Genomic DNA, 56,197 nt, shown 5'->3' on the forward strand with positions numbered 1-56,197 from the left:
GACATCGTTGCGGGGACGCAACCAGCAACGCTCTATCTCGTCGTGCCGCCTTCGGACATCAACCGGACCAAACCCCTTATCCGCCTCATCCTCAATCAGATCGGTCGCCGCCTCACCGAGGACCTGCCTACCAAGACAACCCGCCACCGGTTGCTTCTGATGTTGGACGAGTTCCCGGCGCTGGGCCGCCTCGACTTCTTCGAGAGCGCGTTGGCTTTCATGGCCGGCTATGGCCTGAAAAGCTTTCTCATCGCGCAGTCGCTCAACCAGATCGAGAAGGCTTATGGCCCCAACAACTCGGTCCTCGACAACTGTCATGTCCGCGTCAGCTTCGCCACAAACGACGAAAGGACCGCCAAGCGTGTCTCAGACGCGCTCGGCACGGCAACCGAAATGCGGGCGATGAAGAACTATGCCGGTCACCGGCTTTCGCCGTGGCTTGGGCATCTCATGGTGTCGAGGCAAGAGACTGCACGGCAGTTGCTCACTCCTGGCGAGATCATGCAGCTTCCGCCGACCGACGAGATCGTCATGGTGGCAGGCGCGCCGCCGATCAGGGCCAAGAAGGCGCGGTACTATGAGGACGCCAGTTTTAAGGAGCGCGTGTTGCCGCCACCCGAACTGGCGCGGTCCGGAGAGGCCGAGCCTGACGACTGGAGCGAGTTGCCGATCCTGGCTCACTTGGAGGTCACGCACGTTTCCGGAACGCTACAGCAGGGCGATGGCGATCCAACGGGATCGGAGCGCCGCCTGCAAGCCGAACTCAATCGGGCGCAGGCCGTCGAGAGGGCGGCGCCGATTGAAGACGAATTCGATATGGGACAGGACGACGATGCCGACGACGACGATGATGCCGTCCGCAACCGGCGACTGGCGCGCCTCATGCAGGGCGTTGCGCGGCAGGTTTCCCTGGATCCCGATGACGGCATGGAGTTGTAGGCGCCATGATGGCTCGCAAAAAGAAGGCGCAGATTTCCGTCTATCTCGATCAGGCCATCATGACGATGCTTGGCGATTATGCGGCGCGGCGCGATCAACCCCAATCCATGATTGCGGAAGCCGCACTCGCTTCCTTCCTGTCGCCGGATGGGGATGAACGTCGCGAGGCCGCTATCGCCAAACGCCTCGATCAGGTTGATCGCCGCCTGGCCAGGCAGGAGCGCGATATCGGCATTGCGGTCGAGACACTGGCGGTGTTTGTCCGTTTCTGGCTCGCGACAACGCCAGCGTTGCCCGAGCCCGCCGCCCAGGCCGCGCGCGCCAAGGCGGCCGAGCGCTACGAAGCCTTCGTGACCGCCCTGGGCAGGCGCCTCGCGAAGGGGCCGAAACTGCGACAGGAGATTTCCGAGGATATCAATCCGATGGACACCGCGAAAACCCACCCTGACGGAGTTGGCTAGCTTGGAGCCTGATGGCCATGTTCATCATGATGATGGGTATACTTGACGCCGGTGGCGGTCACGCGACGACAATGTTTGTTGGACCGAAGAAGACGATGATGATCAGCAGCGGCTGGCGAGCAAGTCCCGGCAGCCGGTTCGTCGCACCTTGATCAATCGATGGCATCAGCCTTGTTATCGGCGAGGAGAGCCGCCCGCTTGCCGATAGCCGACTTGACTGCGTCGACAAGCTGTTCAGGAAAGCCACGCGGCAGCGAGACGATCACCTCGTCGGCCTGCTTTTCCACGTTTTCAGCAATGTCATCGAAAATTCTGCGCATGACAGGGGTGCCCACACCGGCAATGTCAGCGGTCTGCAGGAAGTGGCGTGGCATGATGTCAGGTACCGAATAGTGCCTGTTCTTGCCGACCGACATTGCCAACTTGAATTTTTGGTGCGGAATCTGGCCGGTATCAAGGCTGGGCTGCGCGGTCAGCACGTCGTAAAGGGGCGTCATGCGGAATCGTCCGCCAGGGCTCAAAAAAATACTGAAATTCTTGGCGTGGCCGTCGGTCGCGCCAATCAGCCAGAACAAGATGCAGGTGCGCAAGAAGGTGGCGATGCCTTCATCTGGCGTATCGCTACCCTTCAAGAGCTCGATAATCTCGCGCATGCCGGGACCGCCATCCGACTGGTACTTGCGCGTCGGCGGCACTGACAGCGCCTGACAGATATCTTCCTGCGGTAGGCGCAGGAGGCGGCCGTCGCGGGCCCACAGCCGGTCGAAGCGTTCTACGATCAGCGTGCGGCGTTTGCCGAAGTCAGCGATCTGCGCCTGGGCGGCGGGAACGCCAAACGCTTGCAGCAGCTTAAGGCACAGATACTCGTTCTCGACGCTGTTGGAGAGATCGATGCCGTTCGGCAGCCGGCCGGTCTGCGGCTTCAGGATATGGGTGGTCGCTGCCGTGCCGATCGGTTTGAACCAGCCTCCGTCCTTGCGCAGCAGTGCGGTCTTTTCCTGCGCGCCGGCAATCGAGATGCGAAAGTCCTCATCCTCGCCGAGGCCTAGCGGAGCGGCAGCAAGGTTCTCGATGATTCCGGCGACGTCCTGGTTGCTGACCGGCCTGCCTTCGAGACTGCCGGGAGGGCCTGGATCCATGCCATCAGGCAGGAATTGCAACGCGCCGACGCAGTCATGGCCGAGCGCAGCCAGCATGCTGTAGGCATCCGTGCCGTCGGCGCCGACGCGTTCGGCAACACGCCTGCGTATGGCGTCATTGTCCGGAAGCAGGTTGTCGAAGACGTTGGTCACCGGCGTGCCGATGTAGCGGTCTTCCCGCAAAGGAAGCGAGAGTGAGATCGGGAAGGTGCCTCGCCAGTCCAGCCATTCGCGGGCGTATTGGAAGTCGATGGCGCCCGTCGATTCCCTGCGCAGAACGCCCACCAGGCGCCCGTTCAGGAAGACATTCAAGGGAATGTGAGCCCGTCGCCGTGCCATTAGAACAGGTCCTCAATATCAGCGGAGCTGCCTTTGCTGCGCGCGCGCACGACGAGTTCAAGGTCGAGAGCGGAGAGGGCGGCCATCAAGGTGCGGAGTTGCATCGCAGGCTCGCCGGCCTCGAGGCGGGAGACCGTACCCTGGCGTAGGTGGATCTGGTTGCCGAGCGAGCCTTGCGTGAGCCCGGCGTTCTTGCGAGCGCGGCGCAGGATGGCTCCGAGTTGTTTTTCGTTGCGAGCGATCTGGTCTGTCATGATGGGTCTCCACGCCCGTAATATACGCGATCGCGTATTGATCGTCAATATACGGGGTTAGGTATAAAACGGAGATATACGCGATCACGTATGTAGGAAAGATATACGCGATCGCGTATGATGCCGTGTAGCTGGCAGCGGCGGTCTTGGCCCCAACTGAAACGAGCGGGACGATACATTCTTGAGACTTTGTTGAAGCACATCTCGCCGCCCGGTCGGGAACACATCAACCTAACTGGCGTCTACACCTGGGATACGGAACTTCAGATGGCGAACGGCTACGACGAGCGCGTCCTGAAAACCATGTATTCCTTGCTCACTCGCAGTCATTGCCCCTCGGCGAGGATCAAGGTTCAAGCGACACGAGCGTCTGCCCGAGCGGCTACGCCTCGAGTTACTTTCTCGAGGTCTGGCGTGGGGAATGGGAGGTCCGCGACGTACAAAACATCGCCGACATCCTGGTCGATCCCGAAGGCTCGCTTGAAAGGCGCAACCATTGGGAAAACACGAGCCACGCGCTGCTGGTCGGTGCGGTCCTGCATGTGCTCTATGCCGGACCGGACAAGACCCTGGCGGCGTCGCGGCATTCCTGTCCGATTCGAAGCGCCCGATCGAATTGACATGGCGGCCATGATGACGACGCCGTACCTGGGGGAGGGCGGTCCGCACCCGGTCATCGCCAGCGCGGGCCGCCGGCGCTAGCGCGGGGCCGCCCGCGCTGTTGATGCCAACTGGGTTCTGTTGCTGATGGCGTTCAGTTGGCGGCTCCGCACAATTGCGACCTCGTCAATCCTGGCGGCACGTTCTCCGTGGGGCCAAATCCGTACTTCGCCATGATGGTGGCGATCGTGCCATTCGACATGACCTTCGCCAGACCCCGATTGTAGAGGTCGCGCAGATCGCCATCGTCCTTCCTGAACGCGATCGCGATGTAGCTGATCGACTTCTCGTCCGTCGTAAACGGGCTGGCGCGCTCCAGATCGGGGCTCTTGTTGCCGGCAAGCAGCCCGATCACCGTCGGGGAAGAGAACAGAGCCGCGTCGATGCGGCCGGCGCGCAGTGCCGCGATGTTGGTCTCGATGTCGGGGAACTGCAGGATGCGGTCCTCCGGCACACCCTCGGTGATAGCGTTCTTGATGACGTTGCTGCCGCGGCCGCCGCCCATGATAGCGTCGGATTTCTTGGCAAGATCCGCATAGCTGTGGATCGCCTTGGGGTTGCCTGCGAGCACGATCGCCGCGTCGTCGGACCTCAGGTCGGGAGCGCCGAAGGCGACCTGCTGACATCGCTCCGGCGTTATCGACAGGCCCGACGCAACGGCATCGAAACGGCCGGCCATCAGGCCAGGGATCAACGCGCCGAACTCGGTGACCTCAAACTCGACCTGCTTGACCCCGAGATCGGCAAAGGCAGCCCTGAGAAGATCCGGATGCCAGCCAAGCAGCTCGCCGGTTCCCTCCTTCTTGTAGCCCCATGGCGAGCGGTTGTGGATGCCGATGACGATCCGCCCTTCCTTCAAGACGCGTTCTTTCGTGGTCTCTGCCGCTGCCGGCAGCACAGATCCAACAAGCGCGGCATAGGCGATGCAGGCCAGGCCAATCGCAGCCGATCGGGCTCGAAATTTCATCGGTGGGGTCCTCCCATGAGTTTGAGTTGCGCGAAGGCGTCCCGCCTCAGCCGCTCAACGCTACGGTCGGATGCGGTGCTTCGTCAATATATATGTACAAAATATGTACATATTGCGGACGGACTGGGGTGGGTGGATCAAGCCTGGCCGCTCGAGGAGATACACGCCCGACGTGAATTGCGATCGGGGTGACGCGGTCCCCCAACTCGCTTCCGCCGCTGAAGCTTAACCGACGCCGAATGACCGGTCGCCTAGACAGGCAAGACTTCCGAGCGCTTGACCTGGCCGAGCGCGAAGCTGCTTTCGATCGAGGCGATGTTGTCCAGCCGCGTCAGCTTGTCCTTGATGAACCGTTCGTAGGCCTCCAGGTCGCGCACCACGATGCGCATCAGGTAATCGCGCTGGCCCGTCATCAGATAGCAGTCGACAACCTCCGGCCAGCGCAGCACGGACTGAGAGAAGCGGTCGAGATCGTCTTCGCGTTGCCGTTCAAGCTTGATCGACGCGAAAGCGCTGATCGGCAGCCCGAGCTTCTTTTGGTCGACGACGACCGTATAGCCTTTGATGACGCCGGCGCCCTCCAAGAGCCTGACGCGCCGGGCGCATGGTGAGGGCGAAAGGCCGACGGCTTCAGCAAGGTCGTTCGTCGTCGCTTTTGCGTTCTTCTGCAGCGCGGCAATGATCTTCAGGTCGATGGCATCAAGCGTCGGATTTGGCATGTTTCCCTCGTCTGGCGTCATTATTGGCTGCATCAGCCAATATCATCGGTCGGCTTGCGTAAGAATAGTCACTTTTGAGAGGCAGAGGCAGCTATCGTTGAGACCCGACTGACAGGAGCCGACGATGACGATCCTCTCCGAACTCGAACGCAAGGTTCTGTGGCTGGCGGTCTGGATGATCCATCATGCCAATCATGTTCGCGGCTCGCAGGACGGCCTCAAGATTGGCGGACATCAGGCGTCCTCGGCGTCCGCCTCGACCTTGCTGACGGCGCTCTATTTCCAGATCCTCAGGCCTGAAGACCGTATCGCCGTCAAGCCGCATGCCAGCCCGGTTTTTCACGCCATCCAGTATCTGTACGGCAAGCAGACGCTCGAGCAGCTGCAGAATTTTCGCGGCTATCGCGGCGCGCAGTCATACCCGTCTCGAACCAAGGATATCGACGACGTCGATTTCTCGACCGGGTCGGTTGGACTGGGCGTGGCACAGACCCTGTTCTCCTCCCTGGTCCAGGATTATGTCAGGGCAAAGGGCTGGAACGCGGACCAGCCTGAAGGTCGGATGGTCGCCCTTCTCGGCGACGCCGAAATGGATGAGGGCAATATCTTCGAGGCCCTCCTCGAAGGCTGGAAGCACGGCCTGCGCAACACCTGGTGGGTCGTCGACTACAACAGGCAGAGCCTGGATGCGGTGGTGCGCGAAGGCCTGTGGCAGCGCTTCGAGTCCATCTTTCGCAACTTCGGCTGGGATGTGGTGATCCTGAAACATGGCACCTTGCAAAAGGCGGCCTTTGAGGAAGAGGGCGGCGAAAAGCTGCGGTCATGGATCGATGCATGCCCCAACCAGCTCTATTCGGCGCTGACCTTCCAGGGCGGCGCTGCATGGCGCCGGCGCCTTCTGGACGACCTCGGTGACCAGGGATCGGTGACCCGGCTGGTCGAGAAGCGCAGCGACGAAGACCTCGCCGCATTGATGGCAAATCTCGGCGGCCACGATCTGGCGAGCATCGTCGATGCCTTCGAGCAGGCGCGAGGGCATGATCGTCCGTCCTGTTTCATCGCCTATACGATCAAGGGCTTCGGCCTGCCGCTGGCAGGCCACAAAGACAATCACGCCGGATTGATGACACCGGCGCAAGTCGAGGCGCTGCGACAAGCCATGGGTGTCCGCCAGGGGCGTGAATGGGACATGTTCGAGGGCCTTGCATACGATGAGGCCGCGATCCGGTCCTATCTGGCGTCGTCGCCTTTCGCGCAGGCAGCTACCCGTCGCCATAAAGCCTCGGCCGTATCCGTGCCGGCACAGATACCCTGGCGCGCGCAGGTCTCCATGTCGACACAGCAGGGCTTCGGCCTTCTGATGCATGAGATCGCCAAGTCAGACAGCGATTTTGCAAAGCGTGTGGTCACCACGTCTCCGGACGTCACGGTCTCGACCAATCTCGGCGCCTGGGTGAACAGGCGAGGCCTGTTCGCGCGCGGCGACCAGGCGGACCTCTTCCGTGAAGAACGCATACCCTCCACCTTCAATTGGACGTTTTCGCCGTCGGGACAGCATTTCGAACTGGGCATCTCGGAGATGAACCTCTTCACGATGCTGTCGGCGCTGGGTTTGTCGCACTCGCTTCACGGCGAGCGGCTGCTTCCGGTCGGCACGCTCTACGACCCTTTCATCGAGCGTGGCCTCGATGCGCTGAACTATGCCTGCTATCAGGACGCGCGCTTCATTCTGGCGGCAACGCCCTCCGGCGTGACGCTGGCGCCAGAGGGCGGAGCGCATCAGTCGATCGCCACGCCGCTGATCGGCATGGCGCAGGACGGCCTGGCCGCATTCGAGCCGGCCTATGTTGACGAGCTGGCAGTCATCCTGCGTTGGGCGTTCGACTACATGCAGCGCTCCGGCGAGGCCGAGCCCGACGACCAAACCTGGCTGCGCGATCGTACTGGAGGTTCGGTCTACCTCAGGCTCTCAACGCGATCGGTCGAACAACCGTCTCGCCAGATGGAGGATCCGCTGGCGCGCGCCATCGTCGACGGCGCCTACTGGTTGCGCAAGCCCGGGCCCAATGCCGCTGTGGTGATCGCCTATTCGGGAGCTGTCGCGCCGGAGGCGGTGCAGGCGTTGGGGCTGATGGCCGGAGATCGGCGCGATGTCGGGCTTCTGGCCGTGACCTCGGCCGATCGGCTGAACGCCGGCTGGTCTGCGGCGGCGCGGGCGCGCCAGTTTGGCCATCCGCGCGCCACCAGCCATGTCGAGCGCCTGCTGGCTGGCCTCCCGGCCTCGTGCGCCATCGTGACGGTGCTGGACGGGCACCCCGCGACGCTCGCCTGGCTGGGATCGGTCCATGGCCACCGCACGCGCGCGCTCGGCGTCGAGCATTTCGGCCAGACCGGTACGATCGCGGATCTCTACCGGCATTACGGGATCGATGCGCAAGGTATCATGGCAGCAGTGCAATCGGTTTCGGCCGGCCGGCCGCTGCGGCACCTTGGCTCGGCCGCCTGACGATCCGCCAGCATCGCCTCGCGCCTGCTGGTACGGTAGGAGGCCGTCAATACCGGAATTCCTTGAGAGCCGCGGCCGATCGTCGGCGCCATCTTCCCGCATGGCGAGAAAAGCATGGGGGAGATGAAAATGGCCGAGGCCGGCGATGTCATGAGCCGTGAAGCGCTGCGGTCGCCGGTGAGAACAGCGACGGCAATGGCGCATCACGGCGAGCTCATCCAGGGCGTCTTCAAGGATGATGGCGGGCGCCTTCATCGCGGGCTCGTGACGCTGCCGATTGCTGGCTTGAGATCCGAGGCAAGCTTCGCCAGGAGCGACGGCGATGCGGTCGTTGTCCACCCCGATCATAAGGTCAAGGCGGCGGCAGCCGCGCGCCTCACGCTCGATTTTCTGAACGTCACTGGCGGCGGCGAGCTGACACTTCAAAGCTCAATCCCTGTGGGGCACGGCTACGGCTCATCGACGGCTGACGTTGTCGCTTCCATTCGCGCTGTCGCCGCAGCCGTCAACATCCAGCTGCGGGCGTCGAGCATCGGGCGTCTGGCCGTGGCTGCCGAGCGCGCCAGCGACGCGATCGCGTTCGATGAGCACGCAGTGCTCTTCGCGCAACGGGAAGGCATGGTGATCGAGAATTTCGGGGGCTCCCTGCCGCCGCTGCTCCTGGTCGGGTTCAAGGCAAATGGCGGGGTTCCGGTCGACACATTGCAGCTGCCGCCTGCACGCTACGACAGTACCGAGATCCAGGAATTCGGCGTGCTTAGGGCGCTGGTGGCGCGGGCGGTTCGCCTTCAGGATCCCTATCTTCTCGGACGTGCCGCCTCGGCCAGTGCGGTGATCAGTCAACGGCACTTGCCGAAACAGGGCTTCGGCGAGATCGCCGACATCGCCAGGCGAGCCGGGGCGTGCGGGGTGCAAGTCGCCCATAGCGGTTCGCTGTTTGGCCTGATTTTCGATCTTTTCACATCGAATCTGAAGCGACGGGCGGCCCTCGTCGCGCAACAGATAAGACGTGCCGGCTTCAAGGATGTCGAAGTTCACTTGGTCAACGCGGAGAGCTGGACATGGTGACCTTCGACGTGGACTATTTCAGGGACCTTGAGACCCCGCGCCTTGCTCTGCTGGCGCCCAATCTCGTGGCCGCTGCGTTCCCGCTGATGAAGCTGATGCCGGCCCGCTACATTCTGGATCGGGCAGCGTCGAATGGCGAACTGAAGGCCGGCTCCCATATCGTCGAGACGACGTCCGGCACATTTGGAATGGCGGTGGCGCTGCTGGCGGCGGCGCGTGACTATCGCCTTACGCTCGTCACCGCTTCAACGCTGATCGATGCCAAATACAAAGCCCGTCTGGAGCGCATCGGCGCGACGGTTATCGCCCTTGACGATCCGCGCGGCGATGGCAACCAGCCGGGCCGGCTGGAGCGCCTCAAGGAAATCCTGGCGAAGGAGCCGGATGGCTTCTGGACCCGCCAATACGACAGTCCGGGCAATTGGCTTGCCTATGCGCGGCTGGCCGAACTCTTTGTCCGGGCCATGGGCAGGATTGACTGCCTGGTCGGCTGCGTCGGCACGGGAGGCTCGCTATGCGGCACCGCCTCCTTTTTGCGAACTGTCTTTCCCCACCTGATGGTGTTTGCCGTCGATACCCATCGCAGCATTCTGTTCGGGCACCCTGTCGGCAAGCGCATGCTGCGGGGCTTGGGCAACAGCGTTCTGCCGAAAAATGTCAGGCATGAGCTTGTCGACGAGATCCATTGGGTTGGCGCCTACCCGGCGTATAGGAGCGCGCACCGCTTGCTGCGCGAGCATGGCATTTTCATGGGGCCGACCAGCGGCGCCGCCGCCTTGGTGGCGCAATGGGTTGCAACGACGCTTCCTGACGCGCAGGTGGCGGTGATCATGCCTGACGAAGGCCATCGCCATGCCGAGACCGTCTACAATGATGAGTGGCTTGCGGCGCTGCCTGGCTGGCCCTGCAAGGAACTGTCGGAGCCGAGGACGCTGACGACCATCGCACCGGCCGAAGAGACGCAATGGACGCGCTTTCTTTGGCTGCGTCGCTGCCTCGGCGATGTGCTGAAAACGCAGGCGGCAGGCGAAGTGCCACCGGTTGTTGGTGCGGCGGAAAATCTATGAAACGAGATCCAGCCCGTTTTTGTCGAGCCAGCGCCAGGCGTCGTGCGTCGTCTGGAAGATCTGGTCGTGTTCGTTCGATCCAACGGAGCGATCGAGGTCCTTGAGGCCGCTGGCTGTCACGACGGCCACGACACGGTCTGTGGCTGCGATGACACCTTGGTCCTTCAACGTCGATATCGCTATCAGCGGCGTGACCGAGGCCAGTTCGGCAAAGATTCCTTCCTCCCGCGCAAGGCGTTCCTGCATCGCGATCAGGCCGTGATTGCTGACGGGGACGGCATGCCCGCCGGATTCGCGCAGAGCCTTCAAGGCCTGAAAGGTGCTGCGTGGCGTGCCAATCGATACGGCTAGGCTGTCGAAGAGCATCTTGCGTTCACTCAACGCATCGGCGCCGCTGGCCAGAGCGTGCGCCAGCGACCCATGCACCTCTGCTGCGACGAGACGAGGCAAGCGCGTGATCGACCCTGCCGCGAACAGCTCGCAAAAGCCAGCCCACACGCCGGACAACGCATCACCATAGCAGACCGGCAGGACGCACCAGTCTGGCGCCGTGCCATTCGATTGCTCGACGATCTCATAGGCGATCGTCTTGTAGCCCTCGATGCCGAGTGGATGGCTGCCGACGACCGGACCGTGATAGGGCGATGCGATGAACCAGTCGTAACGGGCAGCCGCCTGTTCAAGCAGCGACCATCGGTCCATTTTGTTGACCAGGGGCAAGACCGTCGCGTCATACTTTCGGATCTGCGCCAGCATCGCGCCGGCCGACCCCGCGAAAGTGGTGACGACGCATTTGAGACCAGCTCGAGCGGCGTAGGCCGCCAGCGAAGCGCCGGCGTTTCCCGATGAGGCGGTCGCGACGATTTTCGCGCCACGTGCGCGCGCCACACTGACCGCGATGGTCGAGAAGCGGTCCTTGTGCGACCAGGTCGGGTTTCGGCCTTCGTCCTTGATTGCAAGGTCCGGCACGCCCAGAAACGCGCCGATGCGCGGTGCGGCAAGCAAAGGTGTCAGACCCTCGCCAAGGCTCACCGCGTCGGCTTCTGTGCAAGGCAGCATATGCGCAAAACGCCACAGCGAGCGCGAACTGGTGACGCCGTCAAAGGGATGGAGGTGCGGGACCGCATAGACCGGACGAAGATTTGCCGGCGCGGTGTCTTGGCAGTGGGCGCATCCCCTGGAGTCGATGGTGACGTGCGCAGGCGAGGAAGCGCCGCATCGGATGCAGACGAACTCCAGGACACGACCTGCGTCCATACCAGGCGGCTTTTGCTCGCCCGAGAGATGCGCGGACATGTTGTGTGCGAGGTCGCGAAATGGCCGGCTCGCCATGGCTATTCCTTATTCAGGAAACGAGGAATTCGCTTGTTGTTTCAACAGCCCGCAGCACGGCTGTCAATGCGGAATGTGCACTATAGTGTGTCGCACCACAGTGCGCGTCGTAGCATCCGTTGTTGGATGAAACTTCGCGGCGTTTTCGGCCTAAACGTGCAGCGGCTTCGCAGAGAGCGAAAACTCTCTCAGGAGCAGTTGTCTTTCGTTTCGGGCCGCACGCGCGCCTATATCAGCAGCGTCGAAGCCGGGCGGCGCAACGCTACGCTTGATACAGTCGAAATTCTGGCCAAGGCGTTGAATGTCGAGCCACAAGAGTTGGCTTCAGCAAACCCGGCAAGTAAGCACGCTGTTCGGGTGACGAAGCCGGCCGCCTCAAAGTCGAATGAATGAAGCCGGACTTCCGCAATTCAGTGCTGACCTGATTTTCACTTATCTCGTCTTTGTGACACGTGATTGACTCCTTTAGTGTACATTCGATGCGTGTCCCATTGAAGATGGTGTCTAGACAGCCATAGGTTGTTCTGCGGGGTAGGGCCTGACTTTGGTTGAGGTCTTCCAATGGAGAACGAAACTGTTGTCGACCTTTTTGCGGCGATCACCAAGATCGATACTGCGCGGTCGGCTGATGCAATCCTTCAAGAGTTCCGCTCAGCCATGGGGCGTTACGGATTGCGCAATTTTCTGATCACCGGACTGCCCGTGCCGCACGATACGGACTGGCAGCGTGAAATCCTGGGCGATGGCTGGCCTATCGATTGGTATCGGCGCTACGTCTCCGAGGATCACTTTTTGCACGATCCGTGTGTTGCGCAGTGCCGGCACTCGCCGGAGCCCTTCCTGTGGCGCGAGCTGCCGGCCGCAAGGTTGGGTGCACGCGCGAAGCTGGTCATGGACGAAGCTGCCGAGTTCGGGATGAAAGAAGGTATCTGTGTACCCATTCACGTGCCTCTGGCGGGCCCAAGTGTGGTCACTGCGGCGAGCGACCGGATGGACGTGCCGCCGAGCGCCATGCCCCTTATCGAGACGGTTTGCGTGCATACCTTTCGCAGCCTCTCAGGGCTGGGAACACCCGGCGATGGCGAAGAGCCCACGCCCTTGACGGCGCGCGAGCGCGAACTCCTGGAGTGGAGCGCGCAAGGCAAATCCACCGATGACATCGCTTGTATCCTTGGTGTCACCAGGAACACGGTTGAAAGCCATCAGCGCAACATTCGAGCAAAGCTCGATGCGATCAATGTCGCGCATGCCATCGTCAAGGCGCTGCGACGGCAGGAAATCCAGATTTAGCAATACCTGAATACCGTCATACGTACGGCAAGTCCGTTTTCCTACGACCCTCCGCCTGGAGGCGTCATGGTTCGTATACATCTGGTCACTTGGGATAACAGGAAGCACTACAGGAAAGTTCTGGAGCGCTACTTTCGGATACGCTACGAGATTTACGTCAAGCAGAGGCGATGGCGCGCCGTCGCACGGCCCATCAACATCGAGATCGACGCCTTCGATAACGAGCATACGCTTTATGTTCTGGCGCTTGATACCAACGGCAAGATCCTAGGCGGCTCCCGTCTCGTCCCGACGCTGGAGCCGCATCTCATGAGCGAAGTGTTCCCGGTTCTCGCCGGCGACAGGCCTCCGCGAGCGGCTGAAATTTTCGAGTGGACGCGTTTCTTCGTCGTTCCATCGCTTCGTACGCACGGCACCCCGTCGCCGATCGCCGGCTTGGTTCTCTGCGGTCTGCTCGAGATCGCTCAACGTCTGGGGATTCGACAGATCAGTGTGGTGTGCGAGACATTCTGGCCAAAACGGCTGCGCGCGCTTGGGTGGACGCTGACCGAGCTCGGTGACGTTCTCGAACATCCCGACGGCGATATCATCGCGTTGCTGATCGAGGTCACGCCCGAAGCTGTTGAACAGACGCGCCGCGCTTACGGCATCAGCGGCGTCATACTTGCCGACAACATCTAGGCTCGTAACCAGGCACCTGCGGGAAGCGCGCGAGGGCTCGATCGTCAGGGGTGTATTGTCATCGCGCCCATTTGCGCGGTAGTCAGCCCTATGATGTGTCGAACCCGGTTGATGGACTCATGAAGCCGCTGGTCCTGATCGCCTCGAAGGACCCGGATTTCTTCCTGGTCTTCGGCCACATACTTTCGGTAGCCGGCTTCGAAACACAGCTGATCACGGGAGACCGGGAAATCGCACGTGCCATCGCGGCGACAGCCCCGCTTGCCATAATCGTGGACTGCCATCCGGGCGACCGTGCAATCGTCAAGCAGTGCAGCTGGTTGAAGTCGACCGCCGCAACCAAAGCGACGCCGGTCGCGAGCCTGGTTGCCCCGCGCTCCGGCAGGCTGCATCTGGACTTGATCAAGGCTGGCGTCGACGAAATATTTTCCCGGCCGTTCGCCCCCGAACAGCTGCTGACATGGCTGCACGGCAAGGCGGGCATAGCGAAGCTTTCACGCGAAACGGACTCGGGTGAGTTGGTGCAGGGCGATTTTCGGCTCGAGCGACAGACCCACCGGACATTCTTCAAGCAAAAGGAGATCGTCATGCCACCGATCGAGTTCAAGCTTTTGCGCAGCCTTTTGGGGCAACCTGGCAAGGTCTTGAGTCGCGAGGAGCTGGTCGCGACGGCATGGCCTGAACATGCCGCCGCAACCGACGTGCGGGGCGTCGACGTCCATATAGCCAGGTTGCGCAAAAGGCTTCGGGCGTCGGTGGGAAGCGATGTGATCCGGACCGTTCGCTCGGCAGGTTACGCGTTCGCGCCGGACTGGTGATCTGACGGGCGTGCAGCGTTCCTGCGCGGGCGGTGCCGGCACGCCGGTCGACACGCGTCTCATCTCAATGGCTCAAGATGGTGTCCAGGAACAGCCGCGCGCGTGGGTGAGCGGCCGCTGAGAAAAACTCTTTGGAAGAGGCACGCTCGATAATGCGGCCGTCGTCCATGAAAACAATCTCATCGGCGACTTCGCGTGCGAAACCCATCTCATGCGTCACGCAGACCATGGTCATGCCGGTTTTCGCGAGCGCGATCATGACGTCGAGGGCTTCCTTGATCATTTCCGGGTCGAGCGCGGAGGTGGGTTCGTCGAACAGCATGATTCGGGGATTGAGGCAGAGCGCACGCGCGATCGCCACCCTTTGTTGTTGACCACCCGAGAGCTGGGCCGGGTAGGCTTGCGCCTTTTCGGGAATGCGCACCGCCGTCAGATGCTGCATGGCGATCTCTTCGGCCTCCCGGCCGGTTTTCAGGAGAACCCGTCGCAGCGCCAGCGTGCAGTTGGCAAGCACGGTGAGATGCGGAAAGAGGTTGAAACTCTGGAACACCATGCCTGTCAGCCGGCGCGCCGTCGCCGTGTCCCGGGCATTTCTTCCCAGTGCTATCCCGTCGAGCTGGATCGTTCCCTTTTGAAAAGGCTCAAGACCGTTGCAGCAGCGGATCAGCGTCGATTTGCCCGAGCCGGAAGGCCCGCAAACGACGATGCGTGTGCCCGCGCGGATCGTCAGATCAATATCCTTCAAGACGTGCAGGGCACCGAACCATTTATTGAGGCCATCGACCCGGAGATGCGCGGTGGTTTGAACGGAGGAGACTGGGAGCGAGACTTGAGCGAGCATCAGCGACGTCCGGATGCAAGCAGGCGCTGCTCGACACGCTTTACGCCATAAGCAACGATCAGCGCCAAGGCGAGAAACAGAATGCCGGCGACGGTGAGCGGCTCCGCGTATCGATAGGTTTCAGACGCGATATCGAAGGCGCGGCCGAGCATTTCGGGTACCGCCAGGATCGCGAGATAGGGCGTGGCCTTGAGGATCGAAACGAGATAGTTGCCCAACGGTGCGGCGACGTTGCGCAACATTTGCGGCGCGACAATGAAAACGACCGTGTCGCGGCGGCTGAGCGACAAGGCTCTGGCTGCTTCCTGTTGGCCCTTCGGGATCGCGTCGATGCCCGCCTTGAACACCTCCGCCAGATAGCCGCTGTAATACAGGCTCAGCCCCAGTATGCCGACCGTCATGGCCCCAAGCCGGATGCCGTAGAAAGGCATGACGAAATACAGGAAATAGAGCCAGGCCAGAACCGGCGTCGAGCGGATGAAGTCAATCAGAAAGCGGACGGCGAGGCCGGGCGCGCCGCCGCCGCGGCGGATCATCTCGAAACTGAAACCAAGCGCTGAAGCGCCGAGACAACTCAACACCGTTGCCAGCAGAGTCGCTCCGATTGCCCCGAGAATGGTCGGAATGGTCGAGAGCGCGAAGTCAAAGTTAAATCCCACCAGGCGTTCCTCTTTCAGGATTTGACCCGCGCCTCGAGCCAGCGGCCGGCGAGTGCGATCGGATAACACACGACGAAGAAGGCCAGCAGCAGCGCTGAGTAGATCGCCACCGGATCGTATTCGGTCTGCGCGATCTCCTTGGCCCGGAAGGTCATGTCCGTCAGCGTGACCAGCGAAACGAGGGACGTCGCCTTGACGAGCTGGATAAGATTGTTGACGAAGGTGGGGCTCATGGCGACCAAGGCCTGCGGCAGCTCGATCAGAAACAGGATCGCCGGGCGCGAGAGGCCGAGCGCCATGCCCGCCTCGCGTTGGCCGGCGGGAAGAGATTGCAGTCCGGCGCGCACCGCCTGGCTGGCGTAGCCGCCCGTGTTGAGACCGAGCACCAGTGCACTGACGGTCAGCGCCGATAGGGTGACCCCCATCACCGGCAGCACATAGTAAAAGACGAAGAGCAGGACGACCACCGCGGAACTGCGCCAGAATTCAATCATGGCGGTGACCAGGAAGCGGGTCATGCCGGTGGTCAGAAACTGCGCGACGCCGAAGACGAGCGCGAAGGGGATCGCAAAGACCAGGCCATAGGCCGTGACCTTCAGGGTGATGCCCAGCCCCTGCAGAATGCCTAGCCAGATCTCGAACATGTTCACGAGGTGCCACCTATCTTTGCTGAAAGGGGTGCCGATGATGTCAGTATGGTTTCAGCGTGCCTCAGGTCGGCGGCTTTCCGCTCAGAAATCGCGTCCTTCTGACCGGACCTCATGGCAATTCTCCGTGCGGTGGAAAGAACGATCGCCTTTCCGGAGAGGCCATCGGTGGCTTTGTCATAAACCCGGCGGGAGTCTTCTGTCAATAAACATGGACATCTTACTGCAAAAGTTCATATTTGAGCTGCGGCGAAGGCGGAAAGACGTCGGGCTTAAAGCGCGATGACCGTCGGCGCCGCCGTTGGCCGGTAATTTTACGCTACGCTACGACGACGGCTGAAACCGGTTGAACCGGGCTGCTCCAAGGCTCTTTTGATCGTCCCCGACCGGGCGTTGTTCGACGTGTTCCCGGCCAGAACGGGGACAGTATGGCCATCTCGCACAACGATACCGAAGGACGCGCGCGCAGTTCGCGCATGCTGCGCACCGCGCTTGGACCCGCCATCGCCCGGTTTCTCGACGATCCCGCGATCGTCGAGGTCATGCTCAACCCGGATGGCCGCATCTGGGTGGATCGGCTTTCGGACGGTCTGGCCGATACAGGGAACATGCTGGCGCCCGCCGCCGGCGAGCGCATTGTGCGTCTGGTCGCCCATCATGTCGGCGTCGAGGTCCATTCCCGTTCTCCACGCGTCTCGGCCGAGTTGCCGCAGACCGGCGAGCGTTTCGAGGGCCTGTTGCCGCCCGTGGTGGCCGCGCCGGCCTTCGCAATCCGCAAGCCCGCCGTCGCCGTGTTCACGCTCGATGACTATGTCGCGGCGGGCACAATGTCGGCCGCCCAGGCCGCGATATTGCGTGCCGCGGTTGCCGTGCGCGCCAACATCCTCGTCGCCGGCGGCACGTCGACTGGCAAGACGACGCTCACCAACGCGCTGCTTGCCGAAGTGGCGAAAGGGACGGACCGGGTCGTCCTGATCGAGGACACCCGTGAACTCCAATGCGCCGCGCCCAACCTTGTCGCAATGCGCACGAAGGACGGCGTCGCCACGCTTTCCGACCTGGTTCGCTCGTCTTTGCGCCTGCGGCCCGACCGCATCCCCATCGGCGAGGTGCGCGGCGCCGAAGCTCTGGATCTGTTGAAGGCATGGGGCACAGGGCACCCTGGCGGGATAGGCACCCTTCATGCGGGCTCCGGTATAGGCGCGCTGCGCCGTCTTGAGCAGCTTATCCAGGAAGCCGTTGTCACCGTGCCGCGTGCGCTGATCGCCGACACGATCGGGCTTGTCGCTGTGCTCGCCGGACGCGGCAACGCGCGGCGGCTTGTCGAACTGGTCAGAGTCGAGGGTCTCGGCGCCGACGGCGATTACCGCATTGCTGAAGCTGCCCCCATCAACACAGGAGAAAATTCATGATCCGCCTGCTTTCGCGCTGCCGCGCCGGCCTGGCTGCGGCCTGCGTCGCAATTGCCGTCAATCTCGTGGTGGCTCCGGTCGCCCATGCGTCAGGCTCCTCGATGCCGTGGGAACAGCCGCTCGAAAAGATTCTTCAGTCCGTCGAGGGACCGGTTTCCAAGATCGTCGCCGTGATCATCATCATCGTCACCGGCCTGACGCTGGCCTTCGGCGACAGTTCGGGTGGCTTCAGGCGGCTCATCCAGATCGTTTTTGGCCTTTCGATCGCCTTTGCGGCGTCGAGTTTCTTCCTGTCGTTCTTCTCGTTCGGCGGCGGAGCGCTGATCTGATGACAACCGCTCTTGAACAACTCGACGCGGTGCGGGGGTGGACGGTGCCCGTCCACCGGGCGCTGACGGAGCAGATCCTGCTCGGCGGCGCGCCGCGCGGAATAGCGATCCTCAATGGCACGCTGGCGGGCGCGGTCGGCCTTGGGCTGCGGCTGTGGCTGGTCGGTCTCCTCATCTGGGCAATCGGACATCTCACGGCGGTATGGGCCGCCAGGCGCGATCCGCTGTTTTTCGAGGTTGGGCGCCGACACCTGCGGCTCCCCGGACATCTTTCGGTTTGAGGGCGCCGCTATGATGAGCCTTGCCGAATACCGCCGAACCGCTGCTCGCCTTGCCGACTATCTGCCTTGGGCAGCACTCGTCGCGCCGGGCGTCGTGCTCAACAAGGACGGCAGTTTTCAGCGCACCGCGAGGTTTCGCGGCCCCGATCTCGACTCCGCCGTCGCGGCAGAGCTTGTCGCGGTGGCGTCGCGCATCAACAATGCCTTTCGTCGCCTCGGCTCGGGCTGGAGCGTCTTTGTCGAAGCACAGCGGCACGAAGCCGCCTCCTATCCCGAGAGCCAGTTTCCCAATGCGGCCGCCAGCCTGCTCGATGCCGAGCGCAAAGCCGATTTCGACGAGGAAGGGGTTCATTTCGTATCGAGCTACTTTCTCACATTCCTGTTTTTGCCACCGCCCGAAGACGCCACGCGCGCCGAGGGGTGGCTTTATGAGGGTCGCGACCAGTCGGACGCGGATCGGGCGAGATCGTGCGCGCCTTTGTCGACCGGACAGGGCGCGTGCTGTCCCTGCTCGACGGGTTCATGCCGGAATGCCATTGGCTCGATGACGGCGAAACGCTCACTTATCTGCATTCGACGATCTCGACCAAACGCCATAAGGTGCGCGTCCCCGAGACGCCGATCTATCTCGATGCGCTGCTCGCTGATGAACCGCTCGCCGGCGGGCTCGAGCCACGACTTGGCGATAAGCATCTTCGCGTGCTCTCGATCGCCGGCTTCCCGACCGCAACGACACCCGGCCTGCTTGATGACCTCAATCGGCTGGCCTTCCCTTACCGCTGGTCGACCCGTGCGATCCTGCTCGACAAGGTCGACGCTGTCCGACTGTTGACCAGGATACGGCGGCAATGGTTTGCGAAGCGCAAGAGCATCGCCTCGATCCTCAAGGAGGTGATGACCAACGAAGCGTCGGCCCTCCTCGACACCGACGCCGCCAACAAGGCGGCCGACGCCGACACCGCATTGCAGGAGCTCGGCGCCGACATGGCGGGCATGGCCTATGTCACCGCGACCGTCGCGATATGGGATTGTGACCCGCGCGTGGCCGACGAGAAATTACGGCTTGTCGAGAAGGTCATCCAGGGCCGCGACTTCACGGCGATTGCCGAGACCGTCAACGCCATCGACGCCTGGCTTGGTTCCTTGCCCGGGCACGCCTACGCCAATGTCCGTCAGCCTCCCATCTCAACGCTCAATCTCGCCCACATGATGCCCCTCTCTGCCGTGTGGGCGGGGCCGGAACGGGACGAGCATCTGGTCAGTCCTCCCTTGCTTTACGGCAAGACCGAAGGCTCGACCCCGTTCCGGTTGGTCCTTCATGTCGGCGATGTAGGTCATACGCTGGTCGTCGGCCCCACTGGAGCCGGCAAGTCGGTGCTGCTCGCGCTGATGGCGCTGCAGTTCTGCCGCTACCGCAACGCTCAGATCTTCGCCTTCGATTTCGGCGGGTCTATCCGCGCCGCGGCGCTCGCCATGGGGGGCGACTGGCACGATCTCGGAGGGCACCTCACCGAAGGCGTGGACGCCTCCGTTTCGCTGCAGCCGCTCGCCCGGGTTCATGACACATACGAGCGTGCCTGGACGGCTGACTGGATCGTCGCGATCCTGATGCGCGAAGGCATCCAGATCACCCCGGACGCAAAGGAGCATATCTGGGCGGCGCTAACGTCGCTTGCCTCGGCTCCCGTCGAGGAGCGCACCATCACCGGGCTCAGTGTGCTCTTGCAAGCCAATGACCTGAAACAGGCATTGCGCCCATACTGTGTCGGAGGCGCTCACGGCCGATTGCTCGACGCCGAGGCCGAACACCTCGGACAGGCATCCGTGCAGGCCTTCGAGATCGAAGGACTGGTGGGCACGCAAGCCGCGCCGGCCGTCCTCTCCTACCTGTTCCATCGCATCGGGGACCGGCTCGACGGGCGTCCGACGTTGCTCATCATCGACGAAGGCTGGCTCGCCCTCGATGACGGGGGGTTTGCCGGGCAGTTGCGCGAGTGGCTGAAGACGCTGCGCAAGAAAAACGCCAGCGTCGTCTTCGCCACCCAGTCGCTTGCCGATATCGACAATTCGACTATTGCGCCCGCGATCATCGAAAGCTGTCCAACCCGGCTGCTGTTGCCCAATGAGCGCGCGGTTGAGCCGCAGATTGCCGCCATCTATCGGCGCTTCGGCCTGAACGACCGCCAGATCGAAATCCTGGCACGAGCCACACCCAAGCGCGACTACTACTGCCAGTCCCGCCGCGGCAACCGTCTCTTCGAGCTCGGCCTGTCCGAGGTCGGGCTGGCGCTTTGCGCCGCGTCCTCGAAGAGCGATCAGGCCCTGATTGGCAGCATCATCGCCGAGCATGGCCGCAACGGCTTCCTGGCGGCCTGGCTGCGTGCCCGTGACGTGGGCTGGGCCGCCGACCTCATTCCCAACCTAACCCTTTCCGAACCTGAAAAGGATTCCCAGCCATGACTGTTCGTCAAAGGCGCCCACACGCCCTTCTCATGGTCGCGGCGATACTCGCCGCGCCGGTCGCCATCTCGCCGACTGCGCCAGCGTATGCCTTCATCGTGTTTGATCCATCGAACTATTCCCAGAATGTTCTGACGGCCGCGCGTTCGCTGCAGCAGATCACAAACCAGATCACCTCCCTTCAGAATCAGGCCCAGATGCTGATCAACCAGGCGCGCAACCTGGCGAGCCTGCCTTTGTCCTCGCTCCAGCAACTGCAACAGTCGGTGCAACGCACGCAACAGCTTCTCGGGCAAGCACAAAACATCGCCTTCGACGTCCAGCAGGTCGACAAGGCCTTTCAGCAGCAATACGGCAGCGTCTCGCTTTCTGCATCCGACCAGGAGCTCGTCACGGACGCGCGCTCGCGCTGGCAAAACACGGTGGGCGGCCTTCAGGACGCCATGCGCATCCAGGCGGGCGTCGTTGGAAACATCGAGACCGGCCGCGCGCAAATGTCGGCGCTGGTCGGCGCCAGCCAATCGGCGACCGGAGCGCTGCAGGCGACGCAAGCTGGCAATCAGCTTCTTGCGCTTCAGGGCCAGCAGCTCGCGGACCTGACCGCTGTTGTCGCCGCCAACGGTCGCGCCCAGGCGCTGACCGAGGCCGAACGTGCCGCCGCGGTCGATCAGGGGCGGGAGCAGCGCCGGCGCTTCCTCACTCCCGGCTCGGGCTACGAGGTCGGCTCGGTCCAGATGTTTAACCGCTGAGGTCGATGGCCATGGACGGCAAAACCCTCGCTCGCGCGGTGGCTGTGATCTTTGTCGCGGCCGCCCTCTCGGCGGCCGCGCTCGGTATGAGCCGGAAACAGAATAAGCTGGCGGGCGAGGGCGCGCACACAAGCGCAGGCTTGATGCCGAACCCGCTTCGCGAGGGTCTGCGCCGTTGCCAGGTCCTCGGCGAGGCTGCCCTGCGTGACGATGGATGCGCGCGGCTATGGGCCGAACAGCGCGATCGCTTCCTCGGCCTGAAACAGCCATCGGGGCCTTCGATAGGCGAGCCCGACGCGCCAGATGCAGCCCTGCACGAGGCCCGATAGATATGGGCAATACTGGCGTCATCGACCAATTCCTGGCGACTTTCACCCGCTACATCGACAGCGGTTTCGGCCTGCTCGGCGGCGAGGTCGCCTTCGTCGCCACCACGCTGATCGTCATCGACGTGACGCTCGCCGCGCTCTTCTGGAGCTGGGGCGCTGATGACGACATTCTTGCGCGGCTTGTCAAGAAGACGCTCTTCGTCGGTGTCTTTGCCTATCTGATATCCAACTGGAACGGTCTCGCCCAGATCGTATTCGAGAGTTTTTCCGGTCTTGGCCTGAAGGCGAGTGGAACCGGTTTCTCGGCTCAGGACCTGCTGCACCCCGGCAAGGTGGCGCAAACCGGTCTCGATGCGGGACGGCCATTGCTCGAGGCGATCTCAGGTTTGATGGGCTACGTCTCCTTCTTTGAAAACTTCATCCAGATCGTCTGCCTTCTATTCGCCTGGTCACTGGTCCTGCTTGCCTTCTTCATCTTGGCGGTACAGCTCTTCGTAACGCTGATCGAATTCAAGCTGGCGACGCTGGCCGGTTTTGTGCTGATCCCCTTTGGCCTCTTCGGCAAGACAGCCTTCATGGCCGAGCGCGTCCTTGGCAACGTCATCTCATCGGGCATCAAGGTGCTGGTGCTGGCCGTCGTCATCGGCATTGGCTCGACCCTGTTCGGCGAGTTCACTCAAGGGTTCGGCGGCGAAAACCCCACCATCGATCAAGCTATGGCAATCGTGCTGGCTGCATTGTCGCTTCTCGGTCTCGGCATCTTCGGCCCGGGCATCGCCAACGGCATCGTCTCTGGCGGACCGCAACTCGGTGCGGGTGCCGCCGTCGGTACAGGCCTGGCCGCAGGCGGCATGGTGCTTGCCACGGGCGGCACCGCAAGCCTCGCAGCCCGCGGCGGCTCGGCGGCTTTCTCCGCAGGCAGCTCCATTGTGCGTGGCGGCTCGATTGCAGGCGCGTCGGGCCAGGGTGACACCGCAGCTGCCGCCTCCGCCCTGGGCGGCGGCGTTGGCAGCGGCGGTGTTTCGCAAAATGGCTCGCCGCTCAGGCGCGCCGCCGCGCGTGCCGGTGAATCCGTGCAATCGGCCTCCTCGGCTAGCCCACGGTCCGCCAACGCGGAACGCGGTGAGACCGCGACAGCGGGGACGGTTAGGGGCAATGCCGAACGCGCAAGCGACCCTCCCGTCTCCCGCGCGGCCGGCGCGGGCGAAGTGGCACAAAATACACCCGACTGGGCCAAGCGCATGCAGCGGTCCCAGCGCCTGTCGCACGGCGTCCAAACCGCTGCCCACGCAGTTCGCGCTGGCGACGGCCATGGCAGCGGTAGTTCCGTTTCTCTCTCCGAAGGCAAATGACCCATGAACATCTTTCGACGGCCCGCCACCCACTACGGCAAGGCGCCCCAGCCCGAGACTTCATACCAGAAGGCCGCGCAAGTCTGGGACGACCGCATCGGCTCTGCTCGCGTGCAGGCCAGAAGCTGGCGCTTAATGGCCTTCGGGTCATTGATCCTGTCGGCCGGCCTGGCCGCCACGCTCGTTTCGCAATCACTGCGAGGGACGGTGATCCCTTGGGTGGTGCAGGTTGACACGCTCGGACAGGCGCAGGCACTCGCGCCCGCCACCTCGGACTATAGGCCAACCGACCCGCAAATTGCGTGGCATCTCGCCCGTTTCATCGAGCAGGTCCGCTCCATCCCGGCCGATCCGATCGTCGTGCGCCAGAACTGGATGCGCGCCTACGAATGGACCACCGACGGGGGCGCCGCGGCACTCAACGACTATGCCCGTGTCAACGACCCCTTCTCCAGGGTGGGCAAGCAGCAGGTCTCCGTCGATGTCTCGTCCGTCATTCGTGCCTCGGCGGACTCCTTTCGCGTCGCCTGGGCCGAACGTCATTACGAGGATGGCCAGCTCTCCACCAGCGAGCGATGGACAGCCATTCTGACAACCGTGATCCAGGCGCCACGCGACGCTGACCGGCTGCGGGCCAATCCGCTTGGCATATACGTCAACGCCATAAACTGGTCGCGGGAGATGAGCCAATGAACCAGCCATTCGGTATCATCGCCACTCCAGCTTTGAGAAAGTCGGCGTTTGCCGCGGTGTTGTTGTCGGGCTGGCTACTTGCCGGTTGCGCCACACCGCAGAAACCACCTCAGATCTCCTATGACGCCTCCGTGCCGCCTTTGCCTGCCGCTCCGGTGGCCGCACTCGATGAGAGACCCAAACCGCTGCACGTTCCACCAGGGTGGGTCCCGGCCCGCGGCGGCGCGGCCGGCAGCACGCCGGTGGCGCGCGTCGAGAACGCGAACGCGGCGGCGCGGGTCCAGCCGCGTCGTGAGGGTTATTACAACGCCATTCAGATTTATCCTTGGAGTGAAGGAGCCCTTTATCAGGTCTATGCCGCTCCAGGACAGATAACGGACATCGCGCTTGAGCCCGGCGAAAGCCTGACCGGCGAAGGTCCGATCGCGGCGGGCGATACCGCGCGCTGGATCATCGGTGACACCGAAAGCGGAGCGGGCGTCTCCAGGCGCGTCCATGTGCTGGTCAAGCCTTCGCGTCCGGACATCAACACCAATCTCGTCATCACCACCGACCGGCGCAGCTACATGATCGAGCTGCAATCGGGCGAGGAGCCTTACATGCCCGCCGTGTCATGGGCCTATCCCGCGGCGCCGGCCGGACAAGCGCGCGCGATCCCCGCGACACCGGTGATTCCCGCCATCACCGCACGCAATTATCGTTATGGTTTCACCGGCGACGCGGCCCCGTGGCGGCCCGTCAGCGTCTATGACGACGGCAGGCGGGCCTACGTCGAGTTTCCACGCGGGATCGTGCAAGGCGAGATGCCGCCCATCTTCGTCATAGGCCCGGACGGCGAGGCCGAGATTGCCAACAGCCGCGTCTACCAGAACACCCTGATCGTCGACCGTCTCTTTGGCGCCGCGGAATTGCGGCTTGGCAGTGGCAAGCGGCAACAGACCGTCAGGATCGTCCGCACCGATGCCACGAGGAGAGGTCTGTGGATGTCAGGCACCAATGCGGCGCCGAGTGCAAAGAACGCATTTCGTCAAAGGGGAGGGGAACAATCATGAGCGAGAACGAAATCCCGGCTGCCCCCATGCAGCTTCGCGCCGATCCGCCGCGCGTCACGCGCTTGTCGCGCAAGGTGCTTGCCGGCATCGGCTTATGTGCATCGCTTGGCGTCGGCGGCGCGCTGATCTACGCGCTTCGGACGAGTGAAACCGGCAGGCATGGCGACGAGCTCTACTCGACGTCCAACAGGCAGCCCGCCGAGGGACTGGCCAGCCTGCCGCGCGACTATACTGGCCCTGTTCTTGGACCGCCGCTGCCTGGCGATCTTGGCCGGCCGATGCTTGATGCCCAGAACAAGGGACAGCCCGTCGTGCCGCCTACGATCGCAACGCCGATGGTTGATGAAGCCGAACAGCGCCGGCGGGCCGAAGAGGAGGCGGCCCGAACGTCGCGTGTTTTCTTCCAGACGGGGCAGTCAATCGCGGCATTGGCCGAAACCCCGCCCGCAGGAACTTCCCCGCCGAACCTTGGCGGCCCCGACCTTGCCGGTCAGATCGGCCAGTCGACCACGCAAGACCGCCAGCTCGGCTTTCTGAATGCGGCCGCTGATCGGCGCACCGTGGCGCCGGATCGCGTCACGCCGCCGGCGTCGCCCTATGTGCTCCAAGCAGGGGCCGTCATCCCGGCGGCCCTCATCACCGGTATCCGTTCCGATCTGCCCGGTCAGATCACCGCCCAGGTGATCGAAAATGTCTATGACAGTCCGACGGGTCGCTCGCTGCTGATCCCGCAAGGCACGCGTGTCATTGGCCAGTACGACAATGGCGTCGGCTTCGGCCAGCGGCGCGTGCTGCTTGTCTGGAACAGGCTGGTCTTTCCCAACGGACGCTCCATTGTTCTTGAACGCCAGCCTGGCACTGACGCCCAAGGCTATGCCGGCCTTGAGGACGGCGTCGACTACCATTGGGCCGAGCTGTTCAAGGCGGCCGCACTCACCACCATTCTCAGCGTTGGCGCGGAGGCCGGCTCGTCCGGCCAGGAAGGTGACATCGTGCGCGCCTTGCGCAGCGGCGCCTCCGACAGCCTCAGCCAGATGGGCCAGCAGATCGTCCAGCGCCAACTCAACATCGCACCCACACTGACGATACGGCCTGGCGTCAATGTGCGTGTCGTCGTTACGCGCGATCTCGTGCTCGAACCCTACGGAGGCTGAAAATGGCCAATCTGAAACTCGGTCCGATTGCAGACGACAAGCCGGTTAAGGTCACAGTGGAACTGCCGGCGCCGCTGCACCGCGATCTGTCCAGATATGCTGAGATCCTTGGCCGCGACGGGGGTCAGCCTTCCACTGATCCTCTTCGCCTGATTGTGCCCATGCTTGAGCGATTTATCGCGACCGATCGGGGCTTTGCTAGAGCCAAGCGGGAGCGGAAAGGTTGAGGGCCACCTCTGCCGCCAAGGTTAAAACTTTGTAATGCTGTAGCACGACTGCAAAACTGCGTGGGAGGTGTCAACTCGTGGGGAGCTGACGGGCAGCGGCTTCCGCAGTGTCCTCGGGTCTGGTGTTGAGGCGGCGTTAGGCGCCGCCTTGTGGATGATGTTCACAACGGTTTCGAACAAGGGTAGCCCCTTGGGCGGCAGCCTAGGCCGCCACCGATCACCACGCAATCGTACGTCGCATTGCTCAGCGCTCCTTTGAGTGCGGCATCGGGCGTAATCATGCAGGTGTCACCCTGCCAGCCCCGTTCCTCGATTTTCGCCACGCCCAAAGCGATCCCAGCGTTGATTTTTTCGGCATTGAAGCCGGGCGGCAAGGACGGGTCCGAGAAGTCGACGGTTTCAGGTTTCTGGCCGGCAAACAGTATTCGCGTCATTGAAACACTCCATGAAGTTTCGGGTTTCCGAAAGTGGCCGTATGTCTTCGGCGACAAGGGTGCGAAGGCCGGATCTTGTTCGGGTCGAGGCAACGAGTATCCACGCAGAGACGCAGCCCTTGTGCTAGGAGTAGCCGCCCTCCCGTTTTGTGCAGAACCATAGGTGGCGGCCGGCCCGAAGGTTCGGAACGGGCACACGCCTTTTTGTCGTATTTTATGGCAATGTCAGCCACTCAGTGATTAATCCAGATTGGTCATCTCCGATTGACATCGTGTTCTCGCCAAGAATCACAGCCGAACCAGATTGATTGCCGCCCGATGCTGCAGTGCGGTCGGCGGATTGGCGGGGCTTGTTCGAGCGCGCTCAGAGACCGATTGAAAACGCCTTGAACGGTGCGATCGCACGTAATTCAAGCTTGGGATGTGGACCCGAGCGACGCGTGGCCGGATGGCCGACGTCGAGAAGAAGACCAAGCGTTATCCGTCCGATCTGACGGATGAGGAATGGTCGCGGATACAACCGTTCCTGCCGGGCGCGTCCATGACCGGGCGGCGCGTGGCGAGGGACCTGCGCGAGTCTTGAACGCGATCCGCTACATGGCCCGACCGGGTGGCGGCTGGCGCATGCTGCCGAAGGATTTCCCGCCCTGGCAGACCGTCTACTGGTGGTGCCGCAGCTTCGTGCGCCGTTTCAGTTCAAGACAATCCACGATGTGGCGCTGATGCTGGACCGTGAACGGGAGGGTCGCGAGGCGAGCCCGTCGGGAGGCGTCCTCGACGTCAGTCGGTCAAAGGTCCGGAAGCCCCGAAATGACATGGATCGCGGTGACCGCCGGTGCCATCGTTGCGTCGTCTTCCGCTTGGGCATTGACGTCTGACAAGAGACAACATTCGCTCCAAAATAGCGACAGGTTTTCGCCCATGCAATTGAGCCAGCGCAGCGACGGCGGGCGACACGATGTCGGCGTGGGCGCCGACGCGGATCTCGTCCAGTGGTCACGCATTTGCGGTGGATCAAAGCCGGGCTCGCCCACCGCGACTACCAATACCACGCAAGTTGGCCATCCGGGCCGGCATCAATGGAGGCGAAAACCGATGAAGCTAATGGCAGTTCTTTGTCTGGCGACGTATCCGGACGCAAATGCTGGGGCAGTGGCCGTAAACGCTGTTGCCGTCGCCAAGCAGATCGGAGCGGCGCTTCATGCCGTCGCCATCAATGTCGATATTCCCGACGTTTCAAATGCGCTCTCAACCTACCTCCTCGACCTCCCCTACAAGATAGCGGAAGCTGAGGCGACAAGCCGCAAGCACGGCAAAGCTCTGCTTGAGGCGGTTGCCAATGAGGCCTCATCAGGTGCGGTGATCCTGTCCGCCCAGGAGATCGCAGCGCCACTGGCCCTGATGGGAGATGTTGCCGCAGAGCACTCCCGCTATTTCGACACCTGCCTTGTCGGCTGGGCGCCCGCCAACCAGACGGCACGGACGCTGGCCGAGGCGACAGTCTTCGGCTCCGGTAGGCCGACCGTTCTTCTTCCCGATTCCACGAAGGTGGAACCCTTTGAACATGTCGTTATCGCCTGGGATGGCAGCCGAGTGGCCGCAAGGGCTGTTGCAGACGCGCGGGCGTTTCTCGAACGTGCCTCAATGGTTACGGTTGTGACCGTCACCGACGAGAAGCCGCTTCCGGGGCAAGGCATTGGCGAGCGCCTTGCTTCGGGCTTGAGGGCGCGTGGTCTGATGGCCGAGGCGGTCTCGATCCAGGCACAGGACCGTTCGGTCGCGACTGCACTGCAGGAGCATGCCCTCAAAATCGGCGGCAAGCTTCTGGTCATGGGCGGATATGGCCATTCTCGTGTCAGGGATTTCGTGCTCGGTGGCGCTACGGACGGGGTGCTTGCCGATCTGCGCCTGCCTGTCCTGCTCTCCCACTAGGGCGTGGCGACATGCAAGGCGCTCGCGGCACGGATCCTATCCTGCGCTTTCACGGCGCGGCCCACGGCGTCACCGGCTCATGCTACGAGATCGAAACCTCCCGCTGGCGGGTTCTCGTCGATTGCGGCCTTTTCCAGGGATCGAAGTCGGAACGGGAACTTAATTATGGCCAGTTTCCGTTCCCGCCGGAGACGATCGACGCTGTCATCCTGACGCATGCGCATATCGACCATAGTGGGCTGTTGGCGAAGCTGGTCAAGGAGGGCTTTTCCGGTCCCATCCATTCGACCCGCGCCACCATCGATCTCTGCTCAGTGATGCTGCCCGACGCGGCGCATATCCAGGAAATGGAAGTCGAACAGCTGAACAGACGCAACGCGCGGCGCGGTCGGCCGCTGGTCGAGCCGATCTACACTCTTTCAGATGCGGCCGCCTGCATGACCTTGTTCCGGGCCCTGGAATATGGCGAATGGACAACCGTCGCCGAAGGCCTTCGGGCCCGCTTCTGGAACGCTGGTCACCTGCTCGGCTCTGCCTCGGTCGAACTTGAGATCGATCTGGATCACCAGAAGAGACCCATGCGCATTCTGTTTTCAGGCGATATCGGGCCTGGACACAAGTTGCTGCAGACCGGCCCGGAAGGTCCGGCTGGGGTCGACTACCTGATCTGCGAATCGACCTATGGCGACCGCGAGCGCCCGGATGTATCGCCCGAGCAGCGGCGATCGCAGCTGGGTGACATCGTGCGTGGCGCCGCCGAGACCGGCGGACCTCTCATCATTCCGTCCTTCGCCGTGGAGCGAACGCAGGAACTGCTGGTCGATCTCCATCTGCTCATGCGGACCGGTGCCGTGCCCTCCGCGCCGGTCTTTGTCGACTCGCCGCTGGCGACACGCGCCAGCGCGATTTTTGAGCGGCATGCCGACGAGATCGAACAGGGTGACGCGCTACGGCAGGCCCTCAACTCGAAGGAGTTACGCTTTACCGAGACGGTGGAACAGAGCAAGGCGATCAATCGCCTGACCGGCTTCTTCGTGGTGATCGCTGCCAGCGGCATGTGCGACGCGGGCCGGATCCGCCATCACCTCAAGGCCAATCTCTGGCGCCGGAATGCCACGGTGATGATCGCCGGCTACCAGGCCCAGGGCTCTCTAGGCAGGATCCTGCTCGACGGCGCTCGGCGCGTGCGCATCCAGGGCGAGGAGGTCGAGGTCAAGGCGCATGTCAGCCTGTTCGACCTCTATTCCGGTCATGCCGACGCAGCCGAACTGGTTGCGTGGGTCGCGTCCAGAGGTCCGGTAAGGCAGGCGGTGTTCCTCACCCATGGCGAGGAGGAAGGGCTGCGTGGCTTCAGCGAGCGGCTGCAATCGATTATGCCTGACGGCAGGATCATCACGCCGCGGCTGGATGATGCCTTCCAATTGACGTTCAGTGGCAGTCTGCCGGTCGAACTCAACCAGCCCCGCCGTCTGAGACCAGAAAGCGTTGCCCGCCTCGACTGGCACAACGACCTTTCCAGACTTCTCCTCGACATCAACGAAGCGGTCGGCGCTGCGGCCGACGAGCGGGGACGTGCGGCGGTCATCAGGCGCATGCGCCGCGCGCTCGACGGCAATGATGCTTAAATCCTGCGAAGAGATGCACTGAAACGCCGACGCGTTTGTGTTCCTTCGCTGCAGCTCGACGAAACACAGGCGCAAGTCGAAATCGCAAGACTCAAGACTGTCGCCAACAACGGAGCCAGACATGACCGAGCACACGACAAATCCAGCCTCCAGTGGTGTCCTGTCCAACCGCGAGGCGTACGACATCCATGCCTATTGGCGTGCCGCCAACTATCTCACGATCGGCCAGATCTACCTGCTCGACAATCCACTGCTGCGCGAACCGTTGCGGCTGGAGCACGTCAAGCCACGCCTGCTCGGCCATTGGGGAACGTCGCCGGGGCTGAGTTTCATCTACGCCCACCTCAATCGCATGATCAGGCTCAGTGACGCGAATGTGATCTATGTCTGCGGACCTGGTCACGGCGGACCGGCAATGGTGGCGAACAGCTATCTTGAGGGCAGCTACAGTGAGCTCAATCCCGACATATCGATGGATGAGCAGGGGATGCGCAAACTTTTCCGCCAGTTCTCCTTTCCGGGCGGCATACCGAGCCACGCGGCGCCCGACGTGCCGGGCTCGATCCATGAGGGCGGCGAACTGGGCTACGCGCTTTCTCATGCCTATGGCGCGGCCTTCGACAATCCCGATCTCGTGGTCGCCTGCGTCGTCGGCGACGGAGAGGCCGAGACCGGGCCGATGGCCACCGCATGGCATTCCAACAAGTTTCTGAATCCTGAGCGCGATGGAGCGGTTCTGCCGATCCTGCATCTGAACGGCTACAAAATCGCCAATCCGACCATTCTGGCCCGTATCCCAGAAGACGAATTGCGCTCGCTGTTCGTCGGCTATGGCTATGAACCGCTGTTCGTCGAGGGGCACGAGCCGGCGCTGATGCATGAGCGCATGGCGAGCGTGCTCGACGATGCGTTCGACCGGATCCGTGCGATCCAGCAGACCGCGCGGAGCGGTTCCGCAACAGGGACTTCGCGACCAAGATGGCCGATGATCGTGCTGCGCAGCCCCAAAGGCTGGACCGGACCGAAGGAGGTCGATGGACTGAAGACCGAGAGCTTCTGGCGCTCGCACCAGGTTCCCTTGTCGGGCCTTGCGGAAAACCCGGCGCATCTCAAGCTGCTCGAGGACTGGCTGAGAAGCTACCGGCCCGAAGAACTGTTCGATGCAGCCGGCGCCCCTATTGAAGCGATCCGCGCTTCCGCCCCTGAGGGCACATGGCGCATGGGTGCCAACCCGCATGCCAATGGCGGCCTGCTGCGCAAGTCCCTCGTCCTGCCCCTAGTGCACGACCACGCGGTTGCGATCGAACGACCGGGCGCGGTGAAGACCGAATCGACACGGGCGATGGGCAAGTTCCTGCGCGCCGTCATGGAGCTGAACGAGGCGGCGCAGAACTTCCGCATCGTCGGTCCCGATGAGACGGCCTCGAACCGGCTTCAGGACGTGTTCGAGGTCACCGAGCGCGCCTGGATGGAAACGATCCTGCCCGAAGACGTTCATCTTGGCCGCGACGGCAGGGTCCTGGAGATTCTCTCGGAACACACATGCCAGGGTTGGCTCGAAGGCTACCTGCTCACCGGGCGGCACGGCTTGTTTTCCTGCTACGAGGCGTTCATTCACATTGTCGATTCCATGTTCAATCAGCATGCCAAATGGCTGGATGCCTGCCGCGACATTCCGTGGCGTCGGCCGGTGGCGTCGCTGAACTATCTGCTGTCGAGCCATGTCTGGCACCAGGAGCACAATGGCTTCAGCCATCAGGATCCAGGCTTCATCGATGTCGCTCTCAACAAGAAAGCCGATATTGTGCGGGTCTACCTGCCGCCGGATGCCAACACCTTGCTGTGCGTGACCGATCACGTGCTGCAGACATGGAACCGCATCAACGTGATCGTCGCCGGCAAGCCGCCATCGTGGCAGTGGCTTTCAATGGACAAGGCCATCGTTCATTGCGGGACGGGTATCGGCATCTGGGACTGGGCTTCGACCGACAATGGCGAGGATCCTGACGTCGTGATGGCTTGCGCCGGCGACGTCCCGACGCTCGAAACGCTGGCGGCCGTGCAGATCCTCAGGTATGCCATTCCCGAACTCAAGATCAGGGTGGTGAATGTCGTCGACCTGATGACCCTGCAACCCAAGGAGCATCACCCCCATGGGTTGTCGGACCGTGAATTCGACGCCCTGTTTACCTCGGAAAAGCCGGTGATCTTCGCCTATCACGGCTATCCCTGGACCATCCATCGCCTGACTTACCGGCGCACCAATCACGACAACATCCATGTGCGCGGCTACAATGAGGAAGGCACGACGACAACGCCATTCGACATGACGGTGCTCAATGGCCTGGATCGATACCATCTCGTCCAGAGCGTCCTTGAGCGGCTGCCAAAGGGCAAGGGCGCCAATATCGGGCAGGTGCAGGAGATGGAAGGCAAACTGATTGAGCATCGGGCCTATATCCGTGCTCATGGTCAGGATATGCCGGAGATCCTTGGCTGGAAATGGGAGCAGGGCATGGATGCGGCGCCAGACTTGCCCAATAAGCCGACGAGCGGGTTTCGGCGCACCACCGGGCCGAGAATGCGGACGGCTTCATGAGTGATGCGTTCCTTGTCCTGAACAGCGGGTCATCGAGCTTGAAATTCGCGGTGTTCGAGGCAAGCGCCGAGCTTTCCGAGCTGCTGCGCGGCAGTATTTCGTCGCTCGCACGGCATCCGCGCCTGCACGTCGCGGCCGCGGCCGGATCCCCCGAGATCGACATCAGCCTGGGCGAAAAATCGATCGATGTTGCCAAAGCCTTCTCAACGGTCGCTGCGCTGCTCGCCGATCGCAACCTTCTTGGCCGCATCAACAGGGTCGGGCATAGGATCGTCCATGGCGGGCGCGACTTCACCCAAGCGACGCTGCTCGACACGGACGCGCTCGAGGCACTACAGCTGCTGGAGCCGCTGGCGCCCATCCATCAAAGGATCAATCTCGAGATCGTTGCCCGGGCTGCAGAGCTCCTCCCGCGGGCGCGTCAGGTCGGATGCTTCGACACTGCGTTTCATGCGAGCCGGCCAGCACTTGTCAAGATCTACGGGCTGCCGCGCGCGATGACCGAGGCGGGCATCGTTTCCTATGGTTTTCACGGCCTGTCCTACAGCCATATCGCTGCGAAGCTGCGCGAGCGCTACGGTGCGGCCGCCGGCGGTCGGGTGATCGTCGCCCATCTCGGCAGCGGCGCCAGCCTCTGCGCGATGAAGGCTGGACGCAGTGTCGCCACGACGATGGGGTTCTCGACGCTTGACGGCCTCGTCATGAGCACCCGCTGCGGCGTGCTGGACCCGGGCGTCATCCTGTATTTGCTGCAGGAGAGGAGGCTGTCGAGCGAAGACCTGGCCAGCCTTCTCTACGAACGTTCGGGCCTGCTGGGCGTCTCCGGCATTTCTGGAGACATGCAGGTTCTGCTGGGCGCAAAAGAGCCTTCGGCCGTTCAAGCCGTCGACCTATTTGTTTATCGTGTCGGACGTGAAATCGGCTCGCTTGCCGCCGCGCTTGGCGGGCTCGACACGCTGGTGTTCACCGCTGGCATCGGCGAACACGCGCCACTGATCCGGCACAGGATCTGCGAAGCAGCTGCGTGGCTTGGCGTCGAGCTCGATGAGCATTTGAACCAGAAAGGTGCGGAGAGTGTCAGCGCGCCAAATTCGCGCGTCGACATTCTCGTCATTCCGGCCGGTGAGGAACAGGCCGTTGCCCGCGAGACGCTGGCATTCTGAGCGGTCTGTCTGCCGCTGGAACCGCGTGCCCAGCTACTTCGGCAACTTGGCCCCTCGCTTGCGTTGCACCAGCACGAGGGTTGCGTCATCCGGATCCGTCGTGACGGTGAAGCCCATCTCGCGCTCAAGCTCGATTGCCGCACGGTTTTCCCGGTGTTCGATCGACTCGATGGTTTCGAGACCGAGCTCATCCGCGTAGCGCGCAATGTGGGCGAGCAATTCCCAGCTGACGCCCAGTTGCTTGCGGTCATCGCGAATGCAGACAGCGACCTCGCCACGCCGGTCGGCCGGATCGCTGGCCAGTGTCGCCACCGCGATCAGCATTCCGTCTGGTGCGAATGCAAGAAAATTATGGATGTGCGCATCATCGGACCGCGTCATTGCCACCAGCCGTTCGTGCGAAACTTCCCGCACGGCGCCGAGAAAGCGGAAGCGCAGATCTTCAGGGGTCACATGGGTGAAAAACTCAGCCAGTGCCGGCTCGTCCTCGGGGCGCGCGCCGCGCACTTGGAAACAGAATCCCGTGTGGGTGGTGAGCGTCTTGTTCATCGTCTCAAATCCTTGGGTGTTGTCTGGCGTCGTCGCAGCGGCGAGGGTGGGTTATTCACCCATGTCCAAAAGCACGTCCTGCTTGAGGATTTCGATGCTGCGCAAACCGAGCAGGCGAATGACGCCTTTGTCCTTCAGTCGGGTGAAGACCCGCGACACCGTCTCGATGGTGAGGCCGAGATAGTCGCCAATATCCAGTCGCGACATCGGCAAGTCGACCTGGCGCAAGCCGCCCTGCCGTTCCGTCATGTCGACTAGGAACGCTGCGACCCGTTCGATGGCGTTCTGGCGGCCAAGGACCAGCAGATGTTCCTGAGCTCTGATCAAGCCCTTGAGCGCAAGCGGCAGCAACTGGCGGGACATGTCCGCGGCCGCAGCGATCCGGACAACGCGGATACCGGTCGCGTTGATGGCCTCGGCGAAGAAATGATGGGTGGCCTCGGCCTCGAAGCCGAAAGTCTCTCCGGCCATGTGGAAGGCGCTGATCTGCCGGCGGCCGTCGGCGAGCAGCCGGTAGACACGCACCGCGCCGAATTCGACCTGGTAAAGGGGTCCTGCCTTTTCGCCTTGGGCGTAGATCTCCGTGCCAGCCGGGAAGAAGCTGACCGGTTGCGCCATAGCCCCATCGAGGAGAGCGAAAGGGCTCGGCTGCGTTGGCAGTTCAATCTTGGCGATCTGTTGAGCGTACATGGCTGTGTTCCCGGTTGATCCGTAACACAGCAATCGCGCGAATCCGCAGATCGCGAAATTCGGTTATGTCCCTAAGGGAAACCACCTAATCCGTTCAGGCTGGCCCGTTGCATCGGCGAATGGCCATCCAGAACCGGGTGTCCGTTCGGCATTTGAACGATAGCCTTTGCGGTAGGTCAAGGCCCGCTCTATTCACCTGATTAAAGATGTTGGGAACGAGGGAAACACCCAAATGTCCCAATCCACCCGACCCACTATCGCTTTGTCTGGTCTCAGCGAGGTCGAGGCACAAGCCAGGCTCGCCCTCGATGGTTTCAACGAACTGCCCAGATCGAACCGGCGGACGCCGCTGCGGATTGCCTTCGAAGTCGTGCGCGAACCGATGCTGGCCCTTCTGTTGGGCGGAGGTGCCGTTTACCTGCTGCTTGGGGATCTGCATGAGGCGTTGATCCTGGCTGCTTTTGCCACCTTGTCGGTGGGGATAACCATCGTACAGGAAGCGCGGACAGAACGCGTTCTGGAGGCGTTGCGCGACCTGACAAGCCCGCGTGCCCTGGTGATACGCGACGGTGAACGTAGGCGCATTGCAGGGCGCGAGGTCGTGCGCGGCGATCTGGTGGTGCTGGGCGAGGGCGATCGGGTGCCGGCCGACGTCTTGCTGATCCAAAGCCTGGATCTCCAGACCGATGAATCGCTGCTGACCGGTGAGTCGGTTCCGGTGCGCAAGTTTGCAGCCAAGGATGGCGACCCGCCAGCCGAACGCCGCCCAGGCGGCGACGACCTGCCTTTCGCATTTTCCGGATCACTCGTGGTGCGCGGTTCGGGCATTGGCGAAGTTCTGGCAACCGGGCCGCTGAGCCAAATCGGTGCGATCGGCCAATCGCTCAGCATTATGGAGACCGAAGCACCCCGCTTGCAGCGACAGACGAAACGTCTTGTCGGCATCTTCGCACTGGTCGGTGGTGCGGTCAGCGTTCTGGCGGTCGTGCTTTATGGCGTTTTGCGGGGCGGGTGGCTCGACGCGGTCCTTGCTGGCATCGCGCTGGGCATGTCGATGCTGCCCGAGGAATTCCCGATGGTGTTGACCATCTTCATGGCCATGGGCGCCTGGCGCATCTCGCAGGCGCGCGTGCTCACCCGTCGTGCGGCGGCGATCGAAACGCTTGGCTCGGCGACAGTTCTCTGCACCGACAAGACCGGAACGTTGACCGAAAACCGCATGACAATCGCGGAGCTGAGAACGCCTGACGGCAAACGGTTCCGGTTACCGGACAACATGAATGCCGGGATGCCGGCGGCCTTTGGCGAGCTGGTCGAGCTTGGTGTGCTCGCCAGCGCCGAAATTCCTTTTGATCCGATGGAAAAGGCATTTCACACCCTTTCGCAGGAGCGATCACCCAGTCGCAAGGATCTGGACAGTGTTGATCGGAAACTTGTCCGCGCCTATGGGTTGCGTCCCGAGCTGCTGGCCATGTCGAATGCTTGGCGATCACCGGCTGACGGCAGCGACTGTCTGGTCGCCGCCAAGGGCTCGCCGGAGGCCATAGCGGCACTCTGTCGTCTGAGCGCGGAGCGCTTCGCTTCGATCAAGGCTTCCGTGGACGCCATGGCGACCGAAGGACTGCGCGTCCTCGGGGTGGCCCGAGCCAGTCATTGTGCTGGTGAACTGCCAGAAAGGCAGACAGGCTTCGATTTCGAGTTCATGGGCCTCGTCGGGCTGGCTGACCCCCTCCGCCCGGAGGTTCCGGATGCCGTGAACAACTGCCGGTCCGCTGGAATCAGAGTGGTCATGATCACGGGGGATTATCCGGCGACCGCCAGAGCAATAGCCAGTCAGGCTGGGCTCGATTTCAACGACGTCGTGACCGGTGAAACGCTCAAGACAATGGACGATGCGGCACTTTGCGCGCGCGTCAAGACCGCCACAGTGTTCGCGCGGATCACGCCCGAGCAGAAACTGGCGATCGTCAGAGCGTTGAAGGCCAATGGCGAGATCGTCGGCATGACAGGAGACGGCGTCAACGACGCCCCCTCGCTGAAAGCGGCCAACATCGGCATTGCCATGGGAGGTCGCGGCACCGACGTCGCGCGCGAGGCTTCATCCATTGTCCTTCTCGACGACGACTTCGGGTCGATCGTCAAAGCCATACGGCTGGGCCGCCGCATCTACGACAATTTGCGCAAGGCCATGGGCTTCATTCTTGCCGTGCATGTGCCGATCGCTGGGCTGGCCCTTCTTCCTCTGCTGTTTGGCCTGCCCATTCTGTTCGGACCGATGCACATAGCCTTTCTGGAAATGGTGATCGATCCGGTGTGTTCCTTGGTCTTTGAAGCCGAGACCGAGGAAGATGACGTCATGAATCGCCCTCCACGAGATCCGCAAGCATCGCTCTTTTCGCGCTCGCTCATAGCCTGGAGCGTTGTGCAGGGCCTGCTGGCGTTCGCACTTGTCGCAAGCATCTTCCTTTTTGCCTTCCACTGGGGAATGCCGGAGAACGAAATTCGCGCCTTGACGTTTTTTTCGCTGGTCCTCTCGATCGTCGGCCTGATCTTCGTCAACCGTACGTTCGGCGACTCGCTGCTGATTGCGTTGTTCCGGCCCAATCGATCGCTTGCTCTTGTCGTCGTGGTGGTTGCTGCAGCGCTGGGCGGGACACTTCTCTGGCCATTCGCCAGTGGTCTCTTCCAGTTCGGACCGCTGCACCTTGACGACCTCTCGATGACGCTGGCGGCAGGAGCCGCAGTGCTGGTCTGCCTTGAGTTCCTGAAGCATTTCTGGAGAGGGTGGTTAAAAGCCTGACCGCGCCATTGGTGCTGACCCTGCGGGTTTCACCAAGCCGCGCTAACCTTGCCTACGAGATGGTTGGGTACAAATCCGCCGGTTTAGGAGGCGTTTTGACGCCGCCGCCGTCACCTTGTCTTGGCCGTTCTGGCCTCGGGTTCGCAAGATGCCGTAGAGCGTTTGCAGGATCCGTTCGACCTCCGTGTGGCTCACCCAGGTTTCCGGATGCTCGGCGGCTACGCCCTCGCCCCCGGCGTTCTCCTGGTTGCGCTGGCAATCACCGCGTTACGCGCGCGCCATGCGATCGCGGTGGCCGGCGTTCTGATCGGAGGAGCGTCGTCCATCGGCTTGATGTCGGCGGTCAACTTCACAATCGGCTCCGACTTTAGGTGGCCACTCTTCGCCCGCGACTGGTCTGGGCCGTCAGCCTCATCGTCTATGGGCTCGAAAGCTCCCGCAACGACAATCGCTGACAAATAAGGAACCCACCCCATGAACACCAACAACGTGCACCGCATGTTCGATCCCCCGACCGGGTCCGAACCAGAACCGAAGGCCGAGGCAGGCGGATTTTGGACTTCGAAGGCCGGTCTGGTCACGATCGCTTTCCTGCTGATCGCCGCTTAGCGGAGCGTGATCTCCGATATGCTCGATAGCCTTATGTCGGAACGGCAAGGCTGCGGTCGACACGAATGGCAGCAACTGGCGAAATGGCGGGTGGACAACAGTGGACGACATTTGTTGGGAGAGGGGTTTCGACGGACCTTCACCTACGGCCTTGGCCGGGTCGAGGATCTGGCCGGCATCATCATCGTCCTGATTATCCTCTTCAGTGCCATCGTCGCCGGCTATGAGGCGATCGACAGGTTGATCCATCCCCAAGCCATCAGCTTCCTCGGCTGGGTTGCCGCCGCCGGCCTGGTCGGTTTCCTGGGCAATGAGGCTGTCGCGGTATTCCGCATCCGCGTCGGCCGCGAGATAAACAGCGCGGCCCTGATCGCCGACGGCTATCACGCCCGCACCGATGGCTTCACCAGCCTTGCGGTGGTGCTTGGCGCGGCCGGCGTCTGGCTAGGCTTCCCGCTCGCGGACCCGATCATCGGCCTTTTGATCACTGTGGCTATCCTCGCCATCGTCTGGCAGTCCTCAAAGGCGGTGCTGACACGCATGCTGGATGGCGTCGAGCCGGGCATCGTCGAGGAAATCCATCATGCGGCTGAACATGTGGGGGGCATCCAACGGGTCGCCCAGGTGCGGGCGCGCTGGATAGGCCACAGGCTGCACGCCGATATCGCCATCAAGGTGGCCGAGACAGCGAGCGCAAAGGATGTGGTCGGCATCGCGGAGGCTTTGAGAGGGGAGCTGTTCGACCACCTGCCGGCGCTCTCGGAGGCGAACATCCGTCTGGAAGGCGAAGTCGGATCCGTGGCGGGCGGTTCGGCCCACGCCGATCATGCGCCGGAGCCTTTCAAGGTCGTCAGCGACCTGGCAACGGGAACGCTCGAAATCGTCGATACGCCCGCTGGCGAGCGCTTCCGTCTCACCATCGACAGCCATGCCGACGATCTAGGGGCGACCGTGATCATCGACCGGTCCGAAGATCCCGAGACGCTTTCGCTCGGGCCTGTCGCCGGCAATCACCACCGTCGTGAAAGCAGCGTCGCCCCCGCCGAGCCGCACGAGTTCGAGGCGAGGCTGATCCTGACCTCAAAGGGCAAGCAACAGGTCCTGCCGTTCAAGATGGTTGAGCCGGAAGGCCACAAACACTGATCCTACTACTGGCGTGGCACCTTACGCCGCCCAAGCATCCCGAGAAGATAATCATGCTGGAAGTTCTCGCCGATCGCACCTATCGGCATCTGTTCATGGCGCAGGTCATCGCGCTCATCGGCACCGGCCTCGCCACTGTCGCGCTCGGGCTTCTCGCCTATGATCTTGCCGGCGCAGATGCGGGCGCGGTGCTCGGCACTGCGCTCGCCATCGACTGCTCCCACAAACTGCGCGGCCAGCTCGGCGCCTTCCGGAGCCATTGTCACCGGCAGCGGAGCTTCGGCCGCGCAAAAAGCCTATCAACCGGGCGAGGTCGATACCTACCCTGGCAATGGGCTCGATCGGACCGTCAATGTCCACGTTCAAGCGAATGGATTTGTAGCTCATCCGCCGGCGCCCCGTTCGCGTTTCCAGGAGCAACCTAACGTGCGACGCGGCTTGCCTTGACGGCGATCAAGCGATGCGCATGACGATGAATTTTAGAGGTACTGGGATCTCAGCGAGCAACCCGGCTGGAAAAATGCTCGAAGGCCTTGAAGGCCGGACGGCTCAGGGGGCGAACAGGGTGCCTCGCTCGCCTTTGACGATTTCAACGGCGTCCTTGAGTTGGCCTATCGCTGAAGGATTGCCAGTCGCTTGCGCGAATTCGACCGCAGCTTCGATCTTTGGCCCCATCGATCCCACTGCAAAATTCCGCCCTGATATTTCCGTTGACCGCACTTGACGAAGCGCGCGAGCGCCCGGCGTGCCGTAGCCTTCATAAACGGCGTCGACATCGGTCAGCATGAGCAGCATGTCGGCTCTCAGCTGTCGGGCGAGAAGTGCGCTTGCCAGGTCCTTATCGATGACTGCCTCCACACCGCAAAGACTGCCGTCCTCCCTTGCTATCACAGGAACACCGCCGCCACCGGTGCAGATGACGATCACGCCGCGCTCGACCAGGAACGCGATTACCGATGCTTCCAGGATTGCCAGGGGCCTGGGCGAAGGCACGACGCGGCGCCACTTGTCGCCATCTGGCGCGATCTGCCAATCGCGCTCGCTGGCAAGCCTGCGTGCGGTTGTCTCATCGTAGACAGGGCCGATAGGCTTCGTTGGATGAGCGAAGGCCGGATCCTGCGGATCGACCCTCACCTGCGTCAGCAGCGTCGCAAAAAGCCTCTCCTTAAGGAGGTTGCAGAGCTCCTGCTCAATGACGTAGCCGATCATCCCCGCGCTCTCGGCGCCAAGCACGTCGAGTGGAAATGTGCGACCGTCCGCAGTTGTCGCTGCCTGCAGGGCCAACAGTCCCACCTGCGGACCGTTGCCGTGCGTGACGACAATCGAGTGCCCTGTGTTGACCAGCTTCGCCAACACAGCGGCAGCGCGCACGATGTTGGCGCGCTGGTTTTCGGCCGTCATCGGTTCGCCGCGTCGCAGTAGCGCGTTTCCGCCAAGTGCAACGACGATCAGCATCTCAGTTACCGATCGTGGCGACGAGGAGCGCCTTGATTGTATGCATGCGATTTTCGGCCTGATCAAAAACGATGGAGGCAGCAGACTCGAACACCTGGTGGGTGACCTCCATGCAATCGATGCCATATTCCTTCGCAACGAAGGCACCGATCTCGGTATCCGTGTCATGGAACGCCGGCAGGCAATGCATGAATTTGACGTGGGGGTTGCCGGCGGCAGCCATTACCTCGCCGGTCACGCGGTAGGGTGTCAAAAGACGAATACGCTCGGCCCAGCCGGATTTGTCCTCGCCCATTGACATCCACACGTCGGTGTAAATGAAATCGGCATCCTGGACGCAACCCGTCACATTCTCGTCGAGCCGGAAGCGGCCGCCGCTTTGTGCTGCGAGCTCTCCGACATGGCCGCAAAATACCTCATCCGGCCAGAGCTCCCTTGGCGAGGCGATGCGCATGTCGATACCGACCTTGGCTGCGCCTAGTGCCAGCGACAGCGCGACGTTGTCGCGCCCTTCGCCGACGAAGGTGACGGTCATGTCCGAAAGATGCTTGTGCGTGTATTCGCGCATGGTCATGAGGTCGGCGAGGATCTGTGTTGGATGCGCCTCGTTGGTGAGGCCGTTGTAGACGGGCACGCCGGCATGCGCGGCAAGCAATTCCGCCTGGTGCTGGCCAAAGCCGCGATATTCGATCGCATCGTACATGCGACCGAGCACGCGCGCCGTGTCCTTCATCGATTCCTTGTGGCCAATATGGCTGCCGCTGGGACCAAAGTAAGTCACGTGTGCGCCCTGGTCGTAGGCCGCGACTTCGAACCCTGTGCGCGTGCGAGTCGAGTCCTTCTCGAAGATCAGTGCGATGTTTTTCCTGACCAGACGCGGGATCTCATGCCCGGCGAGTTTGGCCGCCTTGAGGTCCGCGGCAAGCTTAAGAAGAAAGCGGATTTCATCGGCGGTGAGATCGTCCAGCGTCAGGACGGAGCGGCCGTGAAGATTGGTCGACATCCAGAATTCCTTTCACGTCAGATTGCGTCGCGGACCACCGGACAGGTCATGCAATGGCCACCGCCGCGGCCGCGGCTGAGTTCAGCCCCCTCGACGGTGATCACTTCGATGCCCGCGCGGCGCAGAAGCGTGTTGGTGTAGACGTTGCGGTCATAACCGACCACCACGCCGGGTTCGACCGCAACGACATTGTTGCCATCATCCCATTGTTCGCGTTCGGCCTCGTAGCGGTCGCCACCGGTGGCGATGATTCGGAGCGTTTTCAGCCCAAGCGCTTCGGCAATGACAGCCGTGAATGGTTTTGCCTCATCCGTGACCTCGACCGCCGCCTCGCCATCGCCCGGCCGCAGCGAGAAGGAGCGCAAGCGGTCGACCACCGGTGGATACAAGGTCACAAGATCGCGATCGCAGAAGGTGAAGACGGTGTCGAGATGCATGAAACTGCGGTCGCGTGGCATCAAGGCGGCAATCACGCGTGTTGCCTCACCGGCTGCGAACAGCTTGCGGGCCAGGTCGCCAACGGCTTGCGGCGTGGTGCGCTCCCCCATGCCGACGAGAACAGTCCCGCCACCGATCGGCATAACGTCGCCGCCTTCGAGGCTCGTGCCTGTGCCTAGGTCCGGCGACACGAAAGGTATGCCGCTGTCGCGAAAGCGAGGATGGAAGCGGTAGACGGCCTCGACGTTGGCGGCTTCAGGGCGCCGCGCAGCCCAGTACATGGAATTGACCGAGACTGAGCCGTAGATCCAGCAGGAACTGTCGCGGGTGAACAGCTGGTTCGGAAGCGGCGGCAGCACGAAATCTTGGGGGGCGAGCGTCCTCCCGGTCAGACCTTTGGGTTCGAAAGGAAGCTCCGCCCTGGCAACCCCGCCGACGAGGAAGGACGAAAGCTGCGCCGACGGCATATCATCGAGCCATCCGCGCAGCTCATTGACCATGTCGAGACCGACGACCCCGGGGTGGACCCTGCGGTCGAGAAGCCACTCGCGGGCCTTGGCCAGGCTCATCGTCTCAGCCAGGAGCTCTCCGAAGGAATGGACCACGACGCCGCGTTCACGCAATGCATCGACGAAGACATCGTGCTCCTGGCGGGCGCGCTTGACCCATAGCACGTCATCGAAAAGCAGCGCCTTGCAGTTCTCCGGCGTCAGCCTGCGCAGGCTGAGGTCCGGACGATGGACCATAACCTCGCGCAGACGGCCGACTTCGGAGTGAACACCCAGGCTTGTCATCGAACCGATCCCTTCAAAGCGGGCTGACGGCGCCGGTCCACATCTCGTAAACGGCGAGGATGGCGACGGCGACGAGAGCTGCGGCGAGCGCTGCTTCGGCAGGGTGGAACACACGCTGGTTGGTTTCGCGGCGCGCCCAGATGTAGAAGATGATGCCGGGCGCATAGAGGATCGCGCACATGAACAGGTAGGCGGGTCCCGCCGCATAGACGAGCCACAGTCCGTAGACCGTGGCCAGCAATCCGGCAAAAAGAGCCCCGACGCGCTGCTCGCCATTCCCGTAACTCTCGTCGGTCAGCGCGAGCTTGGCTGCGTAAGCTCCGGAAAAAATGTAGGGAACCAGGATCGCGGCCGACGCGATGTAGAACAGCGCTTGATAGGTGCTTTGGGCGAAGAGCGTGATCACCAGGAATGCCTGGACGAGCAGGTTGGTGATCAGCAGCGAGGTCGATGGCACACCGCGTTCGCTCTCCCAGCCGAAGAACTTCGGCATTGTGCCGTCCTTGGCGGCGACATGCGGAATTTCAGCCGCAAGCAGCGTCCAGCTCAGGAAGGCGCCGACCACCGACACCACGAGCGCGATGTTGATGAGGCTAGCGCCCCACGGGCCGACAACGGCTTCTAGCACACCGGCCATGGAGGGGTTCTTCAGGCCGGCGAGTTCGGGTTGACTGAGGACGCCGAGTGACAGCAGCGACACCAGGGCGTAGAGCGCGAGGCATGTGAAGAAGCCAAGAACCGTCGCGGTGGCGATGTCCTTGCGGCGCTCCGCACGGCCAGAAAAGACGCTGGCGCCCTCGATGCCGATAAACACCCACAACGTCACCAGCATCGTGCTCTTCACCTGTGCGGTGATCGAGCCGAGACTGGCGTTGCCGAGACCGGTAAAGTCGAGGGACCAGACCTGAAGCTTGAAGGCAACGGCAACAACGCCAACGAACAGGACGATCGGAGCGATCTTTGCCGCGGTGACTATGAGGTTGACGACCGCGGCCTGCCGGATGCCGGCGAGAACCAGGATGTGGATCAGCCACAGCAGGACCGATGCGCCGAGCACCGCCTGCCAGGTGTTTCCGTCACCGAAGGCCGGAAAGAAATAGGACAGGGCGCTGAACACGATCACAGCATAGGAGACGTTGCCGACCCAGGCACTGATCCAGTAGCCCCAGGCGCTGTTAAAGCCGATGAAGGGACCAAAGCCGGCCTTGGCGTAAGCATAGGGACCGGCGTCGAGCTCGGGCTTGCGGGTCGCAAGCGATTGATAGACGAAGACCAGCGCCAGCATGCCGAACGCGGTGATACCCCAGCCAATCAGAATTGCGAGGGGACCAGCGCCTGCCGCCATGTTCTGCGGCAGGCTGAAGACGCCGGACCCGACCATCGAGCCGATGACCAAGGCGGTCAACGACCCCAATCGAAGTTTCGCAGGCGCCAAGGTACCGACTTGCGGAACCGGGATGTTGAAATCAGCCGTAGTCATGATGCTCTCCCCACTTTTGAAAGCTCTGATGGGAGGCAATAAACAGGAAGGCAGGACCGGCAGCTTTGATGCGGGTCAATAAGCGGTTGCTGAATAAAAAGAGTGGCGTTGGTGTTCCGGTTTCTGGGTCGCCGCACCAATGCCTGCTCTTATATTATCCGCTCCGCCCATGTCGCATCGCGCGCTTCCAGGGCCATGTTGAACAAGGAGCGACCGACACGCGCCCCCGATATCGGCCGGGGCGCAAATCGAATTTGGCCCATTGGCAGGTCGTCAGGCGATGTCCGCCGACTCGGCTTTGCGTTTTCGCCCGGTGATCATGGCCCGTACCAGGTTTTCGCGATGGCGAAAGCTTGCCAGCGCGACGCCGCCTATATGGAAGAGGACCAGCACAAGTAAGCCGTGCGCGCTCAGGCTGTGCGCCGTTTCAACCCGCGACACGCCGAAATAGGCGTCCGTAGTCATCAGCCAGCCGGTCAGTGCGGTTGACCCCATCGCAGCCATCAGCGCGACCACCATTGCGCCGCCGGCCGGGTTGTGGCCGATGTAGCGGGCTTCGCGACCGCTCGGTATTGCAGAGAGATAGCGCAGCACCGTCGCCGGGTCTCGCACGAATTGAGTGAACCGCGCATAGGGCGTGCCCACAACGCCCCACAGGAGCCGCATCACGACCAGGGCGGCGGCGGCGTAACCTGCCAAATGGTGCAAGACCTCGGAGGAATGGGAGGTGAACCAGGCCGTTACGAAGCTGAGCACCAGCGCCCAGTGGAAACTCCGTACGACCAGGTCCCAGACGCGCACCATCTGCGAAGATGGCTGCACGTCCGCAGTGGCTGAAACACGCAGATCAGTTTTCGCCGGCTTCGGCATTGTCGAGCTTTTCAAGGGTTTCGGCATTGTAGGCCAGGTTGACTTTCTTGCCGGCCTTGTCGACCGCGTAGACTTCGTAGCAACCCTTCTCGACCTTGATCTGGCGCACGGTGAGGCCTTGGCCGGTCAATTGCGCCTCGAGCGTTGCCTTGGGCTTGAACTGTGATTTCGGGGCGGTGCTGCAGCTGTCGCCGGCGGCGAGCGCCGGTCCTGCAATCATGCCAGCGAGAGCGGCGAGGACGAGTGTGCGATACATGATGGCTCCATTCGGGAGTTGGGCGCCGATTTTGCGCCTGCGGGTGGATTTCGATCGGTCTGTCAGACGGCCTTTTCGCCGTCATTGGTTCCGAAATAACCACTTCAACCTGACAACTGGCTGACAGTTTGGTCGGGCCGCAGATCGGGCTCGCATCGGTCGGTTTGATCTGGCGCAACGACCGCGGGTGTGCTGCGAGCATGATGACCGCCAGGATGTAGAGCGCTTCTGCTGCCGTCCTGAAAGAGGAATACCGTGGAAACCATATCGAGGAGAGTGGCGCTCGGGCTTGCGGCCGCAATGCTGATGGCAAGCAGTGCGGGCGTTGCGCGGACTGCCGAGCTTGTTCAGGTCTCGCTTTCGGACAAGGGCGCGAGTACGGAGATGCCGATGGCTCTTGCTTATGCAACGCCAGGACGCGATCTCTCGAAGGCCACCATGGGCATCAAGGCGTCCCCCGGAGCCGTGAAGGCCGGGGAGGTCACATTCAAAGTGAAGAATGACTCCAAGGACACCGTTCACGAAATGATCGTGATGTACCTTGCCGATCCCGGCAAGCCGCTTCCCTATGTTGAGGCCGAGAACCGGGTCGACGAAGACAAGGCGGGCGACAAGGGCGAGGTTTCGGAGCTCGATCCCGGCAAATCGGGCACATTGACCGTCGACCTGAAGGCTGGAAAATACCTGCTTATCTGCAACGTGCCAGGTCATTTTGGCGCCGGCATGTGGACCGAGTTCACCGTCGGTCCATGAACCCCCAAAACAGAGCAGCGCTAGGAGCCTGCGACTTGTCGCCGTTTTCGAAAGGTTGCCCGGATCGCATCCCATCGCCTGGTGCCGGGAATAGCGGAGGAGTTGATCGTAATCGGCTTCGTTTGTTTGCGGGGCAACATGGAGCGCGTCATAAGAGCAATGGTGCTCGAAAGCATAGGCACTCCCTTGAAACTGGTCGAAGATTCGACCCCTTACCGGGGATGGGTGAGATCAGGTTGAAGGTCGAGGCATGCGCTATCTGTCGGACCGATCTCACGTCATAGATGGCGATCTGCATCACCCAAAATTGCCGCTCGTTCCCGGTCACGAAATCGTCGGCATCGTCGATGCCGTGGGCAAGGGGGTGGCGCCTTCCAGGATCGGGCAGAGAGTCGGTGTGCCATGGCTTGGGCATACTTGCGGGCGTTGTCCCTACTGCGCCACAGGACATGAAAATCTTTGCGATCAGCCAGATTTCACGGGCTACACGCGCGATGGCGGCTTTGCCAGCCATGTCATTGCCGACGCGCAATTCGCCTTCGATCTGGACCGGGATGCCGACCCCGTATCGCTGGCACCCTTGCTTTGCGCCGGCCTGATCGGCTGGCGATGCCTGAAGAAGGCCGGCGACGGCAAGCGGCTCGGGATTTACGGCTTCGGCGCCGCCGCGCACATCGTCGCTCAGATCGCGATCTGGCAAGGCCGTGAGATTTTCGCTGTCACCCGGCCCGGTGACGAGCAAGCACAGGATTTCGCGCGCTCGCTTGGAGCGACCTGGGCGGGCGGTTCGGATCAACTTCCGCCCGGGCAACTCGATGCCGCGATCATCTTTGCTCCTGTGGGTGACTTGGTGCCGATCGCGCTTGGTGCCGTCCGCAAGGGCGGCCGGGTGGTTTGCGGCGGCATCCCTATGAGTGACATTCAGGCGATGGCCTACGAGTTGCTCTGGGAAGAGCGCGAACTGGTGTCGGTGGCAAACCTGACGCGCCGCGATGCCGAAGAGTTTTTCCCCATTGCCAAGCGTGCGCAGGCACGCACCCACACCAAGGTCTACTCACTGGAACAGGCCAATCAGGCACTGGACGATCTGAGGCAAGGCAGATTGAGCGGCGCCGCCGTCCTGGTACCGTGATTGGCGGTTGAGGATTATCTGGCCCGCTCGCCAAGATTTCGGATCTGGCTGATCCACTTCGCGCGGGTCGCATCGCTGGCGCCGGCGACCATGCCGAACAACGTCTCGCGCACCGGACTGATACCGACAAAATGCAGGATGCTTCGCTTCATGCCGGCGATGCCGTGTCCCAGGAACCATAGCCGGTAAAGAACGGAAGGCATACCCATCGTCACCACAACGCGCGCGGAGCGGCCGCGAAGCAGTGTCTTGGTAAAGCTGCCGCCCTTGTCCGGATAGGCAAAGGCCGTCCCCGGCCGCATGACCTGTTCCAGAAATGCCTTGAGCATGGCCGGCATGGTCCCAAGCCACAGCGGAAAAACAAAGACAATGTGCTCCGCCCAGACGATCGCTTCGGCTGCGTCCTTCAGTTCATCGGGAATTGAACCGTGCTCGAACTCCTGCATTGTCCGCAGCATCGGGAAATCGATCGCCGCCAGGTCGACCCGGCGGACGGCGTGCCCCGCCTTCTCCGCGCCCTCGCCATAGGCCCTGGCGAGACCGCGGCAGAGCCGGTCCGGGGACGGATCGGGATGGCCGACCACAATCAAGATGCGTCGCGACATGGTCTACTCCAGGGGAGCCTTGCGTCGCCGCGTCAGGGCCGCTCGACCCTCGCCACCTGGTACGTGTGCATGGCGCCGTTGCGCTCGATCGACACATACTCGCCGGTCACGAACCGTTCGTCGCCGAGACGAAAGCCGATCTCGTCGTCGCGGTCGCCGTCGGCATAGTCGAAGAACCAATGTCCGCCGGGCTTGCGCCTCAGCCGACCGACCAGATCCTCCTCGCCAGTGCGAAATCGGCGAACGCGGCACGAGGCCTTGTGCGATTTCCACTCTTGCGCATCGATCCGGCCTTCGCCGGTCAACGGAGCGAGCACGTCATAGCCCTCTTCGCGGTCGCCTTCCGGATGACCTTTCTCACGGGCGAGCAGCAGCCGGACGTTGCGGAATTTCGGGGTGAGGTCCTTCACACTGGTCATGGCGAACTCCTTCTACGGAGTTTCATAGAGCGGTGGCGGGACCTAGCTCTTGATCCGTATCAAAAAAAGCGCGAGCACAGCACTTCTATCCAGGACCGAGCAACAACAGGGCGCAGATACCCATGGCCGCGGCTATCAGTGTTGTGACGGCCAGTGGCAACCAGAACGTGATCGGACCAGCAAATACTGCGAGCGACAGGCGACCGATCGCGTTTGCTGCGAGCGCCGCGAGCACGGCCTGGCCCACGGTCTCGACGGACACGGAATGCTTGACCAGGCGCAGCGCGCCAAGCACCGAGACATCGACATCGAATGCGCCGGCCAGCGCCGAACTCGCCAGCAGACCGCGCCCACCGAATTGAACGGCCAGCCCGGCACTTGCGGTCGCGACGATGGCAAAGAGCAAGGCGAAGAGCAGCAAGGGGCCCAGTTCGAATGGATTGCGCGCGATCGCGCTGCCTTTACCGTTCCCGCTGTCACGAGCCAGCAGCAATGCGCCGCAGACAGCGAAGGCAAGCGCTGCGGTAATCGCCGGAATCACGACCGATGCGAGCACACTTGGCTCGACGATCAGAACCACGGCGCAGACGCGGAGCACCGAAACCATTGCTGCCAGGGACGCCGCCCCGGCGAGCGGCAGCGGATTGCTTGCCGACGCGGCATTGCGGGCAAGCGCCAAGGTCACTGCTGTGGAAGAGACGATTGCACCGGTGAGCGAACTGACCAGCAGACCGCGTGTATTTCCCAGAATGCGAACAGCCACGTATCCGGCGAACGAAATCGAGGCCATCAGCACCGTCAGGAACCAGACTTCCCAGGGATTGAAACCGGCCCACGGGTCGATCGTGCGGTTTGGCAGCAAGGGCAAGACGATCGCCGTCATCACCGCAAGGACCAGCGCCGAACGCAGTTCGACCCAGGTCAGTCGCTTCAAAAGACCGTGCAGGACCTCGCGGCTGGCCAGGATTACCGCCAATGCCGCGCCACCGGCGGCTGCAGCACGATAATCGCCGGCGACGGAAAGCGCGCCAAGGGCAAACACCCCCAGGCCCGCGATCACGCTGGTGACGCTGAAGTCCTCGTCATGGGCAGCCTCGCGTGCCTTGTACCAGGCAAAGATTGTCGCAAAGGCGATGAACCCGCCGACCAGCACGGATACAGCGCCGAGTGCGTTGGCGAGTGCAGCGAGCACGCCACCCAGCAGGCCAGATATGCCGAATGTCCGGATGCCAGCTGTGCGACTGCGATCGGGCGCGTCCCGCTCCTGCCAACCACGCTCCAAGCCGACAAGAAGACCTATTGCGAGCGCCAGCCCAAGCCGGGCGATGATCGGATCCATTGGCGCGACGACTTCAGGCGGTGACCGTTGGCGGCAGGCGGTCACGAACCCACCTGACGATTTGGCCTGCCGTCATTGCGCCGGATGTGCGCGCGATCTCGCGCCCGCCATGGAACAGGATCATGGTCGGAATGCCACGGATGCCGAGCCTGGCCGCGACAGCCTGCTCATTGTCGGAGTTGAGTTTGATCAGACGAACATGCGGCTCCAGTTCACTTGCCGCCGCTTCATAGGCTGGCGCCATCATCTTGCAGGGGCCGCACCAGGGTGCCCAGACGTCGACGACAACGGGCAGACTGCTGCGCGCGATCTGATGATCGAAACGCGCGGCGTCGACATCTTCCGGGTGACCCGAAAACAGCGCGGTCCCGCACTTTCCGCATTTCGCCTCACTGGCATTGCGGGCTGGCGGCAGGCGGTTGACCCCACCGCATTTGCTGCAAACCACCAGATTTTGCTGTGCCATCGCCATTCACCGATTTTGTTCTCAACCACTATGCGCGCCACAGATGCCCATCGCCAAGCGTGCGCAAGGCGTTCAGGATAACCGCGACGTCAATCCCCTCCTGAAGCAGCGCTCCGGCAACCGGCGTGATCTGCCCCATGGCCGCCGCGATCATTGCCAGCCCGGACAACGCCAGCCCGGCGATGATGCTCTGCAAGGCGATCGATCGCGTTCGCCGTGCAATCCGAACCGCGTCCGCAACCGGCTGCAGCCTGTCGGTCAGCACGATGACGTCGGCCGCCTCGGAGGAGGCGGTCGCACCACGGGCGCCCATGGCGATACCGACCGTTGCGGCGGCAAGGGCAGGTGCATCGTTGATGCCATCGCCAACCATCATTGTGGGCGCTGTTGCTTTCTCGGCCTCGACGGTGGTGACCTTGTCCGCAGGGACGGCATCGGCGATGATGACATCCAGATCAAGCCTGGAGGAAACACGCTTTGCTGCCGCACTGTCATCACCTGTAAGCATGACCATGCGCGTGATGCCAGCCGAGCGCAGATTGGCGAGCGCGTCGCGTGCATCAGGACGCAACGCATCGCCCAAGGTGAAAATCCCAGCAAGCTCTCCAGCGACGGCGACAAAAACCCTAAGCACCGGCTCGTCCCGGTATTTTTCTTCGCCGCTTTTCGCCCAGCCGGGCAGCGGCTCGTCGGCGAGCACGAAAGCCCGCGATCCAGCCGCGACCGACATGGTGTCGACCCGGCCGTTGAGGCCTGCACCGCGATGCTCGCTGACATCATGCGGATGCGAAAGCATCAGCTGCCTGCCGCGCGCCGCCCGGATGATCGAGTCGGCGAGCACATGGTGCGATGCCTGTTCCAGGGATGCCAGCAGCTGCAGCGATTGGTTCGCTTCACAGCCGGGTGCGGCTTCGATGTCGATGAGCTCGGCGCCGCCGATGGTCAAGGTCCCCGTCTTGTCGAAGATCGCGGTTCGGACTTGCGCAAGCGCTTCCAGAGCCGCGCTGCCTTTCATCAGGATGCCTGCACGCGCGGCACGCGAGACGCCGCCGATGAAGGCAACAGGGGCAGCCAGGATGAGCGGGCAAGGTGTGGCGACTACCAGCACGGCCAGCGCCCGGATTGGATCACCGGAGATGTACCAGGCGGCGCCGGAAACCACCAGAGTGGCAGGCAGCAGGAACAGGGCGAAACGGTCGGCCATGCGAATGAAGGGGGATTTCGCCGTCTGCGCTGCAGCGACCATGCGTACGATCGCGGCATAGGTGCTCTGGTCTGCCAAGGCGGAAGCCTGCATGCTGAATGTCTCGCCGGCATTGATGGTGCCGCTGCGCAGCGTGTCGCCCGCTATCCGCCGCTCGGGCAGCGGCTCGCCGGTCACCGCGGACTCGTTGAGGGAGGCCGAAGGATCAAGCAATATACCATCGACGGGAAGCAATTCGCCGGCCCGGACCAGAAGCTCGTCCCCGACAGCAACATCTTCGACGGGGACTGTCTCTGTCCCTCGGGTTGTCGTCCGATGGGCCACACGCGGCGATCGGTCGGTCAACGCCTTGAGGTTCCGTTCCGCGCGGCCACGAGCGAAATCCTCAAGGACTGTACCACCGGCATACATGATAGCGACCACCACTGCCGCAAGCGGTTGTCCGAGCAGCAGCGCGGCGGACATCGAGACCAGCGCAATCGCATCAACGCCGAAGCGGCCGATCCAGAAATCGCGCAGAATGGAGATTGCGAGAGCCGCCACCACGGGCAAGGTCGACACCGTCCAGATCGTGTGGGCTTCGATGGGACCGAGCCCCGTTCGCCAGGCTCCGGCTCCGACGGCGAGACCCAGGATAGCGATGACCAGCAATGCGCGTCGTAGAGCAGACTCGCTCATCCGATGTCCCTCAACCTTGATGGCCCCTTTGGCGCTAGAGCTCGCGGACCATCTCCTCGAGCACGCGACGCACAACGTTCGCGACCTGCGCAAGCTCGCGATTGGCGATGGCCCCCATTGAAGCGACCGGATCCACCGCCGCGACTTCTACCTTTCCTGGTTCGACCTCGGTGACGATGACATTGCAGGGCAGCATGGTTCCGATCTTGTCTTCGGCCTGAAGGGCTCGCCAGGCGAAATGCGGATTGCACGCGCCCAGGATCACATAGGGCCTGAAATCTTCACCAAGCTTGGCCTTCATGGTCTGCTGAACATTGATCGAGGTCAGAACGCCAAACCCCTTGCTTGCGAGCTTGTCGCTCACGTGGTCGATTGCCGCTGTGAACGGCATGGCGACGATCTTGCTGAAATAGTAACTCATCTTAACTCTCCAATCCTTGACCGCAGCAGTGGCTGCTACGTCGCAAGCGACCGCTTCGAACCCTCTTGCAACAGCTAATCGCGAGAACCGGACGAGGCTTTGATCCAGCGCAATGAAGGGGCAGGATCGATTGGCGACTATCGCCGCGAACGGGAGACCCACCGGTGACGATCCGAAATCTTGAACATGCGTTCGCCCCGAGGTCGGTCGCCGTATTCGGCGCATCGGTGCGCGAAGGCTCCGTCGGCCGCGTCGTCTTCGACAATATGGTCAGCGGCGGCTTCGAGGGCGAGATCTGGCCGGTCAACCCGAAATATTCGCAAGTGGCTGGTCGGCAATCCTATGCCAAGGCGGCCGATCTTCCAGGCGTTCCAGACCTTGGTGTCATCGTCACGCCGCCCCGAACAGTTCCGGCCATAGTGCGCGACCTTGCAGAGAAGGGCACGCGGGCGGCGATCGTCATCACCGCCGGGCTCACGCACGAAAACGGCCTGCGTCAGGCGATGCTCGATGCGGCCAAGCCCACCGTTTTCCGCATCATTGGGCCGAACACGGTCGGGCTGATGATCCCGCCATTGAAGCTCAATGCTGGATTTGCGCACATGGCCGCCAAACCCGGCAGCATCGCGCTGCTGTCGCAATCCGGCGCCATCGCGACGTCGCTGATAGACTGGGCGGCGGACAACAATGTCGGCTTCGCCCAGATCGTCTCTCTGGGCGACATGGCGGATGTCGACGTGGGAGATTGTCTCGACATGCTGGCGGGCGACATGCACACGCGCGCCATCGTAATGTATCTCGAAACCATCCCCAATCCGCGCAAGTTCATCTCGGCCGCGCGTGCGGCGGCACGCATAAAGCCGGTGATTGCGATAAAGTCGGGCCGGCACGAGCAATCAGCCAAAGCAGCCGCGACCCATACCGGCGCGCTATCGGGCGCCGATCGCGTCGTCGATGCGGCATTGCTGCGTGCTGGCATACTGCGCGTCAAAGGTCTCACCGAGTTGTTCGATGCGGTTGAAACGACCGCCCGTTTCGTTCCGCTGGAACGAGCCCGCGTCGGCATAGTCACCAATGGTGGCGGCGCCGGCGTGCTTGCCGTCGATCAACTCGTCGAAGGCAACGGGCACCTGGCCGAGCTATCGCCGGAAACGATCACTCGTCTGGATGCCGTCCTGCCGAGTACATGGTCCCACGCCAATCCGGTCGACATTATCGGGGACGCCCCGCCAGAACGCTATGCCGCCGCGATCGAGGCGATCATGGCCGATGCCGGCACCGACGTCGTCCTGGTCATGAACTGCCCGACTGGGCTCGGCTCGCCGCTTGCCGCGGCAAGCGCCGTGGCGGTGCTCGCGCAGGGCGGCAAGATCAGCGGCAAACCTGTCCTGACCTGCTGGCTCGGCGAACACACGGCGCGCGAGGGGCGACGTGTTCTTCAGGATGCTGGTCTTGCCAGCTTCGAGACGCCGGCGGACGCCGCAACGGCGGTTTCTTATCTCAGCGAATGGTCGCGTGCCCAGCGGGCATTGATGCGCACGCCGTCGAGCCGCAGCGACATCGCGAGCGACCGGGAAGCCGCGCTTGCAATATTCAGGGCCGTCGCCAGGGAAGGGCGGCGTATGCTGACCGAGTCCGAAGCCAAGGCGGCAATCTCGGCCTACGGCATCCCTGTCCCCGAGACGATCGTCGCCAGATCTCCTGCCGAAGCGCAACTGGCAGCCAGCCGGTTCCTCAAGACATCCGAGCAGGCCGTCGTCAAACTCCTGTCCAAGGCGATCACGCACAAGTCGGACATTGGTGGGGTGGTGCTTGGCATCGCCGACCCCGTTGCCGCCGGGGAGGCGGCACGCGCAATCGAGGCGCGCGTGCGCAAGCACGCACCGCAAGCCGACATTGAAGGCTATGCCGTTCAGCCAATGGTGGCGCGAAAACAGGCGCAGGAACTCATCCTCGGGATAAGCCGCGACCCGATCTTCGGGCCAGTCATCCTCTTTGGAGCCGGGGGCGTCGCGGTCGAAGTGATGAACGACACGGCGATCGCGTTGCCGCCGCTCGACGACATTCTTGCCGGTGACCTAATCGACCAAACCCGGATCGGCCGCGTTCTTGCCGGGTTTCGTGATCGCAAGCCGGCCGATCGGCAATCGATCATTGCTTCACTCAACGGCCTATCGCAGATGATCGTCGACTTTCCGTGCCTCGTTGCGGTGGATATCAATCCGCTGCTGGCCGACGCCGAGGGTGTGATTGCACTCGACGCCCGCATCGAGATCGAGCCGGAACGGGTGGAAGAGGCGGGGCCGAACCCGGCACTTGCCATAAGGCCCTATCCGTCGGGTTGGGAAAAGGTGTTTTCGGCGGGCGACATCGACTACAATATCCGTCCGATCAAGCCGGCCGACATCTCGCTCTATCCCGAATTCCTTGCCAGGATTTCGCCCGATGATCTGCGCCTGCGTTTTCTGTCGCCCCGCAAAAGCTTCTCCGACCAGATGCTGAAGCGGCTCACCCAGCTAGACTACGGTCGCAACATGGCTTTCGTTGCGCTGAATACGAGCTCCGGCGCGCTGGCCGGTATCAGCCGGATATCTTGCGATCCCGACCACACCGTCGCCGAATACGCCTTGCTGGTGCGTACAGATCTCCAGGGTAATGGTCTTGGCTGGGAATTGCTCAGCCAGATCGTCGATTATGCGAGGGCCGATGGGATCGGACGAATCGAAGGGATAATGCTCGCCGAGAACACGAGGATGTTGGCCATGTGCCGCGAGTTTGGCTTCTCGATAAGGCGTCATCCTAGCGAACCCGGCCTTGTCGAGGTAACGCTCGAACTCAGTTGAGGCCGATCGCCCGCTGCACCGATCAGGACGCTGTGCACAGGGTTTCGGACGCATCGCTCTCTGAGTGCCTTC

At 62.5% G+C, this 56,197-nt stretch carries 53 protein-coding genes and 5 pseudogenes (2 of these 58 running past the window's edge); 34 read left to right on the forward strand and 24 right to left on the reverse strand.

Annotated features, from left to right (window positions below):
• The 3 genes in view from FJ972_RS28285 to FJ972_RS28295 are tightly spaced (at most 11 nt apart) and all read left to right on the forward strand, a layout consistent with a single transcriptional unit that may run on beyond the window.
• Positions 1-939 carry the 3' portion of a conjugal transfer protein TraG gene (locus FJ972_RS28285; RefSeq protein WP_140523000.1) on the forward strand. Its footprint begins 1,053 nt before the window's first position, so only the last 939 of its 1,992 coding nucleotides appear in the window; the start codon falls outside the window, past its left edge; its stop codon occupies positions 937-939.
• A 5-nt stretch (positions 940-944) separates the two neighbouring features.
• Positions 945-1,400: a CopG family transcriptional regulator gene (locus tag FJ972_RS28290; protein WP_140522998.1), complete on the forward strand. Its 456-nt coding sequence runs from the start codon at positions 945-947 to the stop codon at positions 1,398-1,400.
• Positions 1,401-1,411: 11 nt separating this feature from the next.
• Positions 1,412-1,552 carry a hypothetical protein gene (locus FJ972_RS28295; RefSeq protein ID WP_181165445.1) on the forward strand — a complete coding sequence of 47 codons (141 nt, stop codon included), beginning with the start codon at positions 1,412-1,414 and terminating at the stop codon, positions 1,550-1,552.
• Here FJ972_RS28295 and FJ972_RS28300 read toward each other — a convergent pair whose 3' ends face one another.
• Entirely contained in the window at positions 1,553-2,878 is a 1,326-nt protein-coding gene (locus tag FJ972_RS28300) for a type II toxin-antitoxin system HipA family toxin (RefSeq protein WP_140522996.1), read from the reverse strand.
• Positions 2,878-3,132, reverse strand: a complete 255-nt coding sequence (locus FJ972_RS28305; protein WP_064982438.1) for a helix-turn-helix domain-containing protein — start codon at positions 3,130-3,132, stop codon at positions 2,878-2,880. The genes FJ972_RS28300 and FJ972_RS28305 overlap by 1 nt, the downstream gene beginning before the upstream one ends.
• Positions 3,133-3,530: 398 nt before the next feature.
• Between FJ972_RS28305 and FJ972_RS28310 the strand changes: the two are divergent.
• Positions 3,531-3,825, forward strand: a pseudogene (locus FJ972_RS28310) (type IV secretory system conjugative DNA transfer family protein); the annotation flags it as partial.
• 61 nt (positions 3,826-3,886) lie between these two features.
• Here FJ972_RS28310 and ehuB read toward each other — a convergent pair.
• Positions 3,887-4,759 carry an ectoine/hydroxyectoine ABC transporter substrate-binding protein EhuB gene (gene ehuB, locus FJ972_RS28315; protein ID WP_140522994.1) on the reverse strand — a complete coding sequence of 291 codons (873 nt, stop codon included), beginning with the start codon at positions 4,757-4,759 and terminating at the stop codon, positions 3,887-3,889.
• Positions 4,760-5,010: 251 nt separating this feature from the next.
• Positions 5,011-5,478, reverse strand: a complete 468-nt coding sequence (locus FJ972_RS28320; protein ID WP_140522992.1) for an Lrp/AsnC family transcriptional regulator — start codon at positions 5,476-5,478, stop codon at positions 5,011-5,013.
• A 124-nt stretch (positions 5,479-5,602) separates the two neighbouring features.
• Between FJ972_RS28320 and FJ972_RS28325 the strand changes: the two genes are divergently transcribed.
• The 3 genes from FJ972_RS28325 (at position 5,603) to FJ972_RS28335 (ending at position 10,119) form a co-directional block, all read left to right on the forward strand.
• Positions 5,603-7,984 carry a transketolase gene (locus FJ972_RS28325; RefSeq protein ID WP_140522990.1) on the forward strand — a complete coding sequence of 794 codons (2,382 nt, stop codon included), beginning with the start codon at positions 5,603-5,605 and terminating at the stop codon, positions 7,982-7,984.
• A gap of 129 nt (positions 7,985-8,113) precedes the next feature.
• Positions 8,114-9,052 carry a kinase gene (locus FJ972_RS28330; RefSeq protein WP_411909481.1) on the forward strand — a complete coding sequence of 313 codons (939 nt, stop codon included), beginning with the start codon at positions 8,114-8,116 and terminating at the stop codon, positions 9,050-9,052.
• Positions 9,046-10,119, forward strand: a complete 1,074-nt coding sequence (locus FJ972_RS28335) for a PLP-dependent cysteine synthase family protein (protein ID WP_140522988.1) — start codon at positions 9,046-9,048, stop codon at positions 10,117-10,119. Before FJ972_RS28330 ends, FJ972_RS28335 begins: the two co-directional genes overlap by 7 nt.
• Here FJ972_RS28335 and FJ972_RS28340 read toward each other — a convergent pair.
• Complete coding sequence (locus tag FJ972_RS28340) at positions 10,114-11,376, reverse strand: threonine synthase (RefSeq protein ID WP_140523428.1); 1,263 nt, start codon at positions 11,374-11,376, stop codon at positions 10,114-10,116. The two genes, FJ972_RS28335 and FJ972_RS28340, sit on opposite strands and share 6 nt — an antisense overlap.
• A gap of 201 nt (positions 11,377-11,577) precedes the next feature.
• Here FJ972_RS28340 and FJ972_RS28345 point away from each other — a divergent pair, with 201 nt between their 5' ends.
• The 4 genes from FJ972_RS28345 (at position 11,578) to FJ972_RS28360 (ending at position 14,240) form a co-directional block, all read left to right on the forward strand.
• The gene (locus FJ972_RS28345) at positions 11,578-11,844 is read left to right on the forward strand and encodes a helix-turn-helix domain-containing protein (RefSeq protein WP_140522986.1); all 267 of its coding nucleotides are present in this window, start codon (positions 11,578-11,580) and stop codon (positions 11,842-11,844) included.
• A gap of 168 nt (positions 11,845-12,012) precedes the next feature.
• Positions 12,013-12,741 carry a LuxR family transcriptional regulator gene (locus FJ972_RS28350; protein ID WP_140522984.1) on the forward strand — a complete coding sequence of 243 codons (729 nt, stop codon included), beginning with the start codon at positions 12,013-12,015 and terminating at the stop codon, positions 12,739-12,741.
• A gap of 66 nt (positions 12,742-12,807) precedes the next feature.
• Positions 12,808-13,422, forward strand: a complete 615-nt coding sequence (locus FJ972_RS28355; protein ID WP_140522982.1) for an acyl-homoserine-lactone synthase — start codon at positions 12,808-12,810, stop codon at positions 13,420-13,422.
• Positions 13,423-13,493: 71 nt separating this feature from the next.
• Positions 13,494-14,240: a winged-helix domain-containing protein gene (locus FJ972_RS28360; protein ID WP_226880663.1), complete on the forward strand. Its 747-nt coding sequence runs from the start codon at positions 13,494-13,496 to the stop codon at positions 14,238-14,240.
• Positions 14,241-14,304: 64 nt separating this feature from the next.
• On the opposite strand, the gene FJ972_RS28365 is transcribed toward FJ972_RS28360, so the two are convergent.
• From FJ972_RS28365 to FJ972_RS28375, 3 genes are read right to left on the reverse strand one after another with little or no spacing between them, the layout of a single operon-like run.
• On the reverse strand, positions 14,305-15,081 hold the full coding sequence (locus FJ972_RS28365) for an amino acid ABC transporter ATP-binding protein (protein WP_140522980.1): 777 nt from the start codon (positions 15,079-15,081) through the stop codon (positions 14,305-14,307).
• Entirely contained in the window at positions 15,081-15,740 is a 660-nt protein-coding gene (locus FJ972_RS28370; RefSeq protein ID WP_140522978.1) for an amino acid ABC transporter permease, read from the reverse strand. Before FJ972_RS28370 ends, FJ972_RS28365 begins: the two co-directional genes overlap by 1 nt.
• Before the next feature lie 14 nt (positions 15,741-15,754).
• Positions 15,755-16,384 (reverse strand): amino acid ABC transporter permease, encoded by a 630-nt coding sequence (locus FJ972_RS28375; RefSeq protein WP_210239488.1) that lies wholly within the window; start codon positions 16,382-16,384, stop codon positions 15,755-15,757.
• Positions 16,385-16,815: 431 nt separating this feature from the next.
• On the opposite strand from FJ972_RS28375, the gene trbB reads away from it, so the two are divergent.
• The 11 genes and pseudogenes from trbB (at position 16,816) to FJ972_RS28430 (ending at position 26,425) form a co-directional block, all read left to right on the forward strand.
• Positions 16,816-17,799 (forward strand): P-type conjugative transfer ATPase TrbB, encoded by a 984-nt coding sequence (trbB, locus tag FJ972_RS28380; protein ID WP_140522976.1) that lies wholly within the window; start codon positions 16,816-16,818, stop codon positions 17,797-17,799.
• Positions 17,796-18,128, forward strand: coding sequence for a TrbC/VirB2 family protein (locus FJ972_RS28385; protein ID WP_140522974.1), 333 nt, complete (start codon positions 17,796-17,798; stop codon positions 18,126-18,128). The genes trbB and FJ972_RS28385 overlap by 4 nt, the downstream gene beginning before the upstream one ends.
• Complete coding sequence (locus FJ972_RS28390) at positions 18,128-18,409, forward strand: VirB3 family type IV secretion system protein (RefSeq protein WP_140522972.1); 282 nt, start codon at positions 18,128-18,130, stop codon at positions 18,407-18,409. The genes FJ972_RS28385 and FJ972_RS28390 overlap by 1 nt, the downstream gene beginning before the upstream one ends.
• A gap of 10 nt (positions 18,410-18,419) precedes the next feature.
• Positions 18,420-20,869 (forward strand): annotated as a pseudogene (trbE, locus tag FJ972_RS28395) (conjugal transfer protein TrbE).
• Positions 20,866-21,618, forward strand: a complete 753-nt coding sequence (trbJ, locus tag FJ972_RS28400; RefSeq protein ID WP_140522970.1) for a P-type conjugative transfer protein TrbJ — start codon at positions 20,866-20,868, stop codon at positions 21,616-21,618. Before trbE ends, trbJ begins: the two are co-directional and overlap by 4 nt.
• Positions 21,619-21,629: 11 nt before the next feature.
• Complete coding sequence (trbK-alt, locus tag FJ972_RS28405; protein WP_140522968.1) at positions 21,630-21,947, forward strand: putative entry exclusion protein TrbK-alt; 318 nt, start codon at positions 21,630-21,632, stop codon at positions 21,945-21,947.
• A 2-nt stretch (positions 21,948-21,949) separates the two neighbouring features.
• Entirely contained in the window at positions 21,950-23,299 is a 1,350-nt protein-coding gene (gene trbL, locus FJ972_RS28410; RefSeq protein WP_140522966.1) for a P-type conjugative transfer protein TrbL, read from the forward strand.
• 3 nt (positions 23,300-23,302) lie between these two features.
• Positions 23,303-23,992: a conjugal transfer protein TrbF gene (gene trbF, locus FJ972_RS28415; RefSeq protein ID WP_140522964.1), complete on the forward strand. Its 690-nt coding sequence runs from the start codon at positions 23,303-23,305 to the stop codon at positions 23,990-23,992.
• Positions 23,989-25,044 (forward strand): P-type conjugative transfer protein TrbG, encoded by a 1,056-nt coding sequence (gene trbG / locus FJ972_RS28420; protein ID WP_140522962.1) that lies wholly within the window; start codon positions 23,989-23,991, stop codon positions 25,042-25,044. Before trbF ends, trbG begins: the two co-directional genes overlap by 4 nt.
• Positions 25,041-26,198, forward strand: coding sequence for a TrbI/VirB10 family protein (locus tag FJ972_RS28425; RefSeq protein WP_140522960.1), 1,158 nt, complete (start codon positions 25,041-25,043; stop codon positions 26,196-26,198). The genes trbG and FJ972_RS28425 overlap by 4 nt, the downstream gene beginning before the upstream one ends.
• 2 nt (positions 26,199-26,200) lie before the next feature.
• Entirely contained in the window at positions 26,201-26,425 is a 225-nt protein-coding gene (locus tag FJ972_RS28430; RefSeq protein WP_140522958.1) for a DUF2274 domain-containing protein, read from the forward strand.
• A 161-nt stretch (positions 26,426-26,586) separates the two neighbouring features.
• On the opposite strand, the gene FJ972_RS28435 is transcribed toward FJ972_RS28430, so the two are convergent.
• On the reverse strand, positions 26,587-26,859 hold the full coding sequence (locus FJ972_RS28435; protein WP_224656363.1) for a hypothetical protein: 273 nt from the start codon (positions 26,857-26,859) through the stop codon (positions 26,587-26,589).
• Positions 26,860-27,280: 421 nt separating this feature from the next.
• On the opposite strand from FJ972_RS28435, the pseudogene FJ972_RS28440 reads away from it, so the two are divergent.
• The 5 genes and pseudogenes from FJ972_RS28440 to FJ972_RS28460 form a co-directional block, all read left to right on the forward strand.
• Positions 27,281-27,664 (forward strand): annotated as a pseudogene (locus FJ972_RS28440) (transposase); the annotation flags it as partial.
• 5 nt (positions 27,665-27,669) lie between these two features.
• A complete protein-coding gene (locus FJ972_RS28445) occupies positions 27,670-28,791 on the forward strand; it encodes a universal stress protein (RefSeq protein WP_224656362.1) in 1,122 nt (373 codons plus the stop codon).
• A gap of 11 nt (positions 28,792-28,802) precedes the next feature.
• The gene (locus FJ972_RS28450; protein ID WP_140522956.1) at positions 28,803-30,416 is read left to right on the forward strand and encodes an MBL fold metallo-hydrolase; all 1,614 of its coding nucleotides are present in this window, start codon (positions 28,803-28,805) and stop codon (positions 30,414-30,416) included.
• Positions 30,417-30,537: 121 nt separating this feature from the next.
• Positions 30,538-33,015, forward strand: a complete 2,478-nt coding sequence (locus FJ972_RS28455; RefSeq protein ID WP_140522954.1) for a phosphoketolase — start codon at positions 30,538-30,540, stop codon at positions 33,013-33,015.
• On the forward strand, positions 33,012-34,178 hold the full coding sequence (locus FJ972_RS28460) for an acetate/propionate family kinase (protein WP_140522952.1): 1,167 nt from the start codon (positions 33,012-33,014) through the stop codon (positions 34,176-34,178). The genes FJ972_RS28455 and FJ972_RS28460 overlap by 4 nt, the downstream gene beginning before the upstream one ends.
• A gap of 33 nt (positions 34,179-34,211) precedes the next feature.
• On the opposite strand, the gene FJ972_RS28465 is transcribed toward FJ972_RS28460, so the two are convergent.
• Both FJ972_RS28465 and FJ972_RS28470 read right to left on the reverse strand, forming a co-directional pair.
• The gene (locus FJ972_RS28465) at positions 34,212-34,727 is read right to left on the reverse strand and encodes a GNAT family N-acetyltransferase (RefSeq protein WP_140522950.1); all 516 of its coding nucleotides are present in this window, start codon (positions 34,725-34,727) and stop codon (positions 34,212-34,214) included.
• 51 nt (positions 34,728-34,778) lie between these two features.
• Positions 34,779-35,417 carry a helix-turn-helix domain-containing protein gene (locus FJ972_RS28470; RefSeq protein ID WP_140522947.1) on the reverse strand — a complete coding sequence of 213 codons (639 nt, stop codon included), beginning with the start codon at positions 35,415-35,417 and terminating at the stop codon, positions 34,779-34,781.
• 232 nt (positions 35,418-35,649) lie between these two features.
• Between FJ972_RS28470 and FJ972_RS28475 the strand changes: the two genes are divergently transcribed.
• The 4 genes and pseudogenes from FJ972_RS28475 to FJ972_RS28485 all read left to right on the forward strand — a co-directional run.
• Positions 35,650-38,217 carry a cation-translocating P-type ATPase gene (locus tag FJ972_RS28475; RefSeq protein WP_140522945.1) on the forward strand — a complete coding sequence of 856 codons (2,568 nt, stop codon included), beginning with the start codon at positions 35,650-35,652 and terminating at the stop codon, positions 38,215-38,217.
• 474 nt (positions 38,218-38,691) lie between these two features.
• On the forward strand, positions 38,692-38,826 hold the full coding sequence (locus FJ972_RS30220; protein WP_263483449.1) for a hypothetical protein: 135 nt from the start codon (positions 38,692-38,694) through the stop codon (positions 38,824-38,826).
• Between the two features lie 18 nt (positions 38,827-38,844).
• Complete coding sequence (locus tag FJ972_RS28480; protein ID WP_224680307.1) at positions 38,845-39,969, forward strand: cation diffusion facilitator family transporter; 1,125 nt, start codon at positions 38,845-38,847, stop codon at positions 39,967-39,969.
• Positions 39,970-40,022: 53 nt separating this feature from the next.
• Positions 40,023-40,190, forward strand: a pseudogene (locus tag FJ972_RS28485) (MFS transporter); the annotation flags it as partial.
• Between the two features lie 328 nt (positions 40,191-40,518).
• On the opposite strand, the gene arcC reads toward FJ972_RS28485, so the two are convergent.
• The 6 genes from arcC to FJ972_RS28515 all read right to left on the reverse strand — a co-directional run bounded on the left by arcC (position 40,519) and on the right by FJ972_RS28515 (position 46,265).
• Positions 40,519-41,424 carry a carbamate kinase gene (arcC, locus tag FJ972_RS28490; protein WP_140522943.1) on the reverse strand — a complete coding sequence of 302 codons (906 nt, stop codon included), beginning with the start codon at positions 41,422-41,424 and terminating at the stop codon, positions 40,519-40,521.
• 1 nt (position 41,425) lies between these two features.
• Positions 41,426-42,427 (reverse strand): ornithine carbamoyltransferase, encoded by a 1,002-nt coding sequence (gene argF / locus FJ972_RS28495; protein WP_140522941.1) that lies wholly within the window; start codon positions 42,425-42,427, stop codon positions 41,426-41,428.
• Positions 42,428-42,444: 17 nt separating this feature from the next.
• Positions 42,445-43,659 (reverse strand): arginine deiminase, encoded by a 1,215-nt coding sequence (locus FJ972_RS28500; RefSeq protein WP_140522939.1) that lies wholly within the window; start codon positions 43,657-43,659, stop codon positions 42,445-42,447.
• A gap of 13 nt (positions 43,660-43,672) precedes the next feature.
• Positions 43,673-45,139 carry an arginine-ornithine antiporter gene (gene arcD / locus FJ972_RS28505; RefSeq protein WP_140522937.1) on the reverse strand — a complete coding sequence of 489 codons (1,467 nt, stop codon included), beginning with the start codon at positions 45,137-45,139 and terminating at the stop codon, positions 43,673-43,675.
• 273 nt (positions 45,140-45,412) lie between these two features.
• The gene (locus FJ972_RS28510; protein WP_318013168.1) at positions 45,413-46,009 is read right to left on the reverse strand and encodes a cytochrome b/b6 domain-containing protein; all 597 of its coding nucleotides are present in this window, start codon (positions 46,007-46,009) and stop codon (positions 45,413-45,415) included.
• Positions 45,987-46,265, reverse strand: a complete 279-nt coding sequence (locus FJ972_RS28515; protein ID WP_140522935.1) for a PepSY domain-containing protein — start codon at positions 46,263-46,265, stop codon at positions 45,987-45,989. The genes FJ972_RS28510 and FJ972_RS28515 overlap by 23 nt, the downstream gene beginning before the upstream one ends.
• 276 nt (positions 46,266-46,541) lie before the next feature.
• Here FJ972_RS28515 and FJ972_RS28520 point away from each other — a divergent pair, with 276 nt between their 5' ends.
• Positions 46,542-47,018 (forward strand): plastocyanin/azurin family copper-binding protein, encoded by a 477-nt coding sequence (locus FJ972_RS28520; RefSeq protein WP_224656351.1) that lies wholly within the window; start codon positions 46,542-46,544, stop codon positions 47,016-47,018.
• A 150-nt stretch (positions 47,019-47,168) separates the two neighbouring features.
• Positions 47,169-48,150 (forward strand): annotated as a pseudogene (locus FJ972_RS28525) (zinc-dependent alcohol dehydrogenase family protein).
• Positions 48,151-48,164: 14 nt separating this feature from the next.
• On the opposite strand, the gene FJ972_RS28530 reads toward FJ972_RS28525, so the two are convergent.
• The 6 genes from FJ972_RS28530 to FJ972_RS28555 form a co-directional block, all read right to left on the reverse strand.
• Positions 48,165-48,755: an NAD(P)H-dependent oxidoreductase gene (locus tag FJ972_RS28530; protein ID WP_140522933.1), complete on the reverse strand. Its 591-nt coding sequence runs from the start codon at positions 48,753-48,755 to the stop codon at positions 48,165-48,167.
• A 32-nt stretch (positions 48,756-48,787) separates the two neighbouring features.
• Entirely contained in the window at positions 48,788-49,174 is a 387-nt protein-coding gene (locus FJ972_RS28535) for a hypothetical protein (protein WP_140522931.1), read from the reverse strand.
• Positions 49,175-49,259: 85 nt separating this feature from the next.
• Complete coding sequence (locus FJ972_RS28540; protein ID WP_140522929.1) at positions 49,260-50,513, reverse strand: MgtC/SapB family protein; 1,254 nt, start codon at positions 50,511-50,513, stop codon at positions 49,260-49,262.
• Between the two features lie 13 nt (positions 50,514-50,526).
• Entirely contained in the window at positions 50,527-50,979 is a 453-nt protein-coding gene (gene trxC, locus FJ972_RS28545) for a thioredoxin TrxC (RefSeq protein ID WP_140522927.1), read from the reverse strand.
• Between the two features lie 28 nt (positions 50,980-51,007).
• Positions 51,008-52,861 carry a heavy metal translocating P-type ATPase gene (locus FJ972_RS28550; RefSeq protein ID WP_140522925.1) on the reverse strand — a complete coding sequence of 618 codons (1,854 nt, stop codon included), beginning with the start codon at positions 52,859-52,861 and terminating at the stop codon, positions 51,008-51,010.
• A gap of 34 nt (positions 52,862-52,895) precedes the next feature.
• Entirely contained in the window at positions 52,896-53,282 is a 387-nt protein-coding gene (locus tag FJ972_RS28555; protein ID WP_140523416.1) for a DUF302 domain-containing protein, read from the reverse strand.
• A 164-nt stretch (positions 53,283-53,446) separates the two neighbouring features.
• On the opposite strand from FJ972_RS28555, the gene FJ972_RS28560 reads away from it, so the two are divergent.
• Complete coding sequence (locus FJ972_RS28560; protein ID WP_140522923.1) at positions 53,447-56,125, forward strand: bifunctional acetate--CoA ligase family protein/GNAT family N-acetyltransferase; 2,679 nt, start codon at positions 53,447-53,449, stop codon at positions 56,123-56,125.
• Between the two features lie 22 nt (positions 56,126-56,147).
• Here FJ972_RS28560 and FJ972_RS28565 read toward each other — a convergent pair whose 3' ends face one another.
• Positions 56,148-56,197: the final stretch of an AAA family ATPase gene (locus tag FJ972_RS28565; protein WP_140522921.1), read on the reverse strand. Its footprint extends 1,504 nt past the window's final position; only the last 50 of its 1,554 coding nucleotides appear in the window; the start codon falls outside the window, past its right edge; it ends in the stop codon at positions 56,148-56,150.

The sequence above is a fragment of the Mesorhizobium sp. B2-1-1 genome, assembly GCF_006442975.2.
In the GTDB taxonomy this organism is placed as follows: Bacteria; Pseudomonadota; Alphaproteobacteria; order Rhizobiales; family Rhizobiaceae; genus Mesorhizobium.

Excerpts from the sequence above, each read along its gene's own strand:
- FJ972_RS28540 (WP_140522929.1), bottom strand. The coding sequence starts at position 50,513 with ATGGATCCGATCATCGCCCGGCTTGGGCTGGCGCTCGCAATAGGTCTT.
- FJ972_RS28425 (WP_140522960.1), top strand. The coding sequence starts at position 25,041 with ATGAGCGAGAACGAAATCCCGGCTGCCCCCATGCAGCTTCGCGCCGAT.
- FJ972_RS28430 (WP_140522958.1), top strand. The coding sequence starts at position 26,201 with ATGGCCAATCTGAAACTCGGTCCGATTGCAGACGACAAGCCGGTTAAG.
- FJ972_RS28555 (WP_140523416.1), bottom strand. The coding sequence starts at position 53,282 with ATGAGTTACTATTTCAGCAAGATCGTCGCCATGCCGTTCACAGCGGCA.
- trbB (WP_140522976.1), top strand. The coding sequence starts at position 16,816 with ATGGCCATCTCGCACAACGATACCGAAGGACGCGCGCGCAGTTCGCGC.
- trbJ (WP_140522970.1), top strand. The coding sequence starts at position 20,866 with ATGACTGTTCGTCAAAGGCGCCCACACGCCCTTCTCATGGTCGCGGCG.
- trbF (WP_140522964.1), top strand. The coding sequence starts at position 23,303 with ATGAACATCTTTCGACGGCCCGCCACCCACTACGGCAAGGCGCCCCAG.
- FJ972_RS28500 (WP_140522939.1), bottom strand. The coding sequence starts at position 43,659 with ATGACAAGCCTGGGTGTTCACTCCGAAGTCGGCCGTCTGCGCGAGGTT.
- FJ972_RS28390 (WP_140522972.1), top strand. The coding sequence starts at position 18,128 with ATGACAACCGCTCTTGAACAACTCGACGCGGTGCGGGGGTGGACGGTG.
- FJ972_RS30220 (WP_263483449.1), top strand. The coding sequence starts at position 38,692 with ATGAACACCAACAACGTGCACCGCATGTTCGATCCCCCGACCGGGTCC.
- FJ972_RS28330 (WP_411909481.1), top strand. The coding sequence starts at position 8,114 with ATGGCCGAGGCCGGCGATGTCATGAGCCGTGAAGCGCTGCGGTCGCCG.
- FJ972_RS28320 (WP_140522992.1), bottom strand. The coding sequence starts at position 5,478 with ATGCCAAATCCGACGCTTGATGCCATCGACCTGAAGATCATTGCCGCG.
- FJ972_RS28450 (WP_140522956.1), top strand. The coding sequence starts at position 28,803 with ATGCAAGGCGCTCGCGGCACGGATCCTATCCTGCGCTTTCACGGCGCG.
- FJ972_RS28305 (WP_064982438.1), bottom strand. The coding sequence starts at position 3,132 with ATGACAGACCAGATCGCTCGCAACGAAAAACAACTCGGAGCCATCCTG.
- FJ972_RS28470 (WP_140522947.1), bottom strand. The coding sequence starts at position 35,417 with ATGTACGCTCAACAGATCGCCAAGATTGAACTGCCAACGCAGCCGAGC.
- trxC (WP_140522927.1), bottom strand. The coding sequence starts at position 50,979 with ATGGCACAGCAAAATCTGGTGGTTTGCAGCAAATGCGGTGGGGTCAAC.
- trbL (WP_140522966.1), top strand. The coding sequence starts at position 21,950 with ATGGGCAATACTGGCGTCATCGACCAATTCCTGGCGACTTTCACCCGC.
- FJ972_RS28325 (WP_140522990.1), top strand. The coding sequence starts at position 5,603 with ATGACGATCCTCTCCGAACTCGAACGCAAGGTTCTGTGGCTGGCGGTC.
- FJ972_RS28385 (WP_140522974.1), top strand. The coding sequence starts at position 17,796 with ATGATCCGCCTGCTTTCGCGCTGCCGCGCCGGCCTGGCTGCGGCCTGC.
- FJ972_RS28345 (WP_140522986.1), top strand. The coding sequence starts at position 11,578 with ATGAAACTTCGCGGCGTTTTCGGCCTAAACGTGCAGCGGCTTCGCAGA.
- FJ972_RS28375 (WP_210239488.1), bottom strand. The coding sequence starts at position 16,384 with ATGTTCGAGATCTGGCTAGGCATTCTGCAGGGGCTGGGCATCACCCTG.
- FJ972_RS28460 (WP_140522952.1), top strand. The coding sequence starts at position 33,012 with ATGAGTGATGCGTTCCTTGTCCTGAACAGCGGGTCATCGAGCTTGAAA.
- FJ972_RS28550 (WP_140522925.1), bottom strand. The coding sequence starts at position 52,861 with ATGAGCGAGTCTGCTCTACGACGCGCATTGCTGGTCATCGCTATCCTG.
- arcC (WP_140522943.1), bottom strand. The coding sequence starts at position 41,424 with ATGCTGATCGTCGTTGCACTTGGCGGAAACGCGCTACTGCGACGCGGC.
- argF (WP_140522941.1), bottom strand. The coding sequence starts at position 42,427 with ATGTCGACCAATCTTCACGGCCGCTCCGTCCTGACGCTGGACGATCTC.
- arcD (WP_140522937.1), bottom strand. The coding sequence starts at position 45,139 with ATGACTACGGCTGATTTCAACATCCCGGTTCCGCAAGTCGGTACCTTG.
- FJ972_RS28475 (WP_140522945.1), top strand. The coding sequence starts at position 35,650 with ATGTCCCAATCCACCCGACCCACTATCGCTTTGTCTGGTCTCAGCGAG.
- ehuB (WP_140522994.1), bottom strand. The coding sequence starts at position 4,759 with ATGAAATTTCGAGCCCGATCGGCTGCGATTGGCCTGGCCTGCATCGCC.
- FJ972_RS28445 (WP_224656362.1), top strand. The coding sequence starts at position 27,670 with ATGACATGGATCGCGGTGACCGCCGGTGCCATCGTTGCGTCGTCTTCC.
- trbK-alt (WP_140522968.1), top strand. The coding sequence starts at position 21,630 with ATGGACGGCAAAACCCTCGCTCGCGCGGTGGCTGTGATCTTTGTCGCG.
- FJ972_RS28480 (WP_224680307.1), top strand. The coding sequence starts at position 38,845 with ATGCTCGATAGCCTTATGTCGGAACGGCAAGGCTGCGGTCGACACGAA.
- trbG (WP_140522962.1), top strand. The coding sequence starts at position 23,989 with ATGAACCAGCCATTCGGTATCATCGCCACTCCAGCTTTGAGAAAGTCG.
- FJ972_RS28435 (WP_224656363.1), bottom strand. The coding sequence starts at position 26,859 with ATGACGCGAATACTGTTTGCCGGCCAGAAACCTGAAACCGTCGACTTC.
- FJ972_RS28515 (WP_140522935.1), bottom strand. The coding sequence starts at position 46,265 with ATGTATCGCACACTCGTCCTCGCCGCTCTCGCTGGCATGATTGCAGGA.
- FJ972_RS28455 (WP_140522954.1), top strand. The coding sequence starts at position 30,538 with ATGACCGAGCACACGACAAATCCAGCCTCCAGTGGTGTCCTGTCCAAC.
- FJ972_RS28535 (WP_140522931.1), bottom strand. The coding sequence starts at position 49,174 with ATGACCAGTGTGAAGGACCTCACCCCGAAATTCCGCAACGTCCGGCTG.
- FJ972_RS28365 (WP_140522980.1), bottom strand. The coding sequence starts at position 15,081 with ATGCTCGCTCAAGTCTCGCTCCCAGTCTCCTCCGTTCAAACCACCGCG.
- FJ972_RS28465 (WP_140522950.1), bottom strand. The coding sequence starts at position 34,727 with ATGAACAAGACGCTCACCACCCACACGGGATTCTGTTTCCAAGTGCGC.
- FJ972_RS28290 (WP_140522998.1), top strand. The coding sequence starts at position 945 with ATGATGGCTCGCAAAAAGAAGGCGCAGATTTCCGTCTATCTCGATCAG.
- FJ972_RS28335 (WP_140522988.1), top strand. The coding sequence starts at position 9,046 with ATGGTGACCTTCGACGTGGACTATTTCAGGGACCTTGAGACCCCGCGC.
- FJ972_RS28340 (WP_140523428.1), bottom strand. The coding sequence starts at position 11,376 with ATGGACGCAGGTCGTGTCCTGGAGTTCGTCTGCATCCGATGCGGCGCT.
- FJ972_RS28510 (WP_318013168.1), bottom strand. The coding sequence starts at position 46,009 with ATGCCGAAGCCGGCGAAAACTGATCTGCGTGTTTCAGCCACTGCGGAC.
- FJ972_RS28295 (WP_181165445.1), top strand. The coding sequence starts at position 1,412 with ATGGCCATGTTCATCATGATGATGGGTATACTTGACGCCGGTGGCGGT.
- FJ972_RS28300 (WP_140522996.1), bottom strand. The coding sequence starts at position 2,878 with ATGGCACGGCGACGGGCTCACATTCCCTTGAATGTCTTCCTGAACGGG.
- FJ972_RS28350 (WP_140522984.1), top strand. The coding sequence starts at position 12,013 with ATGGAGAACGAAACTGTTGTCGACCTTTTTGCGGCGATCACCAAGATC.
- FJ972_RS28530 (WP_140522933.1), bottom strand. The coding sequence starts at position 48,755 with ATGTCGCGACGCATCTTGATTGTGGTCGGCCATCCCGATCCGTCCCCG.
- FJ972_RS28355 (WP_140522982.1), top strand. The coding sequence starts at position 12,808 with ATGGTTCGTATACATCTGGTCACTTGGGATAACAGGAAGCACTACAGG.